Here is a 57,387-nt window from a genome sequence, read left to right on the forward strand (position 1 = left end):
CTGGCAAATCTGGCCACGGTGCTGGACTCGGACCACAGCCACGGCGACGGCCCGTTCACCCGTTCGGCCACCGCTCGGCTGGCCGCGATCACCGGCGCCCCGCATGTGCTGCTGACCACATCGTGCACCCATGCGCTGGAGCTGGGCACGCTGCTGCTGGAACTCGGGCCGGACGACGAGGTGATCGTGCCCAGCTTCGCGTTCACCTCGGCCGCCAATGCCGTCGCTATCCGCGGCGCAACCTGTGTGTTCGTCGATATCGACAGCCGCACCGGCAATATCGACCCGGCTGCGGCGGCGGCCGCGATCACCGAACGCACCAAGGCGATCCTGGTGATGCACTACGGCGGAGTCGCGGCCGATATGGCTGCCCTGTCGAATCTCGCCCACCGGCACGGGCTGGCGCTGATCGAGGACAACGCGCACGGGCTCGGCGCCACCTGGCGCGGACGGCCCCTGGGTACCCTGGGCACCTTCGGCACGCAGAGCTTCCACGACACCAAGAACCTGCACTGCGGAGAGGGCGGCGCCCTGCTGCTCACCGACGAAGTGTTGCTGGCGCGGGCCGAGATCATCCGGGAGAAGGGCACCGACCGGGCCCGGTACCTGCGCGGGCAGGTCGACAAGTACTCCTGGCAGGACATCGGTTCCAGTTTCCTGCCCAGCGAACTCAATGCTGCGGTACTCGATGCCCAGCTGGCCGAGTTCGACACGATCCAGGCCGGGCGGCATCGGGTGTGGTCGGTCTATGCGGACGCCCTGCCCGAGTGGGCCGCGCGCAACGACGTCCGGTTGATGCACGTACCGGACGACTGTATGCACCCGGCGCACCTTTTCTACCTGCGGATGCCGACGGAAGCACGACGTGATGCGCTGATCCGGTACCTCGCCGACCGGGGCATCGTTGCACCGTTCCACTACGTGCCGCTGGATTCCAGCCCGGCCGGGCTCAAATACGGGCGGACGCCGGTGCCGTGCAGCCGGGCCGCCGAGTTCGCCGCGACCATCGTCCGGCTTCCGCTGTGGCCGATGATCACCGACGACCAGATCACCCGGGTGGTCGACGCGGTCACCGCGTTCCCCGGGTGATCCGGCGGAACCGGCTCAGCCGAACAGTTCGGCCGCGGCCGCCTCGGTGAGCATCTCGTACGTGCCGGATTCCCGGTCGTACCACCAGGTGCCGGGTCCCGGCTGCGGCAGTCCGGCGGCCTGCACCGCCCGGGTCGACGGCCGGTAGTTGGCGCTGCGCGGGATCTCGTCGACCACATACACCAGATCGGGCCGCCGATCCGGACCGAGCGCCCGCATCGCCTCGGTGACGTCCCCGGGCTCGAGCCGCATCCCCTTCCGCACACTCACCGCGGCCACCGCAAGAGTGCCGCCGGGTGTGCTCAGGCCGTAAGCGACCTCCATGTCGACCGCTGTGATGTCGTTCAGGACATCCACGATCGGCTGGGTGAACACCGCACCACGCGGCGTCGCGATGACGGTGTCGCAACGGTCGACCAGCCAGTAGTCGCCATCGCCGTCGCGCCGGAACAGATTCTCGGTCGGCAACCAGGCGTCGCCCGCCCGGAACACTCCGCGCAGGCCGCCCGCGGACAGATCGGCACCGTCGACCGCTGCGCCCAGCAGCAGGCCGGGTTCGTTGTCCCGGCAACGGCGGCCGAAGCCCTCCTCGTCGACCACGATCTGCTGGGTCAGTGGGTCGTAGGCGACCAGCTCCACCCGCGCAGTTCCCGGTACCGGACGGCCCTTGCAGCCGATCTTGGTACCCGGAACGTTGGCCAGCACCACATCCCCCTCGGTGGAGGCGTAGAACTCGAGCACCCGGGCCGGCGCGAACTGTTCGGTGGTGCGCCGCCACAGGCCGGCGGGCATACCGGACCCGATGAACAGCCGGATCGGGTGGCGGTGGCCGGCCGGCACCACATCCGCGTCGAGGATGTCGCGCAGCATCGTCCAGGTGTAGGTGACCACCGTGACGCCGTACCGGTGCATTTCCTCGGCGAACCGGCCCGGTTCCAGCGAACGGGACAGCGCGATCCGGCTGCCGCCGGCGATCGCCCCGCCCAGGCTCACCAGCAGCCCCGACGAGTGGTGCAGCGGTGCCAGGCAGTACACGGTGTCCCGGCGATCCAGATCCGCCGCGCTGGCGGTGCCGAAGGCCGACAGCGCCCAGCGATGGTTGGTGATGTACTTCGCCTCCAGCCGGTCCCCGGTGCCCACCACCAGGACGAAGGCCAGTTCGTGCGCCAGACCCGGATCGGGCCGGTACCAGGCCGGGATCCGGACCCGCGCGGGATCGATCTGCTCGAGGTCGATGATCCGGTCGTCCGCCGGCAATGCCAGGGTTCGTTCGTCGCCGCCGCCGAGTACCAGGACCCGCCGCCCGGTTGCGGCCGCCAGGCGCAGGTTCTCCGGATCGCTGATCACGGTCTGCACGCCGGTCAGGTCCATCGCCCGATCCAGCTCCGAACCCGGAGCCAGCAGTACCGCGACGGCACCGAGCCGGGACAGCGCCGCCGCGGCGGCCAAGGCGCTCGGCCGGGTCTCCATCACCACGCCGACGCGGGTCGCCGGCCTGATCCCGACCGAGATGAGTCCGCGGACCACATTGTCGATCCGGACGTCGACCGCGGCGTTGGTGTGCACCCGGTCGTCGAACAGGAACAGGTCGCGCAATGGGGCGCGCTGGGCCTGTTCACTCAGCAGCTTCCCCAGCGAGATCCGGGTGTGCGGCTGGATCATGCCGAGCCGGGTCAGCCGCGGCAGCGCACGGGCCGCCTCACCGGCCAGTTCCCGCGACCCCTTGATCGCATTGCTCGCGACGCTCTCCAGGGCCTTGCTCATGCCGGCCCCGGCCTCGAACAGGCCACCGGCGGTGTGCACCACCCGGTTCACCGCGGTCCGCGGACTGTCACTCGCCACATGTTCGGCCATCCGACCGATCTGCGGATCCAGCGGCTGATCGCGTTCCATCCAGTCCACCCACGAACGCACCAGCGGCCAGGTGTGCTTGGTCGCCATACTCCCCGCGACCAAACCGAAATGTCCCGCGCGCAGGCTCACCTCGTAGACCTCGGCGTTCGGGGCGGCCCGGACGATGCCGCGCACCGCCGCCGGCTGCCCGATATCGTCGACCTCGCCGACGAACGCCAGGATCGGGCAGGTGAGCTCGGCGAGACTGACCGGATGGTCGCGGATCACGAAACCGCCCAGCATCATCCGGTTGTGCGCCACGAATTGTTTGAGCAGATCGGCCGCCGCAGGACCGGCGTACCCGACCCAGCCTTCGCTGTTCAGGAAGCGCCGCTGCCGCTCCTTCGGCAACAGCGCTTCCCGGTCGTGCAGCTGGCGCAGGAAATCCAGCCGGGACTTGGCGGTCTTCACCGGGTCCAGCAGCTGGAACCCGATCCGGACCATCGAATCGGTGATCGGCAGCCGGTTCACCACGTGGTCGGCCAGGAAGTCGGCCGCATCCGAGACCAATCCGCCGTACGGCAACCCGAACGGCATCCCGGCCACGATGTCGACCGGGCTGCCGAAAGTGACGATGGAGGCGACGCCCTTGCCGTACCGGTAGGCGGTCGTCTGATAGGCGAACATCCCGCCCTGCGAATACCCCATCAGGTGCACCTTCGCACCGGTGGCCTCGCAGACGGTGTCGATGGCGGCGTCCACCGCCAGCACATGATCGGCAAGATCCCGTTCCCAGCCACCCTCTTCCTTGGCCGGGGAGCCGAAATCGATCACCCAGCAGTCCACGCCGTCGGCGTGCAGCATCCCGACCGCTCCGTCGCAGGCGTTGACGTCCCAGATGTCGGCATTGACCATCAGCGGCGGGATCAGCAAGGCGACCGGCCGCCCGGGCTGCGCATCGTCGGGGAAGTAGTGCCGCAGGCGATACATCCGGCGCCGCTCGACCACCTCGAACGGCGAGGATTCGACGTCATGGGTGAGTCCGCCGAAGCGGATCACTTCGAGCCCGTTCTGCGCCGTCGCCAACACTCGCTGCACGGACCCCACCACACCCTTCGCACTGAAGATCACAATCCCACCTGACTTACCTGGTAACGACACACCTCATCTGCACCCCGATGTGCCGGACGAGCTAACCACATCGAATCTCCATTATGTGGCCTCTGTGACAGGGGACATGGCACCGCGACACAGCTCACGTTCCGTGGTGACGCCTTCGCAATCGACCGGCCCGGCCGCCGATACAGTGAACGGGTGACGCCCGAACTCAACGACGCCTCGCCCGATCGCGAGACCCTGCCCGTCGAGCTCGTGGACGAGGCCGGACACCCGGTCGGGACCTGTCCGGTCGCCGAGGCCCATCGCGCCCCCGGGAAACTGCATCGGGCCTTCTCGGTCCTGTTGTTCGACCGCGACGGCCGGGTCCTGATCCAGCAGCGCGCCGCGGTGAAGACCCGGTTCCCGCTGCAGTGGGCGAACACCTGCTGCGGCCATCCGTTACCCGGCCAGCGCGTGGCGACGGCCGCCGGGATCCGGCTGGGCGAGGAGTTCGGGTTGCAGGCCCCGCTGCGGGAAGCCGGCACCTTCCGCTACCGGGCGGGTGATCCCGCCACCGGCCGGGTGGAGTACGAGTACGACCATGTCCTGGTCGGCCTGCTGGCCGATGCCACCCCGAAGCCCGATCCGGCCGAGATCGCCGATTGGGCCTGGGTCGAGCCGGCGACCCTGCATGCCCGGCTCGCCGAGGTCCCCGGCGACTACACCCCGTGGTTCGCCGACGTCCTGAGCATCGCCGGCCGCGCCCGCCCCGTCCCGGCCGCCGACTGACCCCGGCTGCCCCGTCCTGATATCGAGAGTCCTTCGAAAGCGGCCGGGGACGTTTCCCCTACCCGTCCCCGGCCACCATTTCCCCGCACGTCGGCAATACAAATAGATGAATGCGCATATCGCCGTACTAACATGCTGATGTGAAACTTGGGTAACTCACAGGATCGCCACAGCCGCACACCAGGAGCCGGCCCGACCATGGATGAGCACGGACCTCTCGGCGGCCCGGGGATGCGCTCCTGCCCCGCCGTACCCGGCAGTGGAAGTGAGGAACACGATGGTCGAACTCGAGCTCTCCGGCGACACGGTGACGGTGCACGTCCTCGGCGGACACCGGTGGCTCGCCTTGCGCCAGCAGGTCGTCGTGGACCGCCGGGCCATCACCGAACTCACCGCCGCCGAGGTCGACCTGCGCCCGCCGTGGGTCCGCGCGCCCGGAACGTTCGTCCCGGGCGTCATCGCGGCCGGGGTGTACCGCGGCAAGGGCCGCAAGGAGTTCTGGGACACCACCTTCACCGGGCGCGCGGTCCGAATCGACCTGACCGGCACCGAATTCACCCGGCTCGTCGTGGATGTCGCCGATCCGGAGTCGGCACTGGCGGAGCTGGCCGCGGCGGCCTGATCACCGGTCGACGGCTCGCCGACTGCGCTGTTCGCACAGCACCGATCGGGAACGGCCGACGCTGCCGGATCGGCGAACGCCGCTGTGCGAACAGCGCAACTCCTGGCATGCTCGGGCCATACCTGAACGACGAAGTGAGGTGTGGCGCATGAGCGCGCGTAGCGAACGAACAACGGCCCCCGCCCGGATCCGCGCCGAACGCAGTGAGGCACCGGCATGAGCGAGACCGCACAGTTCGTGGACCGGCGATTCGTCGGCCTGGTCGCGGCCTTCGACCGGCTCTTCCGGAAGCCGTCGGACGGCGGGGGCGCGTTGTGCGTGTACCAGCACGGCAAGCCGGTGGTCGATGTCTGGGCCGGATACACGGCTCCGGAGACCCCGTGGCAGGCCGATACGGTGGCACCCGCGTTCTCCACCGGTAAGGGCGTGGCCGCCACGCTCGTGCACCAGCTGGCCGAGCGCGGACAGCTGGACTACGACGCCCCGGTCGCCGACTACTGGCCGGAATTCGCCGCCGCGGGCAAGCAGCACATCACCGTCGCGCAACTACTCACCCACCGCGCCGGGCTGCACCGGCTCCGCGATCTTCTGCCCGGACCGCCGGAGCGATTCTTCGACGATGCCGCCGTCACCGCGGCCCTGGCCGCCTGTCCGCCGGATCCCCGGCACCGCAGCACCAGCGGCTACCACGGCATCAGTTTCGGCCATCTGGCCGCCGAACTGGTCCGGCGGGTGACCGGCCGCGAGTTCACCGAGGTGGTGCGCACCGAACTCGCCGAACCCCTCGACGCCCCGGAACTCTGGTTCCGGGTACCCGACGATCAGCGGCATCGGATCGCGCCGCTGTTCCCGAAACTCACCGTCGCCGGGATGAACTGGGACACCGGATCGAATCTGCTCTCGCACACCAGGTTCGCCGCGGCCACCGACACCACGCCACGCGGCTTCGCCGATCTGATGGTGGATCCACGGATCCACGATTCGGTGATGCCGGGCGTGAACGGGGTGTTCTCCGCCCGTTCGCTGGCGCGTATGTACGGCGCCCTGGCCGGCGACGGCGCGCTGGGCCAGACCCGGGTCCTCGCTCCCGGTACGGTGCGCCGGATCAGCGAGCGCCGCGTGTTCACGCCCGACTACGTGCTGGCCTTCCGGATCCCGTGGGCACTCGGTTACCACGGTATTCCGATGAAGCCCTCCAAGGCCGACCCGATCTCGGCGTTCGGCCATTTCGGCCTCGGCGGCTCCGGTGCGTTCGCCGATCCGGCGACCGGGATGGCACTGGCCTTCGTGACGAACCGGCTCGGGAGCAAGCTCACTCCGCTCGGTGATGCCCGCCTGGCGCGGCTCGGCGCGATCGCGCACAACCTGGCGAAGAGTGCCGATGCGGCTGTCTCCACCACCGGCCTCCCGCACTGAGCCGATCACGCCGCCGACATATCGAGCAGAATCCGGTCGTGCACACCTCGTCCCGGACCGGATTCTGCTCGGCCGGGTTCGATGCACGGCCGGGTTCGATGCACGGCGGGGTCCAGTGCGCGGCCGGGTTCATTGCGCACCGCCGAGTTCCAGCGCCAGCACACCGAGGATCACCAGGCCGATCCCGCCGACCTGGACCAGTGACAGCCGTTCCCCGAGGAACAGCACGCCGATGACCGCGATGGCGGCCACTCCGGCGGCCGACCAGATGCCGTAGGCCACCCCGATCTGCATACCGCGTTTCAGGGCCTGCGCGAGAAACCCGAACGCCGCCGCATAGCCGACCACGACCACCACCGACGGCCCCCACCGGGTGAATCCCTCGGACAGTTTCAGCGAAACGGTCGCTGTCACCTCGGACACGATGGCCAGCGCAAGGAAGAGCAGGGTCACGAGCCACGAGTCTATCCGGCGCGGCCGGGCAGATCCGGGCCCCGGGCCGGACCGGCCGGGGAGGCCGAGTGGCTCTACAGCGACCTGCGGCGGCGGTCGGCGCGCGGAGCTGTCGGACCACCGAAAGCCGACGAACGATGCGGGTACGACGGCGCAGACGGATACCGATCGATATCCGGACGACGGGCCGGGCCGTTCCGATCAGTTCAGCCGGGCCCGCGCGGCTGCCGCGGCCGCCTGCACTTCGGCGAGCTGCGCGGCCACCTGCATACCGGCGGTACCGCCGCGGGCATTGCGAGAGGCAATGGATCCCGGCACGGTCAGCACCGAGCGGACCCCGGGGGTCAGCGCCGGATCGATGGCCGCGAACTCCTCGTCGGTGAGCTCGTCGAGCCCGACCCCACGCGATTCGGCGGCGCGCACGCAGGCTCCGGCGGCTTCGTGCGCAACCCGGAACGGGACACCCTGGCGCACCATCCATTCGGCGATATCGGTGGCCAAGGTGAAACCGGCCGGCGCCAGTTCGGCCATCCGGTCGGTGTGGAAGGTCAGGGTGCCGACCAGGCCGGCGATCGCGGGCAGCAGCAGTTCCAGCTGGGCGACCGAATCGAAGACCGGCTCCTTGTCCTCCTGCAGATCCCGGTTGTAGGCCAGCGGCTGCGCCTTGAGGGTGGCCAGCAGCCCGGTCAGGTTGCCGATCAACCGGCCGGCTTTGCCGCGGGTCAGCTCGGAGACGTCGGGGTTCTTCTTCTGCGGCATGATCGACGATCCGGTGGACCAGGCGTCGGCCAGCGTGACGTACCCGAATTCCGGTGTGCTCCAGACGATGACCTCTTCGGCCATCCGGCTCAGGTCGACTCCGATCATGGCCAGTACGAAGGCGGCCTCGGCGGCGAAATCCCGGGCGGAGGTGGCATCGATCGAATTCGCGGCGGCGGCATCGAAATCCAGTTCGGCCGCGATCTGCTCCGGGTCCAGCCCCAGGGAGGAACCGGCGAGCGCGCCGGATCCGTACGGGGACACCGCGGCTCGCTTGTCGAAATCGAACAGCCGGTCGACATCGCGCAGCAGTGGATGTGCGTGGGCGAGCAGATGGTGGGCCAGCAGCACCGGCTGGGCGGCCTGCAGATGGGTCTTGCCCGGCATGACGGCATCCGGATGCGCGGCGGCCTGGGCGACGAGCGCGTCGACGACGTCCAGTATCCCGGCGGCGACCCGGCGCGCCGCATCGCGCAGCCACATCCGGAACAGCGTCGCGACCTGGTCGTTGCGGGAGCGGCCCGCACGCAACCGGCCACCCAACTCGGTCCCGGCGCGTTCGATCAGCCCGCGTTCCAGCGCACCGTGCACGTCCTCGTCGGATTCGGCCGGGGCGAAGGCACCCGAGGCGACATCGGCCGCCAGCCGGTCCAGCGCCGCCAGCATGTCGGCGAGGTCGCTCTCGGCCAGCAGGCCCGCCTTGTGCAGCACGCGGGCATGCGCCTTGGACGCGCGGATGTCGTAGGGCGCCAGCGCCCAGTCGAAGTGGGTGGACTTGCTGAGCGCCGCCATCGCCTCGGCCGGCCCCGAGGCGAACCGCCCACCCCAGAGCGCACCTTCGTTCGTTCCGCTGTGAGTCATCGTGTGCCCTCTCCCTGAGTCTGGGTGCGCATGCTGCCGCGGTGCCGCCGGTGCCCGGCGACCCGCCGGCGCAGCGCACTGCGTCGGCGGGTCCGGCCGGACAGCCTACTTCTGGTTCAGGTCCCGCTTGGCGGCCACCTTCGAGGACAGACCGTGGATCTGCACGAAGCCCTTGGCCAGCGACTGGTCGAAGGTGTCGCCCTCGTCGTAGGTGGCGAGGTTGAAGTCGTAGAGCGACTGCTCGGAACGGCGGCCGTTGACGACGGCGTTGCCGCCGTGCAGCACCATCCGGATCTCACCGGTGACGTGCTCCTGGGTGTCGCCGACGAAGGCGTCCAGGGCCCGCTTCAACGGGGAGAACCAGAGGCCGTCGTAGGCCAGCTCGCCCCAGCGCTGCTCCACGCCCCGCTTGTAGCGGCCGAGCTCGCGCTCCAGGGTGACATGCTCGAGCGCCTCGTGCGCGGTGATCAGCGCGATGGCGCCGGGCGCCTCGTAGATCTCCCGGCTCTTGATGCCGACCAGGCGGTCCTCGACCATGTCGATGCGGCCGATGCCCTGCCGTCCGGCGCGGCGGTTCATCTCCTCGATGGCCTGCAGCACGGTGACCGGGCGGCCGTCGATCGCCACCGGAACACCCTTCTCGAAGGTGATGATGACCTCGTCGGGGGCCTCGAAGTTGACGGTCGGGTCCGCGGTGTAGTCGTAGACGTCCTTGGTGGGCGCGTTCCACAGGTCCTCGAGGAACCCGGTCTCGACGGCGCGGCCCCACACGTTCTGGTCGATGGAGAACGGCGACTTCTTGGTGACGTTGATCGGGAGCTTGTTCTCCTCGGCGAAGGCGATCGCCTTCTCCCGGGTCCAGGCGTAGTCGCGGACCGGTGCGATCACCTCGAGATCCGGTGCCAGCGCCCCGATGCCGACCTCGAAGCGGACCTGGTCGTTGCCCTTGCCGGTGCAGCCGTGTGCGACGGTGCTCGCGCCGTGGAACTTGGCGGCTTCCACCAGGTGCTTGACGATCAGCGGCCGGCTGATCGCGGAGACGAGCGGGTACTGGCCCATGTACATCGCGTTGGCCTGGATGGTGGGCAGGCAGTACTCGTCGGCGAACTCGTCCCGCGCGTCGACCACCACGGCCTCGACCGCACCGCAGTCCAGCGCGCGCTGACGCACCACGTTCATATCCTCGCCGCCCTGCCCCAGGTCGATGGCGACCGCCACCACCTCGGCGCCGGTTTCCTTGCCGATCCAGCTGATGGCGACGGAGGTGTCCAGCCCACCGGAGTAGGCGAGTACGACGCGATCGGACATGGTGTAGTGCTCCTCAGTGCTCTCGTGGTGATCGGCGGTGGGTTCGCCGGGTCGGTGCGGCTACGCCGAGCCGTGATGCGACCTGGTGGCCATGTGCAGTATGCGGCCCGGCTGCCGGATGGCTCGCGCCGGTGCTGCAAATGATTATGCACGATGATGCAATCTCATTCATACCCGGGGTCGAACCCGGCGCCACCAGCAACAACAACTCGCCCGGCACGTCGACGACCGGCCGCAGCGAACACTTGGCGACCACGGCACGATATGAGACTCTGGTCACATTCATATCCGAACGGCATCGAACGGGTCCGCACACCCGATCGCACCACCGGCAAGACAAGGAACCAGACCATGGACCAGCTCCGCCAGCTCGCCGAGGACAATTACGAGCTCATCGAATACGTGGTGGTCGGGCTGGGCGACTGGGGACTGTCGGTCGCCAAGCTGGTGATCGACCTCGGCACCCCGATCCTGCAGAACTTCTTTGCGTGAGAGCAGGCCCGATATGAGCGCAGACGACCTCCTGCAGTTCCTCTCCGATCACTACGAGGACATGGCGACGATGGGCCTGGACGTCGGCCGGATCGTGGTCGATATGAGCGCACCACTGATCCTCGCGATCCTGGATTTCCTCGCCTCCTGAGGCGACGGGATGCTCCACCCTGCACCCATAGGTCCACTGCCGGGCACTCCCGGCAACCCGGCACCCGAACATCCGGTCACCTGAGCCCGAGTTGCACCGGCGTGTCCGTGACGGCGCGACTCGCATACCGCCGGTCGGACGGCTAGCGTGGTCGGGTGCCCCGGGATCGTCCGGATGCGTATGACCGAGCCGTTGCAAGTTTCGAAAGCGACCCATCTCATGACACCGCGCCTGTCCCGGAGAGGTTTCGTGCGCGCCGGTCTCGGCGCCGGAGCACTCGGCGCCGGATTGAGCACTGCGGCACTCACCACGGGCGGCCGCGCAAACGCGCTCCCCGCCCGGCAGTCGCCCGCGCTGCCGGACCCCGCCACGGTCACCGAAACCGATCCCGCGCTGCTCTCGGCAGTGCAAGCGGCGGCGCTGCTGCATGCCAAGCAGTTGCATCCCCGGGAACTCCTGGATGCCTGCCGACGCCGCAGCCAGGCCTTCGACGGTGCCGTCAACGCCTGGGTGCGCACCTACCCCGAGATCGGGAACGAACAGGCGGAGCACGCGGCGCAGCGCCTGCACGACGGCGACGCCCCACTGGTCTGCGGGCTCCCGATCGGCGTCAAGGACCTGATCGCCGTCGAAGGGTTGCCGCTCACCGCGGGCAGCCGGATCCTCGCCGACAACATCGCCGCGGGCGACGCCACCGTGTGGCGACGGCTGCGGGAGCAGGGCGCGGTGCTGTTCGGCCATGCACGGACCTCGGAGTTCGCCATCATGACCAACGTCGCGGAGGTCGGCAACCCGTGGGACAACGGTGCCAGCGTGGGCGGCTCCTCCGGGGGCAGCGCCGCAGTCCTGTCGGCTCGCTTCGCACCGCTGGCGCTGGGCACCGACACCGGTGGATCGCTGCGGATCCCGGCCTCACGCTGCGGCATCAGCGCGATCAAACCGACCTACGCCCGGGTCAGCAAACACGGGGTCATTCCGTTGATGTGGACCCGGGACCATCTGGGCGCGATGGGCCGCAGCCTGGCCGATGCCGCACTGCTGCTGTCCGCGATCGCGGGCACGGATCCGCACGATCCACTGACCGGGCTCGCGCCGCCGATCCCGGCCGACGGCTTCGCGCTGCACGTCCCCGACCGGGCGAAACCCCTGGCCGGCCGCCGATTCGGGGTCCCGTACCATCTGGCAGCCGACCTGCCCGCACCGCTGGACGAGTTGTTCACCGGGTTCCTCGACCGGATCACCGACCTGGGTGGCACCCTGCAGGATGTCACGATGCCGGAGACTCCGCAGGGGCTGGTGACCGGCGATGCGGTCGAAATGGGTGCCTACCACAGCCAGTGGTCGGACCGGATCCTCGAATACGACCCACGCTCGGCCGCGGCGATCGGCACCGGACTCGCCGGGCTGGCGATGCCTGCGCTCGACTATCTGCGGTTGGACCGGGAACGGGCCCGCTTCCAGAAGGCCTACAACCGGCTGTTGGTCGACAACGACCTCGCCGCGGTGGTGTTGCCGGTGGTGCACGACGACCGGGTCGACCGGCACGATCCGATCGGCAATCCGCTCGACCGCACCGACATGGTCAGCTGGGCCAACTACTGCGGCGCCCCGGCGATCGCCCTCCCGGCGGGCCGCTCGCGGGCTACCGGGCTGCCGTTCGGTGTCCAACTCGGGGCGCTCCCGTGGGACGAGGCCGAACTGATCACCCTGGGCCTGCACCTGCAGCGTGCGGACCGGTCCTGGCAGGAGCTGCCGCCCCTGGCCGAGGCACCACGCGACCTGCCCGACACCAAGCGCAGCGCACCGGGGCCCGGGCCACATCCGACCAACACCGACGCGGTCGCTCCCTCGATCAACTTCGTGCCGACCACCATGACCGCCTGACCGGTCCGGACCGGTCAGGCCAGCCGTTCGATCCGTTCCGCGAGCTCGGCGCCGGTGAGCGGTTCCCGGGCGATCACCGCGATGGTGTCGTCCCCGGCGATGGTGCCGACCACATAGGGCAGTGCGGCCCGATCCAGGGCACTGGCCAGATAGTGGGCGGCACCGGGCGGGGTACGCAGCACCGCGAGATTGCCGCTGGCGTCGGTGGAGACGAGCAGATCGCCGAGCAGTTTGGCGAGCCGGGTGGTGCCGCCGGTGACCCCGCGCACCGGGCTGCCGTCCTCGGGCACCACGTAGACACCCGCTCCCCCGTCGGCGGCCCGCAGCTTCACCGCGCCGAGCTCGTCGAGATCGCGGGAGAGGGTGGCCTGGGTGGTCTCGATCCCCTCGGCGGCCAGCAATGCCGCCAGTTCGGTCTGGCTGCGCACCGAATGGGCCGACAGCAGCTCCACGATCCGCTGCTGGCGGCCCGCCCGGGTGCGTGCCGTCGCCGGGCCACCCCCGTTCCCCGGTTTCATCGTCGGGCCAGCAGCCACACCAGCAGCGCCTTCTGCGCATGCAGCCGGTTCTCGGCCTCGTCCCAGACCGCACTGTGCGGGCCGTCGAGCACCTCGTCGGTGATCTCCTCACCGCGATGTGCGGGCAGGCAGTGCAGGACCAGCGCGTCGGAGGCCGCGCGGGCGAGCAGGTCGGCGTTCACCTGGTAAGGGCGGAACGGGCCGATCCGGTCCAGGCCGTCGTCCTCCTGGCCCATCGAGGTCCAGGTGTCGGTGACCAGGACGTCGGCACCGTCGGCGCCGGCCGCCGGATCCGTCGTCACCCGCACCCGCGCACCGGTTTCCGCGGCCCGCTCGAGCACGGCGTCGAGCACCCAGGGCGCCGGTTCGAATTCGGCCGGGGCGGCGACGGTGACGTTCATTCCGGCGGTCACCCCGCCCAGCAGCAGCGAGTGCGCCATGTTGTTGGCGCCGTCGCCGAAATAGGTGAGGTTGCGGCCGGCCGGCGGGCCCAGGTGTTCGGTGATGGTCTGCAGGTCGGCGAGTACCTGGCACGGGTGGAACTCGTCGGACAGCGCGTTCACCACCGGTACGGTCGCCGTGGCGGCCATCTCGTCGAGACGCTGCTGGGCGAAGGTACGCCAGACCACGGCGTCGACATAGCGGGACAGCACCCGGCCGGTATCGGCGAGGGTCTCGTCCCGCCCCAGCTGCGTGGTCCGGCCGTCCACCACCACGGCATGCCCGCCGAGCTGTGCGATGCCCAGTTCGAAGGAGAACCGGGTGCGGGTGGAGTTCTTGTCGAAGATCACCCCGACACCGCGGGGACCTTCCAGGGGCCGATGCGCGAACGGATGCTGTTTCAGCTCCGCTGCCAGAGCGAGGATCTCGGCCTGTTCGGCCGGCGTCACGTCGTCGTCGCGGAGAAAGTGCCGGACGGTCATCTACTTGCTTCCCTTCGCGTCGGCGGCGGCCGCGTCGAGGATCTCGGGCAGGTCGGCCACGAAGTTGTCGGCCTGGGTTTCGGTGAGCACCAGGGGCGGCGCCAACCGGATCACCTCGGGTTTGGCCGGGTTCACCAGGTAGCCGGCGGCGCGGGCGCGCGCCTCCACCTCGGCGGCGATCGGCCGGCGCAGCACGATGCCGATCAGCAGGCCGGCGCCGCGCACGTACTCGATCTCCGGGTGCTCGAGCAGGGCGATGCCGTCGCTGAGCTTTTTGCCCACCCACTCCACATGGCCGAGCAGATCCTGTTCGTCGATGGTGCGCAGCACCGCCAGCGCCGCTGCCGCACACACCGGGTTGCCGCCGAACGTGGTGCCGTGCATTCCGGGCGCCAGCAGTTCCGCTGCGCGGCCCTGTGCCAGCACCGCGCCGATCGGCAGTCCGCCGCCGAGCCCCTTGGCCAGCGTGATGACGTCGGGCACGATGCCGGCGCTCTGGTGCGCGTAGAAGGCCCCGGTCCGGCCGATGCCGGTCTGCACCTCGTCGAGGATCAGCAAGGCGCCCATCCGGGCGGTGATCTCGCGGGCCTTGGCCAGGTAGTCGAACGGCGGCACCACCACACCGCTCTCGCCGAGCATCGGTTCCAGGAATACCGCGGCGGTCTCGGTGTCGACGGCCCGGGCGAGTGCCTCGGCATCGCCGTAGGGCACGTGCAGCACCCCGGGCGGCATCGGCTCGAACGGTTCCCGCTTCGACGGCTGCCCGGTCAGGGCCAGCGCACCCATGGTCCGGCCGTGGAACGCATCCTGGCAGGCGATGATCTTGGGCCGGCCGGTCAGGCGGGCGATCTTGAAGGCAGCTTCGTTGGCCTCGGTCCCGGAGTTGCAGAAGAACGCCCGGCCGTGCCCGTCACCGAAATGGGCCAGGAGTTTCTCGGCCAGTTCGATCACCGGCTCGCTGGCATAGATGTTCGAAACGTGGCCGAGGGTGCCGAGCTGCTGGGTCACCGCTTCGAGGATCGCCGGATGGGCGTGACCGAGGCTGTTGACCGCGATGCCGCCGAGGAAGTCGACGTACCGTTTGCCGTCGGCGTCGTAGACCACCGCGCCGGCGCCCCGGACCAGCGCCACTTTCGGGGTGCCGTAGTTGTTCATCATCGCGGCCGACCACCGCTGCTGCAGTTTCGCTACTTCGCTCATGATCTCGTTCCCTCGGGTCCCGGGGTCACCATCGTGCCGATGCCTTCACCGGTGAACAGCTCGAGCAGGACCGAATGCGGTACCCGCCCGTCGATGACGTGCGCGGTCGGCACGCCGCCGCGCACTGCCCGCAGGCAGGCCTCCATCTTCGGCACCATGCCCGCATCCAGGCTCGGCAGCAGCTCGGCGAGCGCCGCGGCGTCGATCCGGCTGGTCAACGACGAGCGGTCGGGCCACTCGGTGTAGAGACCCTCCACATCGGTGAGCACCACCAGCTTCTCCGCGCCGATGCCTTCGGCCAGCGCCGCCGCCGCGGTGTCGGCGTTGATGTTGTGCACGACGCCGTCGGCGTCCGGCGCGATGGTGGACACCACCGGGATGCGGCCGGCCCCGATCAGGTCCAGTACCGCATCCGGGTCGACTTCGGTGACATCGCCGACCAGGCCGATATCGGTGGCGGCGCCGTCGACCACGACGGTGCGCCGGGTCGCGGTGAACAGCCGGGCGTCCTCGCCGGAGATGCCGACCGCGTACGGGCCGTGCGTATTGATCAGGCCGACCAGTTCCCGGCCGACCTGACCGAACAGCACCATGCGCACCACATCCATCACCTCGGGGGTGGTGACCCGGAAGCCGCCGCGGAACTCACCTGCCATCCCGAGCCGGCCCAGCATGGCGTTGATCTGCGGGCCGCCACCGTGCACCACCACCGGATGCACGCCCACGGTCCGCAGGAAGGCCATATCAGCGGCGAAGGCACGTTTCAGCTCGTCGTCGACCATGGCGTTGCCGCCGTATTTGACCACGACGATCTTGTCGCGGAAGCGTTGCAGCCAGGGCAGTGCGCCGGCGAGTACGTGGGCCTTGTCCAGGGCGGACAGCGCCTCGGTCGCGGACATCGCGTTCGTCGTTTCGCTCATGAGCTGTAGGCCGAGTTCTCTTCGACGTAGCCGTGCGACAGATCGGTGGTACGGACCATCGCACTGCCGGTGCCGATGTTGAGCTCCACCTGCACGTCGATGTCCGGCCCGGACAGGTCGACCTCCCGGGCGCCGGGCGCACCTGTGGTGCCGACACACACCGGGCTGCCGTTGAAGGAGACGTCGATGCGATCCGGGTCCAGGGTGATCGGGGCGATGCCCAGCGCGGCGGCCACCCGACCCCAGTTGGGGTCGGAGCCGAACAGGGCGGTCTTGACCAGGCTGTCCCGGGCGACGGCCCGGGCACCGATCAGTGCCTCGTCGTCGGAGGCCGCACCGGATACGGTGATCCGCACCCGTTTGGTGACGCCTTCGGCGTCGGCCATCAGCTGTTCGGCGAGATCGTCGCAGACGGCGAGTACCGCGGCATCGAGTTCCTCCTGTGCCGGGCTCACCTCGGCGGCGCCGTTGGCCAGCAGCAGCACCGTGTCGTTGGTGGAGCAGGAACCGTCGACGTCGAGCCGGTCGAAAGTCAGCCGGGTCGCCTTGCGCAGCGCCTCGTCCAACTGTTCGGCGGAGACCGCGGCATCGGTGGTGAGCACCACCAGCATGGTGGCCAGCGACGGAGCGAGCATCCCCGCGCCCTTGGCCATCCCGCCGACGTTCCACTTGTCGCGGTGGTGGAAGGCGGCTTCCTTCGGGACGGTGTCGGTGGTCATGATGGCGTATGCGGCGTCGGCGCCGCCGGACATGCCGCCGCCCATCTCGTGCACGATCTCGGTGACCCCGCTGCGCACCGCGTCCATCGGAAGCCGGTCCCCGATCAGGCCGGTCGAACAGACGGCGACCTCACCGGCACCGGTTTCGGTGCCCCAGTTGCTCAGTTCCGCCGCGACGGCCTCGGCGGTCGCGTGGGTGTCCTGGAAGCCGCCGAAACCGGTGCAGGCGTTCGCCCCACCGGAGTTGAGGATCACCGCGCGCAGCCGGCCTGCTTTCAGCACCTGCTGTGACCACAGCACCGGTGCCGCCTTGATCTTGTTGGCAGTGAACACGCCGGCCGCGGCGTAATCCGGCCCCTCGTTGAGCACCAGGGCCAGATCCGGATTGCCGTTGCTCTTGATACCGGCCGCGATTCCGGCGGCCCGGAAGCCCAGCGGGGCAGTCACGCCCTGGGTGCGGACCAGTTTGCCTGCCTCGGTTGTCGTCACGGTGCCACTCCTACGGTGGAAAGCCCGGCGGTCTCATCGAATCCGACGGCCAGGTTCATCGATTGCACCGCCCCGCCGGCGGTGCCCTTGGCAAGGTTGTCGATCGCGCCGATCACGACGAGCCGGCGGGCGGCCTCGTCGACGGCCACCTGCAGGGTGACCGCGTTCGAACCGAGCACCGAACCGGTCTGCGGCAGGACGCCTTCCGGCAGCAGCTGGACGAACGGCTCGTCGGCGTAGGCCTTCTCGTACACGGCACGGGCCTGCGCGGCGTCGACGGTCACCGGCGCGGTGCAGGTGGCCAGGATGCCGCGCGGCATCGGCGCCAGCACCGGGGTGAACGACACCGAGATGTCCTGCCCGCCGGCGGCCTTCAGGTTCTGCTCGATCTCCGGGGTGTGCCGATGGGCACCGGCGATGTTGTAGGCGCGCACCGAACCCATCACCTCGGAGCCGAGCAGGCCAACATCGAGTTTGCGCCCGGCGCCGGAGGTTCCGGTGACGGCGACGATGTTCACCTCGGGTGCGACGATGCCGGCCGCCACCGCGGGCGCCATGGCCAGGCTGCACACGGTGGGATAGCAACCGGGCACCGCGATCCGCCGGGCACCGGTGAGCCGGGCCCGGGCGCCGGGCAGCTCCGGCAGCCCGTAGGGCCAGCTGCCCGCATAGGGGGTGCCGTAGTACTTCTCCCAGGCGGCCGCGTCGGTGAGCCGGTAGTCGGCGCCGCAGTCGATGATCACCGTGGATTCCGGCAGCGCTGCCGCGATCGCCGCGGACTGCCCGTGCGGCAGTCCCAGGAAGACGACGTCGTGGCCGGCCAGTTCCTCGGGCGTGGTGGCGGCGAGCACCCGGTCGGCGAGCGGCAGCAGATGCGGTTGCAGCTCACCGAGCGGCGTTCCGGCGTTGGCCCCGGCGGTCAGCGCCCCGATCTCGAGGCGCCCGGCTCGGTATTCCGGGTGCGCCAGCAGCAGGCGCAGCACCTCACCGCCGGCATATCCACTCGCACCGGCAACCGCCACCCGCAGTACGGGTCCCTCCGACGTATCAACGACCATGTGATGATTATGCACGACAGTGCAAGCTCATTCATCCCTGGGTTGCCCGGCAGTCGCGGTGGACCGGTCCGCCGCCCCGATCAGATGCGCCAGCAGCGGGAACACCAGCACAGTGGTGGCGCCTGCCGCGACCAGCGTCGACGCCACCTCGGTGTCCATCAGCCCGGTCTGGGTGGCCACCTGGGTGACCGCGACGATGATCGGCAGCCCGGTCGCCGCGTACAGCGCCAGCTGTGCCCGCTCGTGCCGGCTCGGCAGATTCTGTCCGTGGACCAGGAAGCGTTCGCTCAACCAGACCGGCAGTCCGCGCGCCACCGCGATCGCCAGCACGAAGAACAGCCACAGCATCGGCTCCTGGGCCACCGCGCCGACGTCGATCCCCATTCCGGAGACGACGAAGAAGACCGGGATCAGCAGTCCGTAGCCGATCGCGTTCAGCGAATCGTCGACTTCGGGGTGCCCCGCGGCGATCAGCCGGCGCAGGATCATCCCCGCTGCGAAGGCGCCCAGCACCACATCCAGCTGGAACTCCTCGGCCAGCACCATCAGGGTCAGCAGGAGCAGCAGCACGCCCCGCACCGGCAGCTGCGAAGTGCTGTCGCCGAGCCGGGCCACCGCGGCACCGAGGTCGGGGATCCGGTCGAACATCCGCACCTGCACGACCCCCAGCAGTAGCGCGGCGACCAGGAACAGCACCAGGACCGCGGCCGCGGAGCCGAAACTACGGCTGGTCAGCAGCAGCGACATGGCCAGCACGGGGCCGAGTTCGCCGACCGCCCCGTGCGCCATCACGGCCCGTCCCAGCGGTCGATCCAGCAGTCCGGCCTGTTTCACGATCGGCAACAGGGTGCCCAGGGCGGTCGAGGTCATCGCGATCGCGACGGCGATCCGGGTGGTGCCCCCACTGTCCGAGGCGAGCAGGCTGACCAGGCCGAACGCGAAGATCAGGCAGACCAGCCAGACGAACCAGGCGGTGCGGCCCGGTTTGCCGCGCATCAGATCCGGATCGAGCTCGTAACCGGCAAGCAGGAACAGCATGCCCAGCCCGAGTTCCGAGATCAGGCCGACACCGCCACCGGGGGACGCCCAGCCCAGCCCGTACGGACCGATCGCCGTCCCGGCCAGCAGCAGGATCACCACACCGGGCAGCAGGCCGCGCAGCAGCCGGGAGATGATCGGCGCGAGCACTGCGACCAGCGCGATCCAGCACAGCGAGACGATCGGCGAGGGACCCGAGTCGAGTGCTGCCTCGGCCAGTGTGGTCATCCGGCAATCGTGGCACGGTGCGGGCGCGACTCCCCGCAACGGCGCGCACGGCGGATCGCGCAGGCCGGCACCCGATCCGGCGAACCGATCAGGTGCGCCGGACGACCCGTTCCGCCTCGCCCGGATTCCAGACGGTGATGTCGAGGTGGTCACCGGCGACCTCGACACTCGACGCGCCGGTCAGGTCCGCGATATAGAACCTATCGAAGGTCTCACCGCGGATATCGAATCCGGTCTCGTCGAACAACTGCTGAGCGAAGCGGGCATGCACCTCGGGATCGGGCAGGTCGACGGCGACCCCGAACAGCTTCGCGTCCCCGTCACTGACCTGGGTGTCCACCGTCGCGGTGTGCAGGCAGAAACGCGGGTCACGGGCGAGGTCGGCGAACTTCCGGGTCCCGGGCATGCCGACCAGCACCAGCATGTCCTCGAAGATCCGGGGTTCCATCGGACTGATCCGCGGCGACCCGTCGGCGCGCACCGTCGCGAGCATGCACAGGTTGCCGGCGGCGGTGTGCCGCCGACGGAAGATCTCCGCGATATGCGGCGCCTGCCCGGTGAACTCGGTCCATGTCGTCATGGGCCGACGGTACGCCCGGGCACCGACAGTTCGGTGGATCCGGAACGGGCCGGTCAGAAGAAGGTGTGCACCAGGTCGACGATGCGTGGCTGCGGCGCGCGGGCGTCGTCGACGACCGGCACCAGCTGCCAGCGGTCGAAGGCGGTGCACGGATGCGACAGACCCAGCCGGATCACCTCACCCACGGCGGGTTCGGTCCTGGCGGCGCCGGGCAGGCGCAGGAAGGCGTGCTGGTCGTTGAGCCCGGTGATCTCGGCACCGGCGGGCAGCGCCGGCTCCGGGCGGCCGCGCACCAGCTGGGGCACCGGCAGGCCCAGATCGAACGGGAAGTCGCGTTTGCCACCGTCCAGCAGGGCCAGGTCGGGCTCAGGTCGCGAGACGATCCGGGACCATCCGTGCATGGCCGCCCGCAACGCCGGGCCCGACGCTGCGGTCAGCGGCGAGATCCCGGCGTAGAAACCGTCGTCGTGGATCAGGGACGCGCCGCTGCGCAGCACGACCGTGGCCGGTTCCGCGGCTGCAGCCAGGGGGGCGAGGTGCTCGGCGACCAGGTCCGGGTAGGCGCTGCCACCCGCGGTGACCACGGGTCGTCCGGGGTATCGGCCCGCGGCGGCCAGCTCCCGATGCAGCCGGACCAGTTCGGCCAGGTAGGCGTGCACCACGGCCAGGGCGGCGGTACTGCGGTCCCGAGCCAGTGCGGCCTCGTAGCCGCCCACACCGGCGAGGGTCAGCCGGGCGCTGCCCGCCACGGCGGCGGCGATCTCGTGTCCTTCGGCCACGGTGCGCGCGCCGGTCCGGCCGCCGGCGCCGCCGAGTTCGACCAGCACCGGCACCGGTGGACCGGATGCGCACCCGGCCAGTACCTCGTCCATGACCGCCACGGTGGCGAAGCTGTCCGCCCAGCAGTAGATCTCGACCCCGGGATCCGCGGTGAGCTCCGCCGCGACCCAGGACAGGCCCACGGGATCGATCAGCTCGTTGGCCAGCAGGATTCGCCGCACCCCGAACGCGCGCGCCACCTGCGCCTGCCATGCGGTGGCCAGGGTGATCCCCCAGGCACCGGCGGCAAGCTGCCGCTGCCACAGCTGCGGCGCCATGGTGGTCTTGCCGTGCGGCGCCAGCCACAACCCGGAAGCCGCCGACCAACCGGCCACCAGCTCGGTATTCGCCGCGAGCGCAGTGGCATCCAGGGAGAGCAGTGGCGTCTGCCAATCGGTGAGTTCCGGCGCCGTGTCGAGGTAGTCCCGCACGGTGACGCCCCACGCCTGTGGTGGTGCACTCTTGTGCCCGGGACCGAGAACCACGTCGTCGAGTGCGGCGACCGCCTCGGCATCGATTCCTGGATTCTGCATCGGTCCTTACTACCGCACGGCGGTGCATGGGTCGGCGCACGAGCACCGCCGGCGCGGCCGATCGGCCGATCGGCCGGACTGCCGGCCGGCCCGGGTGCTGCCTGCTTCACCGAGTCGCACCGGGAACCGTCCGTTACGCGGGCCGACGATGCCCGAGACCGGCCGACCCCGCACTCCGGCCGCGCTGCGCCGGATCGGCGCGTTCGGCCGGTGCTGCCGGACACGCCCGCACCGCCCTCGCCCCGACCACGGGGCCACGCAGTGGCGCACGCCGATTCAGCACGTCCAGTCGAGCACCGGCCCGAGGCTCCGCAACTGCAGCGAAGCGGGTGTCGCCCTGAGTACCGCGTCCCGGACGGTCACCAGCGGGCCGGCCGACAGCTGGGCGATCGTGCCGATCCGCGCGGAACGGGACGCCACCATCCGGGTACGGGGCCGGCGCAGCCGGTCGTAGCGGTCCAGGCCGCCGGGCTGCCCGGCGTGTTCGGCCAGTACGACCGCATCCTCCAGGGCCTGGCAGGCACCCTGCCCCAGGTTCGGGGTCATCGCGTGTGCGGCATCGCCCACCAGCGCGAGACGTCCGGCGACGAAGGCCGGCAGGGCGGGCAGGTGGTGGATGTCGTTGTGCAGCATGGTCTCATCGGCGGCGGCCGCCAGCAGTTCGGGGATCGGCGCATGCCAGTCGGCGAAGCGGGCCCGCACCTGCGCCGGGGTGTCCGGGGCCCCTTCGGGGGCGTTGTGGACGGCGAACCAGTACACCCGCCCGTCGGTCAGCGGGGCGAGCCCGAAGCGGGCGCCGCGGCCCCAGCTCTCGCCGTATTCGCGCAGAGGTTCGATACCGGTGAGCACCCCGCGCCACGCGGTGTACCCCGCATAGCGGGGCGTGCTCCCGGGACTCACCGCGCGGCGCACCACGCTGTGCAGGCCGTCGGCGCCGACCACCAGGTCCGCGGCCACCCGGCCGCCGGCATGGGTGACAGTGCCGTCGGTGTCCACCGATTCCACCGCGATCCCGGTGTGCAGCACCGCATCCGGCAGGGCGTCACGGAGCAGTTCGAGTAGTACCGCGCGGTGTATCACGACCGGTTCACCGAATCGGGCCCGCATCTCGTCGTGGTCGGTGCGGATCAGCCACCGGCCGCGGCGATCCCGGATTCCGGCCGAGGAGTCCGGCACGGCTTCCGCACGCACCTGCGCACCGACGCCGAGTGCATCCAGGGCGCGCAAGGCATTGGGCCACAACCCGATTCCGGCACCCACCTCGGCGATCCGCGGCGCCCGCTCGAAAACCTCTACGGACCAGCCGCGCCGGGTCAGCGCCAGCGCTGTGGCCATACCCCCGATTCCGCCGCCGATCACCGTGGCAGTCGACATCCGATCCTCCCTTCCGTACTCCGATGAGGCGACGGTACTACCTCTGTAGTACCCATGACTACAGATGTAGTGCACCTCACTACAGGGGTAGTATCCCGAGCGTGCCAACGCAACGGGAACGAATCCTCGACGCCGCAATCGAGCTACTCGGCAGTCGCGGGCCACGCGGACTGACCCATCGGGCCGCGGATGCCGCCGCCGGCGTTCCGGCCGGGTCGACGTCGAATCACTTCCGGACCCGGGAGGCACTGCTCTGCGGGGTCACCGAACACCTCGAACAGCTCGACCACCGGGAGTGGGCCGGCGCGGACCCTGCCGTGGCCGCGGACCCGGACCGGCTGGCCGCGGCACTGGCCGCCTTCGTCGTCCGGGCGGCCACCACCGACCGGCCCCGGACGCTGGCCCGCTACGCGCTGTATACCGAGGCCCGCACCCTGCCCGCCGTCCGCGCCGGACTCGACCGCGGCCATCGCCGGCTCCGCGAGCGTGCGGCCGAACTGGCGGCCGGCGTCGGACTCGGCCCCGCCGACGCCCGGATCGTCGTCGACTACCTGGACGGAGCCGTCCTGCACCGCCTCACCGGCGCCGAATCGGACGGGATCGAGGACGATCCGGGGCCCGGCATCCGGCGCCTGATCGACGCGCTGCGGCCCGGCCCGCCACGGTGACCGCGCCCCGCCGGATCAGCCCGAGTTGCGCAACGCGGTAGCCAGACCGTTCATCGTGAGCAGAATGCCGCGTTTGACGAGTTCGGAATCGTCACCGCTGCGCAGCCGCCGCAACAATTCGACCTGGAGCTGGTTCAGCGGCTCCAGGTACGGGAACCGGTTGTGGATCGACTCGGCCAGCGACGGGTTGTCGCTGAGCAGTTCTTCGTCGCCGGTGATCGACCGATACATGGCGACGGTGCGGTCGAATTCGGCCCGGATCATGCCGAAGATGTGCGCACGCAACTGTTCGTCGGCGACCAGGTCCGCGTAGCGGGCGGCGATATCGAGGTCGGCCTTGGCCATCACCTGCGCCAGATTGGACAGGACGGTGCGCCAGAACGGCCAGCGGTGATAGAGCTCGGTCAGGCGCGCCAGCCGCGCCGGATCGTCGCCGACCCAGTCCTGCAACGCGGTACCGGTGCCGTACCAGCCGGGCAGCATCACCCGGCTCTGACTCCACGACATCACCCAGGGGATGGCGCGCAGATCGGCGACCGAGTTCGTCTGTTTCCGGGAGGTGGGGCGGCTGCCGATATTGAGATCACCGACCTCGGCCACCGGCGTCGACTCCCGGAAGTACTGCACGAATCCCGGGGTGTCGTGCACCAGTTCGGCGTAGGCGGCCCGGGCCCGGGCCGCGAGGTCGTCCATCAGCCGGTAGGCGTCGTCGGCGTCTGCACCGAGCCCTTCGACGTCCAGCAGGGTGGATTCCAGGGTCCCGGCGATGAGGGATTCCAGGTTCCGGTGTGCCGCACCGGTTTCGGAGTACTTGGCGGCGATAACCTCGCCCTGTTCGGTGAGGCGCAGCGACCCTTGCACGGCACCGGCCGGCTGGGCGAGGATGGCGTCGTAGCTGCGGCCGCCACCGCGGCCGACCGTGCCGCCGCGGCCGTGGAAGAGACGCAGCGCGACGCCGCTGGCGCGGGCGGCCTCCACCAGGTCCAGTTCGGCCCGGTACAGCGCCCAGTTGGCGGCGAGATAGCCACCGTCCTTGTTGGAATCGGAATAGCCGAGCATCACTTCCTGGCGCATTCCGGCCTCGGCCACCAGATCGCGGTACTCGGGTATCCCCAGTGCGGCGGTCACGGTGTCGGCGCCGGCGGCCAGATCCTCGATGGTCTCGAACAGCGGCACGATGCCGACCGGGCTCGACGGCCGCTCCCCCGGATCGCCCGGATCCAGGATGCCGGCCTCCTTCAGCAGCAGTGCCGCCTCCAGGATGTCGCTGACCGAAGTGCACATGCTGATGATGTAGTTCGGGATCGCGTCGGGGCCGAAGGTGTCGATCACCTCGGCGGCCGCCCGCAGAATGCCGAGCTCCTTCGCTGCGGTCTCGCTCAGATGCGCATGCGGGCCGAGCAGCGGGCGCCGGGTGCGCAGTTCGGCCGAGAGCAGCTGCACCCGTTCGGCTTCCGGCAGGCTCCGGTAGTCGCTGTGCACGCCGGACCAGGCGAGAAGCTCCGCGACCACCTGTTCGTGCACATCGGAGTTCTGCCGCATATCCAGCCCCTGGAGATGGAACCCGAAGGTTTCCAGGGCGTGTCGCAGGCGGGCGAGGCGGTCGTCGGCGAGCAGGTCGTCACCGCTGGCGCGCAACGACCGGTCGACCGCGTCGAGGTCGTCGAGGGCGGCCTGCGGCGTGGCATACGGTTCGGCCTCGGTGGGCAGGCCGTGGGCGGGCAGCTCACCCAGGGCGCGGCGCGCGGTGGCGCTCAGCCGGGCCCGGATCCGGTGCAGCGCCCGGCGATACGGTTCGTCGGCGTGTGCCGCGGGGTCGGGGTAGCCGATGTCGGCCAGCGCGGCGACCTCGGGTGTCACCGGGATCAGGCGCGCCGACTGCGACAGCGCCTTCTCCAGTTCGACCAGTTCGCTCAGGTAACGCCCGAAAGCGAAGCCCGCCGCCTCGTGCGCGGCGGTGCGCACCACCTCGGCGGTGACGAACGGGTTGCCGTCCCGGTCGCCGCCGATCCAGGAGCCGGGCCGCAGGATCGGTCGTGGCAGCAGGTCCTCGTCGGGCCAGCGGTCGGACAGGGCCCGGCGGACCTCGGCGTTGATCGCCGGAATCACCTCGTAGAGGGTGAGATCGTAGTAGCGCAGCCCCACCGCGATCTCGTCGGAGATCCGCAGCCGGGCCAGCCGGATCAGCGCGGTACGCCAGAGCGTGAGCACGGCGCGACGGATCTCCTGCTCGATCCGGGCGTGTTCGCGTTCGGTGTCGGCGTAGCGCTGCCGCCGCCGCATCAGCTCGGTGATCTCGGCCTGGACGTCGAAAACGGTGCGCCGGCGGGTCTCGGTGGGGTGCGCGGTGATGACCGGGGAGACCAGGGCGTCGGTGAGCTTGGTGGCGACCTCCTTGCCGGTCGGCCCCGCGGCGTCCAGCTTGGCGTACGTGGCGGCCAGGGACGAGTCCTGCGGCGGCTCGCCGGCCGCCTCGTGCGCGGCGCGGCGCCGGTCGCGCTGGATGTCCTCGGCCAGATTGGCCAGCAGGACGAAATACGTGAAGGCACGGATCAGCGGCAGCGCCTGCTCGATGGTGACCCCGTCCAGCATCTCGGCGACCGCACTGCGTTCCACCTCCTCGCGGCGCACCCGGAACGCCTCGATCCGGACCTGCTCGATGAGGTCGAACACCTCGGGGCCTTCGTGATCGCGAATGGTGTCGCCCAGGATCCCGCCGAGGAACCGGATATCCTCACGCAGCGGGCGGGTGGCTTCCTGCTCGGTCTCCATGTCCCCACAGTATTGCCGCAGGCCGCCGACCGCCCACCGACGCGCGGTGGTGCGACCACCCCGGCCTGCCGGTCAACTCACTGCCCGATGCGATGCGGCGAGCTGCCGGGTGAGGACCTGCTCGAGCAGGACGACCAGGACGTCGCGAACCGATTCGCGGCGCCGGGCGTCGCATTCCAGCAGCGGGATCCATGCGTCGAGTTCCAGCGCCTCCCGCACCTCGTCGAGCGCGAACCGGGCGGCGCCGTCGAAGCGGTTCACCACCACCACGAACGGTGTGTCGTGCTCTTCGAAGTAGTCCAGAACCGGGAAACAGTCCTCGATGCGATCGGTGTCGACGATCAGCACCGCGCCGAGTGCCCCGTCGATCAGGTCGTCCCAGAGGAAGACGAACCGGTCCTGGCCGGGGGTGCCGAACAGGTACAGCAGCAGCCGTTCGTCCAGGCCGACCCGGCCGAAGTCCAGTGCCACCGTGGTCGCGGTCTTGTCCGCCCGGTGGCCGGGATCGTCGACGCCGATCGACACCTCGGTCATGGCCGCCTCGGTGACCAGCGGCTCGATATCGGAGATGGCGCCGATGAAGGTGGTCTTACCCACCCCGAATCCGCCGCTGACGACGACCTTCACCGACGACGGCAGGGCGGGCGCCGCGGCGGGCATATCAGAGTCTGCGAACAAGGTCCCGGATCCTCTCGATGGCGGCGGTGGACAGTTCCGGCGCATCCCGCACGGTGACGTGGCCGGCGGCGGCGAGGTCGCTGACGATCACTTTGGCGATCCCGACCGGTACCGCGAGATCGGCACCGATCTCGGCGATCGAATGCGGGCGGCGGCACAACTGCACCACCCGCCGCTGTTCGAAATGCAGCCGTGCGGTGGGGGCGGTCGGTGGTGTCTGCACCAAGGTTTCGATCCGCAAGCCGGGCAGCACCGGCACGGTGCGGCCGGCGGTCACGATGAACGGGCGGACCAGGCGGTCCCCGGCCGATCCGGGCCGGGCGGAGGGTCCGGTCATCTGCGCAGCGCCTCGCGCAGTTCGGCGATGGACGCCGGGTGCAGCAGCGCACCGGCACGGTCGGCGAGCGCCGACATCTCGTAGCCGACCAGGCCGACATCGCAGCCGCCGTCCGCGATCACGCCCAGGCAACTGCCGTCACCGAGCGCCGACACCAACAGGAAACCGCGATGCATCTCGATCATGATCAGCCGCAGCCCGGCGAAGTCGTAGCTGCGGGCCGCGCTGCGGGCCAGCCCGGTGAGCCCGGAGACCATGGCGGCGAGCCGGTCGGCACCGGCCCGGTCCAGGCCGCCGGACATGGCGACGAGGAGTCCGTCCGAGGACACGGCGACCGCGTCCCGGACACCGTCGGTGTCGCGGACGAAGTTGGCGAGCAGCCAGTCGAACGACTGCGGGTCGGCACTCTGGAGCTGAACGGTCACCGGTTCTCCTCGGGGTGTGTCGGATGCTGGGGACAGTCGTCGGTTCCGGCTGCGTCGCCGGCCCCGGGGCGGCGGCGGTGGTGGCCCGCCCGAAATGCGGTGAGCCGGCGGCGGACCTGCTCCGGGGTGTGTTCGATCACCGGCGCCGGGGTCACCGGGGCGGCCGGTGCCGCGGCCCGGGCTCGACGATCGCGGCGGCCGCGTCTGACGAGACCGTTCCGGGTGCGCTGCACCGGCCCCGGCAACGCAGCGACGTCCGGGACCGGGTCCGGCCCCGCCGATCCGCTGCCGGGCTCGGCCGATGTGGTACCCGGTGTGGCCGCAGGTGCGCCGCCCCTCATCGACGCCGCACCTGCCGGCCACGGGGTGCGGCCGGCACCCGGTGCACCGGCCCGGGCAGGTCGGAGACCGGCCGGATCGGTCGTATTCCCGATCGCCGCGCCGGTACCCGGGACCGGGCCGGGCGAGCCGTCGGCACCCGCACGACTCGACCCGCCCGGCCCCGGCACATCCTCCGGACCGCCCCCGGTCGACGTCTCGGTGCCGCCCGATTCGCTCGCGCCGACCCGTGCCGGTGGCTCATTCCGGTGCGGTGTTCCCGGAGCGCTGTCGTCGCCGGCGGCGATCAGATCGGCGGGCAGCCGGAGCCGGGCGACGACCCCGTTCACCGGCGCGGTCTGCAACTCCACGTCGATACCGAGCCGCCGGGCCAGCCGGCCGACCACGTAGTGGCCCAGATTGCGGTCCGGAGCCACGACGAAGTCCTGATCACCGCGCAGCCGGGCGTTGGCCCGCGCCAGCCGCTCCGGCGGCAGGCCGACACCGTGATCGACCACGGCCAGCAGGTATCCGCCGGAGACGGCCCGCCCGTACAGCTCCACCTCGAGCTCGGGTGGCGAGTAGGCCAGCCCGTTCTCGATCAGTTCGGCGAGCAGGTGCGCGAGATCGCTGACCGCACCGCCCGCGATCAGCACATCGTCGACGCGGCGCAGCACGACCCGGTGATAGTCGTCGACCTCGGACAGTCCGGCGCGCAGTACGTCGGTCAGCGGGATCGGCTCGGTCCACCGGCGCGGCGACTCCGCACCGACCAGCACCAGCAGGCTTTCGGCGTTGCGGCGCATCCGGGTCGCCAGGTGGTCGAGTTCGAACAGCCGCGACAGGGTCTGCGGGTCGAGTTCGTCGCGTTCGAACGCACTGATCGCGGCGAGCTGCCGGCGCACCAGATTCTGGTTGCGCCGGGCCAGGTTGGCCAGCGATTCGGTGGTGTTCCGCCGCAGCAGCGCCTGATCGGCGGCCAACTCCACGGCGGTGCGCTGCACCCGGTCGAAGGCGGTGGCGACAGCGGCGGTCTCGGCGCTGGAACCCACCGGCACCGGTACCGGCTCCAGGTCCGTAGGCGCGGTGCCGGTACCGTCGCGCCAGGCGGCGACCGCGGCGGGCAGCCGATGGGTCGCGACGGTGTCGGCCGCTTCGGCGAGTTCGGCGAGCGGGCGGACGACGGCACGGATGGTGGCGACCAGCAGGGCCAGTTCGGCGGCGACGATCAGCACGGCGGCCAGCGCGACCGCCGCCAGGGTGAGGGCCGCGGTCCGGCGCAACGTGTTCGCCCGTTCCCGGATGTCGGCGCCGATCTGCTGTTGCACGACTCGTTCGGCATCGATCACCGCCGTCATGTGCTGCCACCATCGTTGCGGATCCACCGGCCGCGGCAGCGGCCCGGCCGACGCCGCGCGGGCAATATCGGCCGAGGTTGCCGCGGCCACCGCGTTCGGCCCGGTCGTCACGGCATCGAAGGCATCGCGCCTGGTATCGGTCGCCGACCGATACAGCGCCGCGACCGCAGCGGTCCGGGCCGCGCGGATCTCCAGGAAGCGCAGATACTCTCCCGGCGCGAACGCACCGGCGGCGAACACTCCGTTCAGGAAACCACGCTCCTGGCCGGTGTACTCCTTCACGGCGCCGAGCGCGTACAGCGCTGTCAGGGCGTCGCGCAGCTGCTGGTCCACCGCGTGCCCGATCCCCACAGCCGTGTCGTTGAGGGCGGCGATGGCGTCGGTGTAGAACTGGAACGCTGCGTCCCGGCCGGTGTGACCCGCATCGATACGCTCCCGTAGGCCGGCCAGCCCGGTCAGGCGTTCCAACGCGGTGCGCACCCGGTGGGTCCCGGGCGGCGCACCGGACAATGCGGTGCCGAGTGCCGCGGCTGCGGTGTCGGTGGCCGCGCGCTGGTCGCCGATCCGGTCCCGCACGCGGTCGTCTCCGCCGAGCAGCCCGTTGCTGAGACCCCGTTCGCGCTGCAGTTCGTGCACCAGATCCTGGACGACCAGTGCGGTGGCCACGGATTCGGCCGTACGCCCGGCATGCCGGAACTCCCGGATCTGCCCCAGCATCGTGACGACGAGCAGGACCAGTGTCACCGCCAGCGCCGGTCCGAGCACCCGGCCGAGCCGGCCACGGATGGTGCCGCGCCGTCGCGCCGGGCCGCTACGGCGTGGCCACACCGGCCGCGATCGTGCACCCACCGCCACTCCTGGGTTTTCCGGCCGCTCGGTGCGGCACATCGACAGTCAGGAGCAAACTGACACGGCAGCGGCGGGCGGGCAATCCGAGGCCGGGCCCGGGAGAAGTTGTTCCCGCGATGGATACACGGTGGAAATGCCGCAACCGGTTTGTGGCCGAGTGCTCACCGCCGATCGGCACGGGCGGTCAGCAACCGCAGGGCCAACGGCAACGCCTCACAACGTCCGGATCACCCGGGCCGGGTTGCCGGCCGCGAACACCCGGTCCGGCAGGTCCCGGGTGACCACGCTCCCCGCACCGACCACGACATCGTCGCCGATGGTGACGCCCGGGCAGACGATCACGCCGCCGCCGAACCAGGCGTTGTCGCCGATCCGGATGGGTGCCGCCGACTCCCAGCGCTGCCGGCGCAATTCGTGATCGGTCATCGGATGCAGTGCGGTCAGCAGCTGGCAACGCGGGCCGATGGAGCAGTCGTCGCCGATCACGATCGGGGCGCAGTCGAGCAGGATCGCGTCGTAGTTGAGGAAGCTGTTGGCGCCGATCTCGATGAGATACCCGTAGTCGCACTGGAATCGGGGCATCACCCAGGATCCGGCACCCAGTTTGCCGAGTAGCTCGGTCAGGATCGCCGTCCGGCCCGCCCGGTCGTCCGGGGCCGAGGCGTTGAAATCGGCGCACAACCGCTGGGCCCGCAGTCGTTGCGCCACCAGTTCCGGATCACTGTCCCGATACAGCTGTCCCGCCAGCATCCGCTGCTTCTGGCTGCTCATCCGGCGAGCCTACCGGTAGCCGCGAAAACGCCTGCCTGACATAGGATCGGCGAGGTGAGAACCGCATTGCTGACCGTCCTGGCCGCGCCGCTCGTCGCCGTGGCCCCGCTCGCCGTGACGGCTCCGGCGCACGCCCAGTCCGCCGACGCCCCGCCGCACATCTTCACCCCGGAGGAACGTTGCGACGGCACCCGCAACGTCGTCGACGGGATCCGCAGCCACGCGCCCGAGGCCACCCCCGAGCAGATCGCCGACATCTGGGTCGACTACCTGGAATCGAAGGGCGCATACGACAAGTGGGACGGCAAGGAACGGGACCGGCAGCGGCTGCTGGAGGAGATCGAACGCTGCGGCCTGGCCTGATATCGCCGGCGCGGGCCTGTTCGAGCGATACCGACGATCGGAGCCCCGAGGTCGGGAGTCGAGCATCGCTCGGCCTCCGGCCGAGCCGCACCGACCATCTGCCCGCGAAACCAGCGAACCGGGCATGCCCGATCGGCCCGGGCGCAACCCCGGCGGCCCACGCAGCATGCGCGCCCCCGGGCCCCGCTCCCCGGCGGCATGCGGCGGGGCGTGCCTCGATCCGGCCGGCCGCTGCGACGCGCCGCTGCCCTGCCGAAACTTACCGCCCGCTCGCGGCACACTGACCGCATGGACGATCCGATCGCCGTCGTGCCGATGACCGTGGCGCACCTTCCGCAGGTGCTCGACCTCGGGCACCGGGTGTACGACAGCACCGTCAAGCCGTACACCTCGTGGTCGCTCACCGCGATCGCCGAACACTTCGACAGCCCCACCGCCGCCTGCCTGGTCGCCGCCGACGGCGATCGGCTCGCGGGTTTCGTCCTCGGCTCGATCGGCTTCGAACGCCGTGCCGACTGGGGACATCTCGAGTGGATCGCCGTCGACCCGGCCGCCCAGGGCCGTGGCGTCGCCACCCGCCTCGTCGCCGCATGCAGTAACGCCCTGTTCGGCCACGGCGCCCAGCAGATCGTCACCGATGTGGAACAACGCAACACCGCCTCCACCGCCCTGATGACCCGCGCAGGCTTCTCCCCTGCTGCCACCGTCGTCCTGCTCACCCGGTCGCGACCGGCCTGAGCCGACTCCCGGATGGCGTCGACCGCGCAGCAGCACCATCCGGCCTGCCGTGGCGCCCGGCACCTCGATCCGGAGCTTCGATCGTGGTTCGAGGGCCGATCGGATCACGGCGTGTTCAGGAACCAGCGGTGGCCGAACGGGTCCCGGAAGACCGCGACCCACCCGGCGGGTGGGCTGTCCTCCGGTCCGCGGTCGAGCACGGTCCCGGCCGCGGTGATGCGGGAGGTGACGGCGTCGACATCCGGCACGGTCAGATGCAGGCTCACGCTTGCACCGCGCTGCGGATCCGGTGGCGCCACACCGGCCTCGGCGAACGCGTCGGACATCATCCAGCGGGCGCCGCCGATCGCCAGCTCCACATGTCCGATCCGGCCGTCCGGCATCTCGATGGGCGGGTAGACGATCTGCGCGCCCAGCACCTCCGTGTACCAGTCGATCGCGGACCGGGCATCGGCCACACAGATGTACGGGGTCATCTCATTCATCGCTGCGCTCCGATCGGTCGGTGACGGTTTCGGTGGCTTCGGGTTTCCGGCTCGGCCGGGTCAGCAGGACAACGGCAATGCCGAGGACCAGGGCGCCCAGCACGAGCACCGCTCCGGTGGCGGTCGCGGAACCGCCGGTCCAGTGTCCGACGGCTTCTGCTGCCGCCAGCGCCGCGGCCCCGGCGCCGCCGAGGACCAGCAGCCAAGACCGGTCGGTGAGGTACAGCCCGACGCAGACCACCGCCACCAGCGCGGTGAGCAGGTAGGCGGCGACCAGGTCCGGTCCGATGCCGGCCAGCTGGGCACCGAACACCGCCAGCACCACTCCGATCAGGTAGCCCGCCCACCGCTCGCCGATGAATCCGGCCCGGGTCATTCCGAGCCAGGCCAGGCCGACGACCAACAGCCCGACGCCGGGCCAGCCGTTACGCAGCTCCAGCAGGGAATCCGCTACACCGGGCCCGACCGCAGCGCTGAACGCCGCGCACACTGCGAGGCCGAGCAGCGACGGCACGGCTCGATAGCCGAGTGCCGAGAGCACCAGGCCCACCAGACACGCGTACACCCAGGCGACGTCCCCGCTCCCGTCGTCCAGCACCAGATAGACCGCACTCGCGACGAAGATCGCGGACAGCGCGAGCAACACCGTGGTCAGTCGGTACCGGACAGCGGCGACGTCCGGTACCGACCCGGCACGCAGCCGAGCGGTCATCACGGCCGGCCCGCCGACCAATCGCACAGCACCCGCCACGGCGCCGCCGGCGAGCAGCAGCAGGATCGTCACCTGGAGCACTCGGCCCAGGTCGTCCCAGGAGTCCGCCAGCAGGAGCGTCACACCCGCGATGAGCAGTGCGGCCCCCGCATACGCTGCCACCTCCGCGGCGACCCGCGATCGCGGTGGCCGGGGCTCCGGCTCGGCCAGCGCCGCCAGGACCGCGTCCAGCTGCTCCGGACGCAACACCCCTGTCTCGACGAGCCGGTGCAGTGCGGCGGTGTTCGCCACCGGAATCTTGCGACCCATCCCGCCAGTATGGCGCCTCCCGCAGGCCGCGCCCGTCCACAGCTGCGGTCGTGAGCCGGTTCGACTGCGCTATTCGCATACAACCGAGTCCGAGAATGCAGATCCGGCCGATTCGGCATCTGTTCCGTGCGAACAGCGCAAGACTTACCCATCCGTGCCTGCCCCGATGCACATCGAAGCCGTGTCGGCAGCGTTCGGCAGTGTTAACGTCGACCTCGTCGACGGCTATCTCCCAGTAGATCGCCTATTTGCTGCCGGGTCGCGGATCCGGTGGCGCACCGCGACACGTGCGGGCGTGCCGTCCCGGTACCGGGGTGCGGCAGGTGGCACGGCGGGCACGGTGCGAACCAGCCGGCCGACGAGAAGAGGTCCCATGCCGGACAGGGTCGTGGACTACTTGGTGCGCGCCGTGTCGGCGGCCGGGGTACGGCATGTCTTCGGCGTGGACGGCGCCAATATCGAGGACCTCTACGATGCGATCTTCGACTCCGACCTGACCGGCGTGGTCGCCAAACACGAGTTCTCGGCGGCCACCATGGCCGACGGGTATGCCCGCACCACCGGCGGGCTGGGCGTGGTCGCCGCCACCTCGGGCGGCGGTGCAATGAATCTGGTCGCCGGGCTCGCCGAGTCGTTCGCGTCCCGGATACCGGTGCTGGCGTTGATCGGGCAGCCGCCTACCGTGCTGGAAGGTCGCGGCGCGTTCCAGGATTCGAGCGGCGGCCCGGGCACCATCGATGCGGTCCGGCTGTTCGGTTCGCTCACCCGCTACTGTGCGCGGGTGGAGTGTGCCGAGGACCTCCCCGACCGGCTGGGCCGGGCGCTGTCCGCCGCTCGCGCCGGCGGGCCGGCGGCGCTGCTGCTGCCCAAGGACGTGCAACAGAGCAGGCTGGAAGCCCACGCGCTCCCCCGGCATACAGCACGTGCCCACCGAGGCGATCAGGCCGGTCTGCGCCGGATACACGAGACACTCGACGCCGCCCGGCGCACCGGCAAGGTGGTGATCATCGCCGGTGCTCAGGTCGCGCGCGACGATGCCCGGGATGCGCTGGCCCGGCTGGCCGACGAACTGGACGCAGTCGTCGGGGTCACGCCCGACGCCAAGGATGTCTACGACAACGCGCTGCCGAGCTTCGGCGGGGTCGTCGGCGCGATGGGGCATCCCGAACTGGTCACCGCGATCCGGTCGGCGGCACGATGCCTGCTCGTAGGAACCACGATGCCGGTCATCGCGCGGGCAGGGCTGGAGGAAGCGCTCGGCGCGATACCACCGGCCAGCGTCGGCGCCGAGCGGCCACACCTGCCTGCGATCCATCTGCCGAGCACCGACCTGGCGGCGACCCTGGCCGAGCTCGCCGACCGGTTCGGACCGGGCGGCGGGATGCCGTCGGCGGGACCGGTCACGGCCGAGCCGCTGCCCGCCCGGCCGGGCGATCCGCGATCGATCCCCGCCGGATCCGACCCTGTACCGTCGACTCCCCGGCCACTACCCGCCCGGCCGAGCGATCCCCCCTCGATACCCACCGAATCCGACCCAGCACTATCGGCTGCCCGGCGGCTGCCGTTCCGGCCGGGCGATCCCCCCTCGCTGCCCACCGGATCGGACCCGGCACCACCGGCTCCCCGGCGGGCGCGCGCCGCCACGCCGGGACAATCCCCGGCGGCGCCGCCCGCCCCGGAACCCGATCGACCGCCCCGGCCGACGCGGCAACGGGCCACCGGCACCGGCGTGACGCCGGCGACCGAACCCCGGCGGACGCACTCCGCAGCTCCGGACCGGGCAAGCCGGGGACCGTGCACCACCGATACCGGTCCGCCACCACTGACGCCGCTGGCCGTGCCCGCCGCCGGTGGTCCCGGCATCCGGTACCGGGAACTGGTGGAGACCCTTTCGGTGGCGCTGCCGGCGGGCACGGATGTGTTCGCGGATGCCGGCAACACCGGCGCCGCAGTGGTACACCACCTGCGGGTACCGCGGGGTGGTCGGTTCGTCGTCGCGTTGGGCATGGGCGGAATGGGGTACGCGTTCGGCGCCGGCGTCGGATCGGCGTTCGCCCGCACACCCGGCCTGCGCGAGGTCGATCCGCCGGACCGGCACCGAACCCGGTCCGCCCCCGCCACCGGTGGCTCGGCTGTCGGTGGGCGGCATACCGTGGTCATCGCCGGTGACGGCGCCTTCTACATGCACGGCACCGAACTGCATACGGCGGTCGAACATCGACTGCCGGTCGTTTTCGTCGTCTTCAACAACAATGCGCATGCCATGTGTGTCACCCGGGAACAGCTCTTCTACCGAGATCGATACAGCTTCAACAGATTCCGCACGACACAACTCGCGGCCGGGATGGCCGCGATGTTCCCGGGGCTGCCCGCGTACACGGCGCACACCGCCGGCGAGCTGGCGGACGCACTGGACCGATGCCTGACCGCGACCGGACCGTCCTTTCTCGAGGTGGTCTGCGACCCCGACGAGATTCCGCCGTTCGCCGCCTTCCTCAATCCACCGGCAGCACCCGAACCCGTCCAGGAGGTTTCGTGACCACGAACGCCGAACTCCCGCTCAGCGATGTCGGGGACCGGGAGATCACCGGTGTCCTCCGAATCGAGAACTCCGATATCGAGACCACCGAGCCGCTGATCCTGGACCGGATGCGGTCGGTGTATCCGCACGACCGGATCTACGGTGACTTCTGCCCGGTGCAGGGCTTCGTCGCGGCACCGCCCCGGGCAGTGTACGAGTACCTCTCGCACACCCGGTCATTGGAGGAATGGACCTACAGCCTGCGCGGATTCGCCGAAACCGCCGAGCCCGGCCTGTGGCAGGGTTTCGACCGGCTCGGCGAGACCGACGATTTCGACACCGAGATCTATGTGCGCACCGTCGCCTGCCCGGACGCGATGACGATCGACTACCACTGCGCCTGGGATCAGGGCCGGCACCTGTGGATGATCTATCTGATGCGGGTGGTGGACGCGCAGGTGGTGCTGAACAAACCCGGCTCGGTGGTGATGTGGAACAACTGCCATCACCCGTTCTACGACGAGAACCCCTTCCCGGAGTCCGCGCCGGCCGGCCGGGAAGGCTGGGTCGGCGACTTCTGGGACATGTTCGCCCCCGGACACCAGCTGGAGCTGGACAATCTGACGGCCATCTGCGAATACCGTGCGGCGCACGGGCTGCCGATCACCCCCGACTGGATGAGCTGAGGTACCCATGACCGCCACCGGACCCGTCGTCAGCCTCGCCGACGTATCGTCGTATCTCCCGGGCGATCCCGTCGGCACCGACTATTTCACGCCGTTCGCCCGTTCGGAACGGATGGCCAGGAACGTCATGTTCCGCGCGCCGCGTACGCGCCACCACGTCTCCCGGGATACGACGGCGGTGGACATGATCGAGCAGGCCGTCGCACCGCTGGCCGAACGGCACGGGCCGGACCTGCTGCCCGGTATCGATGTGCTGCTCACCCACACGCAGTTGCCCGACAATCCGGTCCTGGGGTGCGGTCCCGAGGTGGCGCGGCGGCTCGGGATGCGCCCGTCGGTCGCCTACGATATCCACAACGGTGGCTGCGCCGCTTTCGTGCACATGATGGCGCTGGCCCGGATGATCCTGCAGCACAGCGCGGCCCGCACCGCGCTGATCGCCGTCGTGCAGAACACCGCGGGCCCGGTGTTCACCCAGACCGAGATCCGCAAGCTCGCACAGGCGCCGGTGCCCGGCGACGGCTGCGGTGTCGGGCTGCTCATCGCCGACGACCGCGCCCCCATCCTCGATATCGAATGCCGCACCTACCCCGAATTCGCCGGCGATATGGCGTTCTCCACCAACGGCGAACGCAAGTACTGGGAGCCCGGCGACGGCCAGCCCTGCGTGCATTTCTCCGATGCCAAGATCGCCAAGGTGTTCGCCCGCGGCAACCGCCTCGTTCCTGAGGTCGCGCACGCGGTCTGCGACCGGATCGGCGTGCCGGGGCGCGAGGTCGACACCTTCGTCACCAACCAGCCGAACCGGCTCTTCCTGCGCAACTGGCGCGAAGCCCTCGAACTCCCCGTCGAACGGCACCCCGACACCTTCGACCGCTGTGGCAACCTCTTCGCCGCCGGCATCCCGGTCACCCTCGACATCGAGAACCGCGCAGGCCGCCTCCGGAACGGTTCGACCGTCCTGCTGTCGGCTTTCGCCCACGCAGGCGATTTCGCGGCCGCCGCCGCAGTCCGCTGGGGCGCGGCCCGCTGAAGGCCGCGCCCCGGATCCCGCTGAACTTCGCGGTGGTGGCCCGCCGGGTCGACTGACCGGGCGGCTCAGGCCGGAGCGACTTCGCCGAGGATCTGCAGCACCTGGTCGGAGTGATAGAAGGGTTCGAGGCGTTCCCGGATGAGGTCGGTGAGGACACCGTTGCGTTTCGCCGATTCGACGACGGCCGGGCCGTAGCGCAGGATCTCGGTTTCGATGTCCGCGGCGGACAGGCCGAGTTCGGCCAGCATGTCGGTGAGCGAGTGGTTGCGGTAGCGCTCGTAGAAGACGTCGACGCATTCGCGGACCAGCAGGCCGAAGTATTCCTTCTCCCGGGTGGTGACGGCGATCTCGTAGCAGAGTTCGACCAGTTCCCGCAGATCCTTCGAGGTGAGGTATTCGCGCAGGCCGGCGACGGGTTCGTCGGCGTGCAGATCCCAGAACTCCATGGCGGCGGAGTGCACGGGGGCATCGCGCAGCATTTCGCGGATCGCGTTGTTGGTGCGTTTGAGTGCGTAGAGCGCGCTCTTGCCGGCCAGGTCGCCGACGAAGGTGGCGTCGGCGGCCTTCTTCGCGCGGTTGGCGGCGGACTGGCCGAGCGACATCAGCGACGAGACACCGGGGATCTTCTCGGCTCGTTCCCGGTTGGCCTGTACGAAATCGCCGATCAGCTTGTCGACGAACCGGGAGGCGACGGTCGCCACGAGGGGGCTCTCGGTGAGCCGGTCCAGGATCCGCTCCTGCGCCTGGTGCATGCCGAAGATCTTCTCCAGCAACGCCTCCACCGGTTCCCGGTCGACCACATCGCCGAGGGTGTATTCGGTATTGGCGGCGATGTGATCGTAGATCGCGTCGGCGAACGGCCCGACGGTGTCGGCGAGGACGGGGCTGCCGCCGATCCGGTCGACCACCGTGGCCACGGTCTGTTCGGCCGCATCCGGTTCGACGACCGAACCGAAGGTGATGGTCTCGCCGACCGCGAGAACCGCGGCGACATCGCGGGCGACGACTTCGGCGAACCGTTCCCCGGTCACCTCGCCGAGTAGAAAGTCGACCTGTGCGTCGAGAAGCCGGTCCGCGATGTCGCGGGGCTGAGTCATTCGGTGTCCACCCATCTCGCTGTCGGGCGGGAGGACCCGGGTCGGCTCAGCTGTCGTCGCCGCGCATGGAGCGCCGGATCTGTTCCAGGCGTTCGCGCGCGGCTTTCTCCCGCGCCTCCCACTGTTCGTCGGCGCTGCGGCCCGCCGGGGTCTGCCGGTCGAGCTCGTCCATCCCCTGCGCGGCGCCGAAGCGCTGCTCGACCTTATCGCGCACCGAGTCGAATGTCGGCACTCCGGAATCGGAATACCCGCCGGTCGTGGCAGGTGCGCCGACCCCAGGCGACGATACCGGTACCGTCGGTACCGGAAATCCTCCGGCTACCTGCGCAGACGCACCGACAGCCGCCTCCCGGCCCGATACCGGTCCCGGCGCCGAAGTGTCCGGATTCACAACGGACTCCGACCCGGTATCACCCACTTGATCCAGCGCTTCGGCCACTCGCGTCAGCGCAGGCCGTCCGGTGACCGCCCCGCGCAGCACCGCCACCAGTTCCCGGTCGGGCAACTCCGCCAGTTGCCGCAGGATCTCCTGCTCGTCACTCATACCGCCAGGCTACGTCGCCCGCGCCAGGTGCGGCGCCCGGAGACCCGGCCCCGGCCACTGCCACGCCCTTCCATGGCGATCCACTGCACTCCCATCACCCGGCCGGTACGGAATCCGCGGCCGCCACGACCGCACCGTTCCTGCGTCGGGAGTCAACTCCGAATGCGTGCGCCCGCCGGTCGGGTCAAGAAGGCAGGATCTGTTCTGCCCAATCGGCGATGGTCGCCGCCCAGCGGGGGCCGAGTGCATCGATGACATCGTTGTGCCCGGCTCCCGGCACGATCATCAGCTGTTTGGGGTCCGCCGCGGCGGCATACAGGCGTTCGGCATGCCGTACCGGGAGCAGTTCGTCGCGGTCGCCGTGCATCATCAGCAGCGGCACCTGCAGGGACCGGATCCGGTTCAGGCTCGGATAGGCGTCCGGAACCAGCGGCGCCGGCAGGAACGGGTAGACCGAACGCGCTGCGTCCCGCATCGAGGTGAAGGTGGACATCAGGATCATCCCGGCCGGTGGATGCTGCTGCGCCAACTCCAGCACCACGCCGCCGCCGAGCGATTTGCCGAGGTAGAGGATCCGGCCCGGGTCGACACCCGACTGTTCGAGCAGCACCCGCCGGGCGGCGTGGGTGTCCAGGTAGGTGCCGCGTTCGTTCGGCCGCCCGGGGCTGCGGCCGTAACCCCGGTAGTCGAAGGCGAGCACATCGAATCCGGCCGCGTGCAGCTGTCCGAGGATCGGCACCCGATCGCCCAGGGCGCCGCCGTTGCCGTGCGCGTACAGGATGTGGCCGCGCGGATTCCGGGCGGGAACCCACCAGCCGTGCACGGCCGGCCCGTCCTCGGCCACCGGATACACGTCGGTGTACTCGGCACCGAACGCGGCCGGGGTCGCCGCCGAACCGGGTTCGGGGTGGTAGATCATCGCATTGAGCAGGGCCGTCGCCGGGTGTTGCATGCCTAGCTTTCTACTCCTGGCGCGACGGCGGGGGATGCGCAGGGGTTCCGCACGGCCGCAGATGCACGGAACCGGCTCCCGGCGCAATGCCGGAAGCCGGTTCTGCGGCCGAAGCCGATGTCTAGGCGCGGAGTTCGGCCCCGACCGCGCTGCCGGCCGCGGCGACCGCGGCATCCCGGGCAGCGCTCGCCTCGTCCTCGGTGAGGGTGCGGTCCGCGGCCCGGAACCGCAGTGCGTAGGTGAGCGACTTGCGGCCCTCGCCGAGCTGCTCCCCTTCGTACACGTCGAACAGTGCGATGTCCTCCAGCAGGTCGCCGCCGCCGGTGCGGAGGGCGTCCTGGACGCTCGCGGCGGGCACGCCCCGGTCGACGGTGACCGAGACGTCCTGGAGGACCGCCGGGAACGGCGATACGAGGGGCGCGGGCCGGGATTCCTGCAACGGCAGGGCATCCAGGTCCAATTCGACCGCACAGGTGCGCGGGGGCAGGCCCGCGCGTTCCAGCACCGCCGGATGCAGCTCGCCGGCATGGCCGACGACGGTCTCGCCGACGACGAGTTCGGCGCACCGGCCCGGATGCCACGGCAGGTAGGCGCCGGCCCGCCGCTCGATGGTGACACCGGCGGCGTCGGCGACGGCATCGACGAGGGCGAAGGCATCGGCGGCGGTGGCCGCCCGGCCCGGACCCCACGGGCCGCGTGGTTCCCGCCGACCGCTGAGCACGGCGCCGATATGCACCGGCTGCGCGGGCAGCGAGCCGGTCAACTCGGCGATCTCGGCGTCGGTGGGCCGGCGGTCGACCGGCAGCGCTTCGACGGCGCGCGTCTCGGCACCCGGCTGCACCACCTGGGCGATGGCGTAGATCGCCAGGTCGCGGGCGCCCCGGGAGATGTTGCGGGCCGCCACCTCGAGCAGCCCCGGCAGCAGGGTGGTGGCCAGCTCGGGCCGCTCGGTGTCGAGCGGGTTGAGCACCTTCGTGGTGGTCCGGCGCGGATCGTCGGCGTCCAGTCCCCAGGTGTCGAACACCCCGGCCGGCAGGAACACCGGGGCCGGTACCTCCACGGCGCCGGCGAAGGCGAGTGCCCGGCTGACCGCGCGTCGGCGCCGCTGCGGCGCCGTCAGGCCCCGGCCCGCCGGTGCGGTGGGCAGCACGGACGGGATCTGTTCCAGGCCCTCGAGGCGCAGTACTTCTTCCACCAGGTCGGCGGGCTGGGTCAGGTCCGGCCGCCAGCTCGGCGGGGTGACCAGCAGCTGCCCCTGCCCGGCATCGCTGACGACCACCTCGACACTGCACCCGACCTGAGCCAGCCGACGCACTGCCGTACCCGCCGGGTAGGTGACTCCCGCGACCCGGTCGGGCAGATCGATGTCCATCAGGATAGGCGCCGGTCCGTCGACCGGCACTCGCACGTCGGTGAGTACCTCTTCGACCGTGCCCCCGGCGATCTCGGCCAGCAGGGTGGCGGCGCGATCCAGGGCGGCGATGTTGATCTCCGGGTCGACCACTCGCTCGTACCGTTTGCCCGCCTCGGAGACCAGCTTGTGCCGGCGGGCCGTGCGGTACACCCGCAGCGGGTTCCAGGTGGCTGCTTCCAGCAGCACATCGGTGGTGGCGGAGCCGACCTCGGTGCCGGCACCGCCCATCACGCCGGCCAGCGAGACCACGCCGGAGTCGTCGGCGATCACCACGTCTTCGGCGTCGAGCACCCGCTCGACGTCGTCGAGGGTGCGCAGCGTCTCCCCGCTGTTCGCCGAGCGCACCACCAGTGCCCCGCTCACCTTCGCGGCGTCGAATGCGTGCAGCGGCTGGCCCAGTTCCAGCATCACATAGTTGGTGACGTCGACGGCGGGCGAGATCGGGCGGACTCCGGCGAGCAGCAGCCGGCGCTGCAGCCACCACGGGCTGACCGCGTCCGGGTCGATACCGGTGACCTTCCGGGCACCGAACCGGGTGCACTGCGAATCCGGCTCCACCCGCACCGGCCAGGCGTCGGTCTCGTGGTCGGGCAGTGTGCGCACGGCCGGGTCGCTGTATTCGAGGTCGAAACCGCAGGCCAGTTCGCGAGCCAGGCCGCGCACCGAGAAGCAGTAGCCGCGGTCCGGCGTGATGTTCAGCTCGATGATCGTGTCGTCGGTTTCCAGCAGGGCGTTGGCATCGTCACCGGGCTCGGCCGAGCCGGGCTCGAGCACCAGGATCCCGGAGTGGTCCTTGCCGATGCCCAGCTCGGCGACCGAGCAGATCATGCCGCGGGACATGTGCCCGTAGGTCTTGCGCTCGGAGATCTCGAAACCACCGGGCAGCACGCCGCCGGGCAGCACCACGACGACCAGGTCACCTTCGGCGAAATTCCGGGCGCCACAGACGATTTCCTGCGGTTCCGGATTTCCGACGTCGACCTTGCAGAACCGGATCGGCTTCTTGAACTCGGTGAGTTCGGTGATCTCGACGACCTTGCCGACGACGAGGGGCTTGTCGACGGAACCGGTCACCGGGTGCAGCGGGTCGACCTCTTCGACCTCCAGCCCGACCCGGACGAAACCGGCATCGAGCTCCTCGGCGGTCACCGACCACTCGGGGGTGGTCCGCTGCAGGATCTCGGTCAGCCAGGACTGCGCTACTCGCACTCGAGGACTCGCTCTCTTGGATCGTGGGGGTTCGGGGTCAGGACCGGATACCGAAGGGCTGCGTGAACCGCACGTCGCCCTCGACGATGTCGCGCATGTCCGGAATGCCGTTGCGGAACTGCAGTGTGCGCTCCAGACCCATCCCGAACGCGAACCCGCTGTATTCCTCGGGATCGATACCGCTGGCGATCAGCACCTTCGGATTGACCATGCCGCAGCCGCCCCACTCGACCCAGCCGGCGCCGCCCTTCTTGTCCGGGAACCACACATCGACCTCGGCCGAGGGCTCGGTGAACGGGAAGTAGTTGGGCCGCATCCGGGTCCGGGTGTCGGGGCCGAACAGGGCCCGGGCGAAGGCATCCAGGGTGCCGCGCAGATGCGCCATGGTCAGGCCCTTGTCCACGGCGAGACCCTCGACCTGGGAGAACACCGGCGTGTGCGTGGCATCCAGTTCGTCGGTGCGGAAGGTGCGGCCCGGGCAGACCACATAGATCGGCAGGTCGCGCTCCAGCATGGACCGGACCTGCACCGGGGAGGTGTGGGTGCGCAGCACCTGGCGGGAGCCCTCCGGAGCGATATGGAAGGTGTCCTGCATGGTGCGCGCCGGATGGTCGGGCAGGAAGTTCAGCGCATCGAAGTTGAAGTGCTCGGTCTCCACTTCGGGCCCCTCGGCGACTTCCCAGCCCATGGCCACGAAGACGTCCGCGACCTGCTCGGAGATCACCGTGATCGGATGCCGGGCGCCGACCGGTTCCCGGCGCGCGGGCAGGGTGACGTCGATGGTCTCGGAGACCAGCACCGCGGCGTCCCGCTCGGCCAGCAGCGTGGCCTGGCGCGCCTCGTAGGCCTCCGAGACCCGCTTGCGGGCGACATTGACCCGCTTGCCGGCGTCCGCCTTGTCCGCCTTGGGCAGCGCGCCGACGCCGCGCTGGGCGAGCGCGATCGGCGACTTGCCACCGATGTGCTCGGTCTTCGCGGTGGCGAGGGCATCCAGGTCGGCCGCGGCCGCGAACGCCTTCTCGGCCTCCGCCGCGGCTGCTGCGAGGGCTTCCTCGGTCAGCGAGGCGAACTGGTCTGCTCCGCTCTTGTCGTCGGCCACGATCTTCTCGTCTCTCCCCTGGGCTCGGTTCCGGGCCTGCCTCGTTGCACACCCGCATTACTGCTGGGTAAATCCTATTGTGTGGGCCGCGACGCGGTACACCCGGCTGACCGACACGTCGTGCCGGTCCGGCGCGGCCCGCCGCCCCGGGTGCGTTTACCCAGGTGGCGCCGCGCCGGATCGGGCGGGTTCAGCGCGATTCGGCCACCGGGTCGGGGCGCCGGGGCAGGAACAGCGCCGTCACCGCCGCCACGGCCACCAGGGCGGTACCCACCCAGATCGCCGGGATCAGCCCGTCCACATAGCGCTGCGGATCGGTGTAGGCCCCGGTGGCGGCGAACACCGAACCGAGCACCGCGATCCCCATCGCGACCCCGACTTCCCGGAGCGTGCTCTGCACGCCCGACGCCATTCCCTGATCGGCCGGCGCCGCACTGGCCATCACGATGGTCGCCGAGGGCGCGAAGGTCAACCCCATCCCGACCCCGGCCAGGAGGAACGGCGCCACCAGCGAACCGTAGTCGACGTCGGTCGTCGTGATCAGCGCCATCCAGCCGAGCGCACCCGCCAGCATGGCCTGTCCGAGGCCGATCAGGGTGCGGGCGCCGACCCGGTCGATGATCAGCCCGGCCAGGGGGGCGACCACCATCGGAGCGAGGGTCCAGGGCAGCGTCCGGACCCCCGCCTCCAGCGGGCTGTACCCCTGGACGACCTGGAAGAATTGAGCGAGCAGGAAGACCGAACCGAAGACCCCCGCGGAGAACGCGAACAACACCAAATAGCTGACGCTGAGCCCGCGGGCGGCGAACATCCGCAGCGGCAGCATCGGATCCCCGGTCCGCCGCTCCCAGAGCACGAACACGATCAGCGCCAGGGTGCCACCCACCAGCGCGGACAAGACCGGGGCCGAGGTCCAGCCGTCTTCGTCACCGTGGATGATGCCCCACACCACGGCGAACACCCCGCCGGCCGACAGCACCAGTCCGGGCAGGTCCAGCCGCCGCGCCACACCGCGGGATTCGCCCAGTACCGCGACGGCGAGCGGCAGCGCCACCAGCCCGATCGGCACATTGAGCCAGAAGATCCACTGCCAGTTCAGCCCGTCCACCACGGCGCCGCCGATCACCGGCCCGAGTGCGACGCCGAGTCCGGCGATACCGCCCCAGATGCCGATCGCGGCACTGCGCATCCGATCCGGCACGGCGGCCGTGAGCAGGGTCAGAGACAGGGGCATGACGGCGGCGGCACCGACTCCCTGTAGTGCCCGGCTCGCGATGAGCATGCCGGGCGTGGTCGCCAGGGCGCAGGCCGCCGAGGCCACGGAGAAGACGACGATACCTGCGAGATAGACCCGCCGACGGCCGATGCGGTCGCCGAGGGCGCTCGCCGACAGCATCAGCGCCGCGAAGGACAGCGTGTAGGCGTTGACGAACCACTGCAGGTCGGCGAGCGAGGCACCCAGTTCGGTGCGGATCACCGGCAGTGCATTGGTCACGACCAGGTTGTCCAGCGTGACCATGAACATCGGGATGCCGACGGCGGCGAGGACCGCACCGAGCGGCCGCGAGGTCGAGCCGGGCGCCGGGGGCCGGGCGGGGGCGAGTGTCCGAGTCATATCCAGTCCTTGTTGTAATCCACTGATTACTTACCTGGCAGAGTGTTACGCATCGGCTGATAACATGTCAACAGGTGGATCTCACGACCGAAAGGAAGAGGCACGATGGCCGGCCCGACCAGAACCAGGCTCACTGCCGCCGAGCGCAGCGAGCAGGTGATCGACGCCGCCGTGCGCGCCTTCGCCGAGTCCGGCTACGCGGCCACCAAGACCGACGAGATCGCCCGGCTGGCGGGTGTCTCGCAGCCCTATGTGATCCGGCTGTTCGGATCCAAGCAGAACCTTTTCCTGGCGGCGTTGCAGCAGGTGTGCGACCGCATCGAGGAGGTGTTCCGCAGCGCTCCGGTGGACCCGGACGACTCACCGGCCGAGGCCATGGCGAAACTCGGCCATGGGTATCAGACCTTCCTCGCCGAACGCGAACTCCCCCTGGTCCTGCTGCACGGCGCCTCCGCGAGCTCCGATCCCGAGATCGGCGCACAGATGCGGGACCGGTTCGGCCGGATGTACCGGCTGATCGGCGAACTGAGCGGCACCGGCCCCACCGAAGCCCGCCAGTTCGTCGCCACCGGCATGCTGCTCACGATCATGACCGCCATGCAGGCCGTCGGCCCGGACGTCGCTCCGCCGGACTGGGCCGCGGAGATTCTCGGGGACCTCGAGGCCACCACCCACGGTGCGCCGGGAACTGCCTGCTGAGTCGCCCCGCTGCCACCGGTGGCAGCGCTGCCCGGCACCACATCGGTTCGCCGAACAGCCATCCGAAGCGGCGCGCCGGGAATTCGCGGCCGAGCCTCGGCCGGCACGCTCGAAGGCGCTCGGCGCACCCCGCCGCGACCCGGGCGGCACAGCCCGGCCGAACCAGGCCCCGCCGGTCGACCGGACCGCCGCCGACCGGCTCAGCGCGGCACCGTGACCGGATCGAGGCAGCTGGCGGCAGCGTCGACCAGCGAACAGGGCTGCGGCATACGCGTGGGGCGGTAGCCGGCCGGAACACCCCCGGCCGCGGTGATCGCGGTATAGGCGGCGACCGCATCGGTCGGGCGGCGGGTCAGCTCGGGATCGGTCCGCACATCCACCGTGTAGAGACCGAATCGCGGCGTGTAGGAGCCCCATTCGTAGTTGTCGGTGAGGCTCCAGTAGTTGTATCCGACGACATTCATGCCGTCGGCACGGGCACGCTGCAACCAGTAGACGGTGTCGGTGAGCAGGTCTGCGCGCGTATAGCCGTCGGCACGCGGGCGCCCGTTCTCGGTGGGCATTCCGTTCTCCACGATATCGAGCGGCCGATCGGGAAAGCGGCGCGCGTAGTGCCGCAACGCGTAGTAGATCCCTTCCGCCTGCAGCGGCATGTTCCACAGCGAATCGACGTTCTGTGCCGCTGTGAGCACGGTCCCGGGCGAGATCCCGTAGTAGTAGTCGATGCCGATGTAGTCGAGCCGCGCGCCGATCCGGTCCAGCAACGGACCGTTGACGGCATCCTCGACAGCGGGGATGTAGGCGACATTGCTGGTCACCTGTGCACCCGGCTGCACGCGATGGATGTGGTCGTAGATCGCGTTGTGCGCCTGCGCGATCCGCTCCTGCATCACCGGAACATCGGTCGCCGCCAGACCACCGTGGCGCACCTCGTTGGTCATGTACACCGCGGGCTCGTTGAAGGTCACCCACAGCGGATCCAGCGCCGCGTACCGGTCGACGATCCGGCGGGCGTTGGCCAGCCAGTCCTCGACCATGCCCGGCCCGGCCCAGCCACCCCGGTCGACCCGCCACCCCGGGTACACCCAGTGGTCGAGGGTGAGCATCGGCCGCATACCGGCCGCGGTCACGGCGGCGAGGACGTCGTCGTAGAAGGACAGCCCGCGTTCGTCCCACGTCCCCGGCCGCGGCTGCACCCGCGCCCACTCGATGCCCAGCCGATACACCCGGACACCGAGCCGTGCGGCCAGTGCGATATCGGACCGGTACCGGTGCCGGAAGTCGATCGAGTCGAGATACGGGTCCTCGGTCCGGCCCGCCGCGATGTAGCGAGTCCAGTTGCTGTCGGGTGCATCGCCTTCCGACTGGAATCCGGAAGAGGCCACGCCCCAGAGGAATCCCGGCCCGAACGGCGCGAGTTCACCTTCGGCTCCGGCCACCGGCAGCTCTCCCGCGATCCCCGGAACCAGTGCCGCCGTTCCCGCCGCCCCGAGTGCCGCCAGCAGTCGGCGCCGGGTCAGCGGTCCTCCCGATCCGCTCGTCATCCAGGCAATGTACGCCCGGGCCGCACCTCGGCGAGCCGTTTCGGGTTTCTTCTGCGGGGACGTCAGCTCGCCGGCCCCAGGCAGTCGAGACGCAGGCGCAGTACCAGGCTCGGGCACCGGGAGCACTCCGGGCGACGGTCCTCCCACGCCCCGGTTCGGCTGTTGCGCATGAACCGTGCGAGCAGGCAGATCTGTGGTTCCCCCGCCTGTTCGACGAGCACCGGCGTGGGCGGGAACGGATCGGTGCCATCGAGCAGGTAACCGCCCGACAGCAGCCGGACGTCGAGCGCCGCGGCTTGTTCCCGCTGCCAGCGGGGAGGTTGCTCGTTGTCGACCACTTCCGGTACCGCGACCCCGAACAGCAGCGCCACACTCAGGGCTGCGGAGGCGGCGGCCACCAGCCGCCGCGGGCCGGTACGTCCGCGCAGCACCACCGTTGTCGAGAAGCCGAACAGGACCAGCAGCGCACCGGCGAGGGTCAGGCCCAGCGGCGCGTCCGTGAACGACCGGGTGCTCAGTTCCACGACGACATCGCGGACCGGCACCGGCCGAGCGAGCAACTGCTCCACCACACCCCCCGACAAGCGCGAACCCGCTGCCGATCGACGATCGGCACTGCGGGCCTCCGACGGCGGCTACCCGCCGCCGCTCAGGGTACCTGCCCGGATCCGTCGAGTGCCGCCGCGCAGGGTCAGCGGTACCGGACCCGCGAGTTGGCGTAGAGGCAGATGGCGGCGGCGGTCGCCAGGTTGAGGGATTCGGCGCGGCCGCGGATCGGGATGCGGATGCGGTGGTCGGCGCGGGCGGCGACGGCGGGCGACAGGCCGTGGGCCTCGTTGCCGAAAAGCCACGCGACCGGTCCGGTGAACAGGGGGTCGGCGGCGTCGAGTTCGACCTCGCCGTCGGCCGCGGTGGCGAGCAGGGTGATCCCGCGTTCGGCCAGTACGTCCAGGGTCGCGTCCACGTCACGACTGCGGGCGATCGGCACGTGAAAGACGCTGCCGGCGCTGGCGCGCACGCATTTGCCGTTGTGCGGGTCGACAGTGTCACCGGCGAGGATCACGCCGTCGGCGCCGACGGAGTCCGCAATCCGGGTCAACGTCCCGGCGTTGCCGGGTTCGGCGATCTCGACGGGCACGGCCAGGATCCGGGGCTCGGCGTCGAGGATGCGTTCGACCGGAACGTCGACGAGATCGCACACGGCGACCAGGCCGGGGCTGGTCACGGTCTCCCCCAGCTGCTGTGCGGCACGATCACCGACCAGGGTGGTCCGGACACCGCCGGCGGCCGCCCCGGCGATCAGCGCATCGTCGCGCTCGGCGGCGGCGAGTGAATAGAACAACTCGCGCACCCGGCCGGCCGCCAGGGCGGCGGTCACGGCATTGGCACCTTCGGCCAGGAACTGCCCGGCCTTGCGGCGGCCTGCGGCGCGCTGCAGCTTGACAGCCGAAACGACCCGTGGATTGCGCTCGGAGAGCGCGTCCACGGGTCGTCCCGGAGTACCGCTATGGGTCAACTGATCCCGCTCAGGCGGCGGGGGCGTTGACGTCGGCCGGCAGCGCGGCCTTGGCGACGGCGACCAGGCCGGCGAAGGCCTCCGCGTCGGAGACGGCCAGCTCGGCCAGGTTCTTGCGGTCCACTTCGACACCGGCGGCCTTCAGGCCCTGCATGAACCGGTTGTAGGTGATGTCGTTCTGGCGGGCCGCCGCGTTGATGCGGGTGATCCACAGCTTGCGGAAGTCGCCCTTGCGCGCCTTGCGGTCCCGGTAGGCGTAGGTGAGCGAGTGCAGCTGCTGTTCCTTGGCCTTGCGGTACAGCCGCGAGCGCTGGCCCCGGTAGCCCTTGGAGGCCTCGAGGATGGAACGGCGCTTCTTCTGAGCGTTGACGGCCCTCTTGACGCGTGCCACTAGTCAGTCCTTGTTCATCTGGGGCGCGGAAGCGCCCGGATCGGTCGGTTGCCGGCGCCGGTTGTCCCGGTCGCAGGGGAAGGCGGGTGTCAGATACCCAGCATCTTCTTCACACGACGGACGTCGGCGGGTGCGACGACCTCCACGCCGTCCAGGCGGCGGGTCCGGCGGGTCGGCTTGTGCTCGAACAGGTGGCGGCGGTTCGCCTGCTGACGCAGCAGCTTGCCCTTGCCGGACACCTTGAAACGCTTCGCGGTGCCGCTGTGGGTCTTGTTCTTCGGCATGGAATCCTCTATCTGTCTCGTACCGGAGGCCCCGCGAAGGCGCCTCCGATGCTGAATCCGAGTTACTGCGGGCGAGCCGGCGCGGCCGGGCGGCCGCCGCTGGGCGGCCGGACGGCGGAGTCCTGCCGGGCCTTCTCCCGCGTCTTCGCGCCCTTGTGCGGCGCGAGGACCATGGTCATGTTCCGGCCGTCCTGCTTGGCCGAGGTTTCGACGAACCCCAGATCGGCGACGTCGGAAGCCAGCCGCTGCAGCAGCCGGAACCCGAGCTCGGGCCGGGACTGCTCACGACCCCGGAACATGATCGTCACCTTGACCTTCGACCCGGCCTCGAGGAAACGCACCACATTGCGCTTCTTGGTCTCGTAGTCGTGATCGTCGATCTTCGGACGGAGCTTCTGCTCCTTGATGACGGTCTGCTGCTGATTCTTCCGGGACTCACGCGCCTTCTGCGCCGTCTCGTACTTGAACTTGCCGTAGTCCATGATCTTGCAGACCGGCGGACGGGCATCCGGCGCCACCTCGACGAGGTCGAGGTCGGCTTCGAGCGCGACGCGCAGTGCATCTTCAACACGCACGATCCCAACCTGTTCACCACCAGGTCCGATGAGCCGGACCTCGGGAACTCGGATGCGATCGTTGATGCGGGTCTCAGTGCTGATGGGGCCTCCTAGGTCGAGCGGTGTCGTCGTCCAACGACCGCACGCAATAACTGCAACCCCAGGTTCAACACGAAAACCCCGCCCCGGTATTTCACCGGAGCGGGGCCCGAGTCGACCGATCACCGATGTCAGCATCGGCTCCCGGGTGGTTCCTCCCCACCGCGGGAATCCCGCCCCGCAGGGCGGATGACCGGACCGTTTGACCAGTACGATCAGCCTTTCGGCTGTTCGACGGCAACGGTGGGAGTCGGGCTCCACTTATCGGCCCCGATTCGTGCCGGAGCACGACCGGGGCGGTCGTCAGCGGAAAGAGTAGCACTTCGCACGCTGCACAGCCAATCGTGACCGCACCGGCCGGTACCACCGGGAAATCGGACCCGATGGCCGAGTCGGCGAAGTCGCCGGAGATCACCCGAACCGGCACCGCTAGCCTGGACAGCATGACAGACGAGCTCGACGAATCCGTGCGCGAACTGGCCGACGTCCCCGCCGTCGAGGTGATCAGCCGCGCCGCGGTGATGCTGATGAGTTCGGCCGCGGAGAAGCTCGGACTGGCCGACGCGGACCCGGACAGCAGCCCGCGGCGCGACCTCGACGAAGCCCGCCGGGTGATCACTGCGCTCGCCGGCCTGGTCACCGCCTCGGTCGAGTACCTGGGCCCGCACGCCGGGCCGATCCGGGAAGGTCTGCAGTCGCTGCAGCGCGCCTTCCGCGAAGCCTCCCCACATCCCGATGCGCCCGGTACGGGCCCGGGCGAGAAGTACACCGGACCGGTGCACTGAACCGTTCCACCCCGAGGGGCGCCGGACACGCGACAAGGGCCTGCCGATATGGATCGGCAGGCCCTTGTCGCGGGATTGATCAGGCCGTCGGCGCAGGCGCGGGCGTGCCCGGGGTCACCGAGATGGCCGATCCGCTCGCGAGCGCATCGGCGAGTGCGGTCAGCAGGGCCGTGAATCCGGAGCTACCGGTATCCATGAGGGTGTCCTTTCGATTCCGCGGCTCAGGCGCCGGTACCCGGCGTGTAGTTCAGCGACGATCCACTGCTCAAGAAGTTGAGCACCTGGGTGAGAATCGCACCGTAGTCGACGGTTCCGTCTTCCATTGGGTCTTTCCTTTCGTTCACACCGGCTGCTCCCGACGGCAGGCCGGGCAGATTCCGCTCACCCGGTGCCGCACCGGTGGTGTATTCACCGATATTCCGGAGCTCGGTGGCAACGATCCTACACATCAGTGTTTCACTTTTGCGGGGTTTCGTACCCGGGATCGACGACCGCCGCTGCAACGCTAACCGCCCTCGCCGGTCGGCGCAGGAATTCCGGTCGGTCCGGCCCGATCCGGCCGGACCGACCGGAGGTCACCGCAGGGCCGCGGCCTTGCGGGCCAGCCGTTTGGCAGCCGCTGTCTCGGCCGGCGCCTTCTTCTCGGCCGCCGCCTTCGCGCCGGTCTTCTTCGCCGCGGTCTTCCCCGGTGCGGCCTTCGTGGACGCAGCCTTCGAACCGGCCGCCTTCTTCGCCGCCGCTGCCTTCTTCGTACCGGCCTTCCGGGTAGCCGCGGGCGCCTCGGTGAACCGCGAGTTCGCCAGCACTTCCTTCAGGAACTGGCCGGTGTAGCTGCCCGCCACCTCCGCGACGACTTCGGGGGTGCCCTGCGCGACCACGGTGCCGCCACCGGAACCGCCCTCGGGCCCCATATCGATCACATGGTCGGCCAGCTTGATGACGTCCAGGTTGTGTTCGATCACCACGACGCTGTTGCCCTTGTCCACCAGGCCGTTGATCACCGCCATCAGCTTGCGGATGTCCTCGAAGTGCAGGCCGGTGGTCGGCTCGTCGAGGATGTAGATCGTGCGGCCGGTGGACCGCTTCTGCAATTCGGCAGCCAGCTTCACGCGCTGTGCCTCACCACCGGACAGGGTCGGCGCGCTCTGCCCGAGCCGCACATAGCCCAGGCCCACGTCCACCAGGGTCTTCAGGTACCGGTGGATGGAGGTCACCGGTTCGAAGAAGGCTGCGGCCTCCTCGATCGGCATGTCCAGAACTTCGGCGATGGTCTTGCCCTTGTAGTGCACCTCCAGGGTTTCCCGGTTGTACCGGGCACCGTGACACACCTCGCAGGGCACGTACACGTCGGGCAGGAAGTTCATCTCGATCTTGAGCGTGCCGTCCCCGGAGCACGCCTCGCACCGCCCGCCCTTGACATTGAACGAGAACCGACCGGGCTGGTAGCCGCGCACCTTCGCCTCGGTGGTGGCGGCGAACAGCGTCCGGATCTTGTCGAAGACGCCGGTGTAGGTGGCCGGATTGGACCGCGGGGTCCGCCCGATCGGCGACTGGTCGACCTGCACGAGTTTGTCCAGCTGGTCCACCCCGTTGATCCGGGTGTGCCGGCCCGGCACCTGCCGGGCGCCGTTGAGCTTGTTCGCCAGCGTGGTCGCCAGGATGTCGTTGACCAATGTCGACTTCCCGGACCCCGACACCCCGGTGACAGTGGTGAGCACGCCGAGTGGGAAGGCCACATCGATGCCGCGCAGATTGTGTTCGGTGGCGCCGACCACGGTGAGTTTGCGCTTCTTGTCGACCGCCCGCCGGACCAGCGGCACCTCGATCTGCTCCCGTCCGGACAGGTACGCCCCGGTCAGCGACTTCGGGTCGGTGAGCAGTTCGGCGTAGGGGCCGCTGTGCACCACCCGGCCACCGTGCTCCCCCGCCAGCGGGCCGATATCGACCACCCAGTCCGAGGAACGGATGGTGTCCTCGTCGTGTTCGACGACGATGAGAGTGTTGCCCAGGCTCTTGAGGCGCAGCAGGGTTTCGATCAGCCGCCGGTTGTCCCGCTGGTGCAGGCCGATCGATGGCTCGTCCAGCACGTACAGCACGCCGACCAGACCGGATCCGATCTGGGTGGCCAGCCGGATGCGCTGCGCTTCGCCGCCGGACAGGGTGGCCGCGGCCCGGGACAGTGTCAGGTACTCCAGGCCGACGTCGAGCAGGAAGCCGAGCCGGGCCTGGATCTCCTTGAGTACCTGACCGGCGATCGCGGCCTCCCGCTCCCCCAGGGTCAGTGCGTCGAGGAAGACCGCGCATTCGCCGATCGACAGATCGCTCACCTCGGCGATGGACCGCCGCTGCCCGTCGCCGGCGAGGGTGACGGCCAGGATCTCCGGGCGCAGCCGCGCGCCGTGACAGACCGGGCAGGGCACATCGCGCATATAGCCGTCGTAGTGCTCCTTCATCTGCTCGGATTCGGTGTTCTCCATCCGCCGCTGCAGGAACGGCATCACGCCTTCGAAATCGGCGTAGTACGACCGGCGCCGGCCGTAGCGGTTGGTGTAGGACACGTGCACCTGGTCGGAACTGCCTTCCAGGACCGCCTTGCGGGCCCGGGCCGGCAACTCCTGCCAGGGGGTGTCCATCGAGAAGCCGATCGAATCGGCCAGCCCGCTGAGCAGGCGGGTGAAGTACTCCGCGGTCTGCCCGCGTGACCAGGGTGCGACCGCACCGCCTGCCAGGCTGAGTTCGGGGTCGGGCACCACCAGGTCGGGATCGACCTCCTTGCGGATCCCGAGGCCGGTGCAGTCGGGGCAGGCGCCGTAGGGCGAGTTGAACGAGAACGACCGCGGTTCCAGGTCCTCGATATCGAGCGGATGGCCGTTCGGGCAGGCCAGCCGTTCGGAGAACCGGCGCTCCCGGTCGTGCGCGTGTTCGTCGCGGTCGACGAAGTCGAGGACGACGATGCCGTCGGCGAGCCGCAGCGCGGTCTCGATCGAGTCGGTGAGCCGCTGCTTCGATCCGGGTTTCACGGCCAGGCGGTCGACGACCACCTCGATCTCGTGCTTCTCCTGCTTCTTCAGTTTCGGCGGATCGGTGAGCGGATACACCACCCCGTCCACCCGGACCCGGGCGTAGCCCTGCGTCTTGAGCTGGTCGAACAGGTCGACGAACTCGCCTTTGCGGGTCCGCACGACGGGCGCCAGCACCTGGAAACGCAGCCCCTCCTCCATCACCAGGACCTGGTCGACGATCTGCTGCGGGGTCTGTTTGGCGATCAGTTCTCCGCAGACCGGGCAGTGCGGGGTGCCCGCCCGGGCATACAGCAACCGCAGGTAGTCGTGGATCTCGGTGATGGTGCCGACGGTGGAGCGCGGATTGCGGTTGGTGGACTTCTGGTCGATGGACACCGCGGGCGAGAGCCCTTCGATGAAGTCCACGTCCGGCTTGTCCATCTGGCCGAGGAACTGGCGGGCGTACGCGGACAGCGACTCGACGTACCGGCGCTGCCCTTCGGCGAAGATCGTGTCGAATGCCAGCGAGGATTTGCCGGACCCGGACAGTCCGGTGAACACGATGAGGCTGTCGCGAGGCAGATCCAGGTCGACTCCCTTCAGGTTGTGTTCCCGCGCTCCGCGCACAGTCAGGTGTTCCGCCACCGGGTGGTCCCTTCTCGATCGCTGCAGTCCATGAAATCCCCGTCCGCCATGCTAGGCGCGCCCACCGACAGATTCCGTCGCACGCCGCGGCGACCAGCGCGGATACCGCTTCGGCGGCGCCCACCGGCGATACCGGCCGGATCGGGCCGCGCGAGACGGTGCCGAATTCGGCCCGCGCGGATTATGTTGGCCTGCAAGGCACGTTGTGAGATGAGGGGGCCCGGATTGCTCAGGGTATTTCTGGTCGACGACCACGAGATCGTCCGCCGTGGGCTCGTCGACCTGCTCGAGGGTGATCCGGAACTCACCGTCGTCGGTCAGGCCGGTGGGGTCGCGGAGGCGACCGTCGCGATTCGCACCGCCCGGCCCGATGTGGCCGTTCTGGACGTCCGGCTGCCGGACGGCAACGGCATCGAATTGTGCCGCAACCTGCTCGCCGAGTACGACGACCTGCGTTGCCTCATCCTCACCTCGTACTCCGACGAGCATGCGATGCTCGACGCGATCCTGGCCGGCGCCGCCGGGTACGTGGTGAAGAACATCGACGGGATGCGGCTGGCGGATGCGATCAAGCAGGTCGGGGCCGGGCGTTCGCTGCTGGACACCCGCGCCGCCGACGCGTTGCGGGCCCGGCTCCGGCGCAGTACCGAACCGGCGGGTGCCCTGGCCGGGCTCACCGACCAGGAGCGGCGGCTGCTGGAGCTACTCGGTGAAGGGCTCACCAACCGCCAGATCGCCGCCCGGATGTTCCTCGCCGAGAAGACCGTGAAGAACTACGTTTCGCGGCTGCTCGCCAAGCTGGGGGTCCAGCGGCGCACCCAGGCCGCGCTGCTGGCCAGCAAGCTGCCGCGCAGCTGAGGCGATCAGGCCGGCACCACGATGGTGAGGTCGCCGTCGTAGCGGCGGTAGAGCAGGTTGCCGCGGCCGCTGTCGGCGTCGGTGAAGAATACGTAGGGCAGACCGCGGGCGCACAGCAGGTCGGCCGCGTGTTCCGGATCGCATTCCGGGGCGGCTTCGGCGGCCACCCGGACCGGGACGGCGTGCGTGGTCAGCGGGGTGGCCGCGCCCGGGTCGGCCGGGTGCACACTGTGCTGGCGGGCCACCCGGACACCAGGCGGTTCGGCCCAGGAGACCACCGCATCCTCACCGGTTTCGGCGTCGGTGAACAGGTAGGCGTCGTAGTCCATCGCATCGAGCAGGGTGGCGGCCTCCCGCGGAGTTCCCGTCATCAGCTCGCAGTCCTTGCGGCGCACGATGGGGCGCCGGTCGGTGACCTGGGCCAGCGGGCGGCGGGTCGGATCCGGCCAGGTGTCGCGGGTCTCCTTACCGGCCCGGCGGGCGAGCTGGCGGTCCAGCCGTTCGGCGGCGAAGGTCACCGCGAAACCGCCCGGACCGGTCACCTGCACCCGGGTGCCGGCGTCGTAGCTGCGGATGTTGGCCTGGACGAGGGTGGGTTCGTCGGAGCGGGCCGGTGCGGTCACCCGCACCCGGGCGGGGCTGTCGAGGTGGTGGCGGCGCATCACCCGGGTGATCGCCCGCACCGCCCGGGTCACGTCCTGGGGCGGCACCTCCCCGCAGGTGGTGACGGCGAGCTCCGGATCTGCGGCGGTAGTCCACTGCTGCATGGTCGACAACGAATTCATCTCCACTCGCCCCACTCTCGATCCTTCGGTTTCCGTTGCCATGGCACCACCGCCGACGGCGCGGCCGACAGGGCCTAAAGTCCTCACCTCGGCCGGGTGGCCCGCCGCGGCGGGG

52 protein-coding genes (1 of these 52 cut by a window edge) are annotated in these 57,387 nt (G+C 70.1%); 16 read left to right on the forward strand and 36 right to left on the reverse strand.

Annotation, left to right across the window (positions count from 1 at the left end; all coding sequences use genetic code 11):
• Nucleotides 1–1,089, forward strand: the 3' portion of a protein-coding gene (rffA, locus tag AC1HFH_RS17485) for a dTDP-4-amino-4,6-dideoxygalactose transaminase (protein WP_480243860.1). The gene continues 72 nt to the left of window position 1, outside the view; the window shows 1,089 of its 1,161 coding nt (coding positions 73–1,161); its start codon lies beyond the left edge, outside the window; the stop codon is at nt 1,087–1,089.
• 15 nt (nt 1,090–1,104) lie between these two features.
• Here the strand turns inward: rffA and AC1HFH_RS17490 are convergent, their stop codons facing one another.
• On the reverse strand, nt 1,105–4,053 hold the full coding sequence (locus AC1HFH_RS17490) for an AMP-binding protein (RefSeq protein ID WP_480243861.1): 2,949 nt from the start codon (nt 4,051–4,053) through the stop codon (nt 1,105–1,107).
• Between the two features lie 183 nt (nt 4,054–4,236).
• Here AC1HFH_RS17490 and idi point away from each other — a divergent pair, with 183 nt between their 5' ends.
• The 3 genes from idi to AC1HFH_RS17505 all read left to right on the forward strand — a co-directional run bounded on the left by idi (nt 4,237) and on the right by AC1HFH_RS17505 (nt 6,847).
• Nucleotides 4,237–4,809, forward strand: coding sequence for an isopentenyl-diphosphate Delta-isomerase (gene idi, locus AC1HFH_RS17495; RefSeq protein WP_480243862.1), 573 nt, complete (start codon nt 4,237–4,239; stop codon nt 4,807–4,809).
• Nucleotides 4,810–5,086: 277 nt separating this feature from the next.
• Nucleotides 5,087–5,431, forward strand: a complete 345-nt coding sequence (locus tag AC1HFH_RS17500) for a hypothetical protein (protein WP_480243863.1) — start codon at nt 5,087–5,089, stop codon at nt 5,429–5,431.
• A 216-nt stretch (nt 5,432–5,647) separates the two neighbouring features.
• Nucleotides 5,648–6,847, forward strand: a complete 1,200-nt coding sequence (locus tag AC1HFH_RS17505) for a serine hydrolase domain-containing protein (RefSeq protein ID WP_480243864.1) — start codon at nt 5,648–5,650, stop codon at nt 6,845–6,847.
• 129 nt (nt 6,848–6,976) lie between these two features.
• On the opposite strand, the gene AC1HFH_RS17510 is transcribed toward AC1HFH_RS17505, so the two are convergent.
• The 3 genes from AC1HFH_RS17510 to AC1HFH_RS17520 form a co-directional block, all read right to left on the reverse strand.
• Nucleotides 6,977–7,300 (reverse strand): DMT family transporter, encoded by a 324-nt coding sequence (locus tag AC1HFH_RS17510; RefSeq protein WP_480243865.1) that lies wholly within the window; start codon nt 7,298–7,300, stop codon nt 6,977–6,979.
• A gap of 201 nt (nt 7,301–7,501) precedes the next feature.
• The gene (gene argH / locus AC1HFH_RS17515; RefSeq protein ID WP_480243866.1) at nt 7,502–8,920 is read right to left on the reverse strand and encodes an argininosuccinate lyase; all 1,419 of its coding nucleotides are present in this window, start codon (nt 8,918–8,920) and stop codon (nt 7,502–7,504) included.
• A gap of 105 nt (nt 8,921–9,025) precedes the next feature.
• Nucleotides 9,026–10,228, reverse strand: coding sequence for an argininosuccinate synthase (locus AC1HFH_RS17520; protein WP_480243867.1), 1,203 nt, complete (start codon nt 10,226–10,228; stop codon nt 9,026–9,028).
• A 351-nt stretch (nt 10,229–10,579) separates the two neighbouring features.
• Between AC1HFH_RS17520 and AC1HFH_RS17525 the strand changes: the two genes are divergently transcribed.
• The 3 genes from AC1HFH_RS17525 (at nt 10,580) to AC1HFH_RS17535 (ending at nt 12,755) form a co-directional block, all read left to right on the forward strand.
• Nucleotides 10,580–10,720 carry a hypothetical protein gene (locus AC1HFH_RS17525; RefSeq protein ID WP_480243868.1) on the forward strand — a complete coding sequence of 47 codons (141 nt, stop codon included), beginning with the start codon at nt 10,580–10,582 and terminating at the stop codon, nt 10,718–10,720.
• Between the two features lie 13 nt (nt 10,721–10,733).
• Entirely contained in the window at nt 10,734–10,871 is a 138-nt protein-coding gene (locus AC1HFH_RS17530) for a hypothetical protein (RefSeq protein WP_480243869.1), read from the forward strand.
• Between the two features lie 219 nt (nt 10,872–11,090).
• Nucleotides 11,091–12,755 carry an amidase gene (locus tag AC1HFH_RS17535; protein WP_480243870.1) on the forward strand — a complete coding sequence of 555 codons (1,665 nt, stop codon included), beginning with the start codon at nt 11,091–11,093 and terminating at the stop codon, nt 12,753–12,755.
• A gap of 14 nt (nt 12,756–12,769) precedes the next feature.
• Here the strand turns inward: AC1HFH_RS17535 and AC1HFH_RS17540 are convergent, their stop codons facing one another.
• From AC1HFH_RS17540 to AC1HFH_RS17585, 10 genes are all read right to left on the reverse strand, one after another.
• Nucleotides 12,770–13,273 (reverse strand): arginine repressor, encoded by a 504-nt coding sequence (locus AC1HFH_RS17540; RefSeq protein ID WP_480247879.1) that lies wholly within the window; start codon nt 13,271–13,273, stop codon nt 12,770–12,772.
• Nucleotides 13,270–14,196, reverse strand: a complete 927-nt coding sequence (gene argF, locus AC1HFH_RS17545; RefSeq protein WP_480243871.1) for an ornithine carbamoyltransferase — start codon at nt 14,194–14,196, stop codon at nt 13,270–13,272. Before argF ends, AC1HFH_RS17540 begins: the two co-directional genes overlap by 4 nt.
• Nucleotides 14,197–15,396: an acetylornithine transaminase gene (locus tag AC1HFH_RS17550; RefSeq protein ID WP_480243872.1), complete on the reverse strand. Its 1,200-nt coding sequence runs from the start codon at nt 15,394–15,396 to the stop codon at nt 14,197–14,199.
• Entirely contained in the window at nt 15,393–16,295 is a 903-nt protein-coding gene (argB, locus tag AC1HFH_RS17555; protein WP_480247880.1) for an acetylglutamate kinase, read from the reverse strand. The genes AC1HFH_RS17550 and argB overlap by 4 nt, the downstream gene beginning before the upstream one ends.
• A 17-nt stretch (nt 16,296–16,312) precedes the next feature.
• The gene (argJ, locus tag AC1HFH_RS17560) at nt 16,313–17,524 is read right to left on the reverse strand and encodes a bifunctional glutamate N-acetyltransferase/amino-acid acetyltransferase ArgJ (protein WP_480243873.1); all 1,212 of its coding nucleotides are present in this window, start codon (nt 17,522–17,524) and stop codon (nt 16,313–16,315) included.
• Complete coding sequence (gene argC, locus AC1HFH_RS17565; RefSeq protein ID WP_480243874.1) at nt 17,521–18,582, reverse strand: N-acetyl-gamma-glutamyl-phosphate reductase; 1,062 nt, start codon at nt 18,580–18,582, stop codon at nt 17,521–17,523. Before argC ends, argJ begins: the two co-directional genes overlap by 4 nt.
• Before the next feature lie 27 nt (nt 18,583–18,609).
• Nucleotides 18,610–19,848 carry a cation:proton antiporter gene (locus AC1HFH_RS17570; protein WP_480243875.1) on the reverse strand — a complete coding sequence of 413 codons (1,239 nt, stop codon included), beginning with the start codon at nt 19,846–19,848 and terminating at the stop codon, nt 18,610–18,612.
• Nucleotides 19,849–19,936: 88 nt separating this feature from the next.
• The gene (locus AC1HFH_RS17575) at nt 19,937–20,428 is read right to left on the reverse strand and encodes a pyridoxamine 5'-phosphate oxidase family protein (protein ID WP_480243876.1); all 492 of its coding nucleotides are present in this window, start codon (nt 20,426–20,428) and stop codon (nt 19,937–19,939) included.
• A gap of 53 nt (nt 20,429–20,481) precedes the next feature.
• Nucleotides 20,482–21,780, reverse strand: a complete 1,299-nt coding sequence (locus AC1HFH_RS17580; RefSeq protein ID WP_480243877.1) for a type III PLP-dependent enzyme domain-containing protein — start codon at nt 21,778–21,780, stop codon at nt 20,482–20,484.
• 276 nt (nt 21,781–22,056) lie between these two features.
• Nucleotides 22,057–23,154, reverse strand: a complete 1,098-nt coding sequence (locus AC1HFH_RS17585; RefSeq protein ID WP_480243878.1) for an FAD-dependent oxidoreductase — start codon at nt 23,152–23,154, stop codon at nt 22,057–22,059.
• A gap of 101 nt (nt 23,155–23,255) precedes the next feature.
• On the opposite strand from AC1HFH_RS17585, the gene AC1HFH_RS17590 reads away from it, so the two are divergent.
• Complete coding sequence (locus AC1HFH_RS17590) at nt 23,256–23,822, forward strand: TetR/AcrR family transcriptional regulator (protein ID WP_480243879.1); 567 nt, start codon at nt 23,256–23,258, stop codon at nt 23,820–23,822.
• A gap of 15 nt (nt 23,823–23,837) precedes the next feature.
• On the opposite strand, the gene ppc is transcribed toward AC1HFH_RS17590, so the two are convergent.
• From ppc to AC1HFH_RS17620, 6 genes are all read right to left on the reverse strand, one after another.
• On the reverse strand, nt 23,838–26,594 hold the full coding sequence (ppc, locus tag AC1HFH_RS17595; RefSeq protein ID WP_480243880.1) for a phosphoenolpyruvate carboxylase: 2,757 nt from the start codon (nt 26,592–26,594) through the stop codon (nt 23,838–23,840).
• A 72-nt stretch (nt 26,595–26,666) separates the two neighbouring features.
• Nucleotides 26,667–27,254, reverse strand: coding sequence for a GTP-binding protein (locus AC1HFH_RS17600; RefSeq protein WP_480247881.1), 588 nt, complete (start codon nt 27,252–27,254; stop codon nt 26,667–26,669).
• A gap of 1 nt (nt 27,255) precedes the next feature.
• Nucleotides 27,256–27,609 carry a DUF742 domain-containing protein gene (locus tag AC1HFH_RS17605; protein WP_480243881.1) on the reverse strand — a complete coding sequence of 118 codons (354 nt, stop codon included), beginning with the start codon at nt 27,607–27,609 and terminating at the stop codon, nt 27,256–27,258.
• Nucleotides 27,606–28,034, reverse strand: a complete 429-nt coding sequence (locus AC1HFH_RS17610; RefSeq protein ID WP_480243882.1) for a roadblock/LC7 domain-containing protein — start codon at nt 28,032–28,034, stop codon at nt 27,606–27,608. The genes AC1HFH_RS17605 and AC1HFH_RS17610 overlap by 4 nt, the downstream gene beginning before the upstream one ends.
• Nucleotides 28,031–30,559 (reverse strand): sensor histidine kinase, encoded by a 2,529-nt coding sequence (locus tag AC1HFH_RS17615; protein WP_480243883.1) that lies wholly within the window; start codon nt 30,557–30,559, stop codon nt 28,031–28,033. The genes AC1HFH_RS17610 and AC1HFH_RS17615 overlap by 4 nt, the downstream gene beginning before the upstream one ends.
• A 213-nt stretch (nt 30,560–30,772) precedes the next feature.
• Nucleotides 30,773–31,330 carry a sugar O-acetyltransferase gene (locus tag AC1HFH_RS17620; protein ID WP_480243884.1) on the reverse strand — a complete coding sequence of 186 codons (558 nt, stop codon included), beginning with the start codon at nt 31,328–31,330 and terminating at the stop codon, nt 30,773–30,775.
• A gap of 54 nt (nt 31,331–31,384) precedes the next feature.
• On the opposite strand from AC1HFH_RS17620, the gene AC1HFH_RS17625 reads away from it, so the two are divergent.
• Nucleotides 31,385–31,693, forward strand: coding sequence for a hypothetical protein (locus AC1HFH_RS17625; protein ID WP_480243885.1), 309 nt, complete (start codon nt 31,385–31,387; stop codon nt 31,691–31,693).
• Nucleotides 31,694–31,981: 288 nt separating this feature from the next.
• Nucleotides 31,982–32,431 carry a GNAT family N-acetyltransferase gene (locus tag AC1HFH_RS17630; RefSeq protein ID WP_480243886.1) on the forward strand — a complete coding sequence of 150 codons (450 nt, stop codon included), beginning with the start codon at nt 31,982–31,984 and terminating at the stop codon, nt 32,429–32,431.
• Between the two features lie 104 nt (nt 32,432–32,535).
• Here the strand turns inward: AC1HFH_RS17630 and AC1HFH_RS17635 are convergent, their stop codons facing one another.
• Both AC1HFH_RS17635 and AC1HFH_RS17640 read right to left on the reverse strand, forming a co-directional pair.
• Nucleotides 32,536–32,916 (reverse strand): VOC family protein, encoded by a 381-nt coding sequence (locus AC1HFH_RS17635; RefSeq protein ID WP_480243887.1) that lies wholly within the window; start codon nt 32,914–32,916, stop codon nt 32,536–32,538.
• Nucleotides 32,909–33,937, reverse strand: a complete 1,029-nt coding sequence (locus AC1HFH_RS17640; RefSeq protein ID WP_480243888.1) for a DUF2157 domain-containing protein — start codon at nt 33,935–33,937, stop codon at nt 32,909–32,911. The genes AC1HFH_RS17635 and AC1HFH_RS17640 overlap by 8 nt, the downstream gene beginning before the upstream one ends.
• 373 nt (nt 33,938–34,310) lie before the next feature.
• Between AC1HFH_RS17640 and AC1HFH_RS17645 the strand changes: the two genes are divergently transcribed.
• Genes AC1HFH_RS17645 through AC1HFH_RS17655 form a run of 3 tightly spaced genes read left to right on the forward strand, consistent with a single transcriptional unit; the run spans nt 34,311 to nt 38,177 of the window.
• Nucleotides 34,311–36,476: a thiamine pyrophosphate-binding protein gene (locus AC1HFH_RS17645; protein WP_480243889.1), complete on the forward strand. Its 2,166-nt coding sequence runs from the start codon at nt 34,311–34,313 to the stop codon at nt 36,474–36,476.
• Nucleotides 36,473–37,144 (forward strand): SRPBCC family protein, encoded by a 672-nt coding sequence (locus AC1HFH_RS17650; protein ID WP_480243890.1) that lies wholly within the window; start codon nt 36,473–36,475, stop codon nt 37,142–37,144. Before AC1HFH_RS17645 ends, AC1HFH_RS17650 begins: the two co-directional genes overlap by 4 nt.
• Before the next feature lie 7 nt (nt 37,145–37,151).
• Nucleotides 37,152–38,177, forward strand: a complete 1,026-nt coding sequence (locus AC1HFH_RS17655) for a 3-oxoacyl-[acyl-carrier-protein] synthase III C-terminal domain-containing protein (protein ID WP_480243891.1) — start codon at nt 37,152–37,154, stop codon at nt 38,175–38,177.
• A gap of 65 nt (nt 38,178–38,242) precedes the next feature.
• Here AC1HFH_RS17655 and AC1HFH_RS17660 read toward each other — a convergent pair whose 3' ends face one another.
• From AC1HFH_RS17660 to AC1HFH_RS17685, 6 genes are all read right to left on the reverse strand, one after another.
• On the reverse strand, nt 38,243–39,274 hold the full coding sequence (locus AC1HFH_RS17660) for a hypothetical protein (protein ID WP_480243892.1): 1,032 nt from the start codon (nt 39,272–39,274) through the stop codon (nt 38,243–38,245).
• Nucleotides 39,275–39,320: 46 nt separating this feature from the next.
• Nucleotides 39,321–39,818, reverse strand: coding sequence for a PspA/IM30 family protein (locus AC1HFH_RS17665; RefSeq protein WP_480243893.1), 498 nt, complete (start codon nt 39,816–39,818; stop codon nt 39,321–39,323).
• Between the two features lie 184 nt (nt 39,819–40,002).
• On the reverse strand, nt 40,003–40,770 hold the full coding sequence (locus AC1HFH_RS17670) for an alpha/beta hydrolase (protein ID WP_480243894.1): 768 nt from the start codon (nt 40,768–40,770) through the stop codon (nt 40,003–40,005).
• A 121-nt stretch (nt 40,771–40,891) separates the two neighbouring features.
• Nucleotides 40,892–43,393 (reverse strand): phenylalanine--tRNA ligase subunit beta, encoded by a 2,502-nt coding sequence (gene pheT, locus AC1HFH_RS17675; RefSeq protein ID WP_480243895.1) that lies wholly within the window; start codon nt 43,391–43,393, stop codon nt 40,892–40,894.
• A 37-nt stretch (nt 43,394–43,430) separates the two neighbouring features.
• A complete protein-coding gene (gene pheS, locus AC1HFH_RS17680) occupies nt 43,431–44,492 on the reverse strand; it encodes a phenylalanine--tRNA ligase subunit alpha (RefSeq protein ID WP_480243896.1) in 1,062 nt (353 codons plus the stop codon).
• A 190-nt stretch (nt 44,493–44,682) separates the two neighbouring features.
• Entirely contained in the window at nt 44,683–46,107 is a 1,425-nt protein-coding gene (locus AC1HFH_RS17685; protein WP_480243897.1) for an MFS transporter, read from the reverse strand.
• Nucleotides 46,108–46,212: 105 nt separating this feature from the next.
• On the opposite strand from AC1HFH_RS17685, the gene AC1HFH_RS17690 reads away from it, so the two are divergent.
• Nucleotides 46,213–46,806: a TetR/AcrR family transcriptional regulator gene (locus AC1HFH_RS17690; RefSeq protein WP_480243898.1), complete on the forward strand. Its 594-nt coding sequence runs from the start codon at nt 46,213–46,215 to the stop codon at nt 46,804–46,806.
• Nucleotides 46,807–47,006: 200 nt separating this feature from the next.
• Here the strand turns inward: AC1HFH_RS17690 and AC1HFH_RS17695 are convergent, their stop codons facing one another.
• The 6 genes from AC1HFH_RS17695 to infC all read right to left on the reverse strand — a co-directional run bounded on the left by AC1HFH_RS17695 (nt 47,007) and on the right by infC (nt 51,248).
• Nucleotides 47,007–48,350, reverse strand: a complete 1,344-nt coding sequence (locus AC1HFH_RS17695; protein ID WP_480243899.1) for a family 1 glycosylhydrolase — start codon at nt 48,348–48,350, stop codon at nt 47,007–47,009.
• A gap of 62 nt (nt 48,351–48,412) precedes the next feature.
• The gene (locus AC1HFH_RS17700; RefSeq protein ID WP_480243900.1) at nt 48,413–48,934 is read right to left on the reverse strand and encodes a hypothetical protein; all 522 of its coding nucleotides are present in this window, start codon (nt 48,932–48,934) and stop codon (nt 48,413–48,415) included.
• A gap of 107 nt (nt 48,935–49,041) precedes the next feature.
• A complete protein-coding gene (locus AC1HFH_RS17705; protein WP_480243901.1) occupies nt 49,042–49,836 on the reverse strand; it encodes a TrmH family RNA methyltransferase in 795 nt (264 codons plus the stop codon).
• Between the two features lie 40 nt (nt 49,837–49,876).
• Entirely contained in the window at nt 49,877–50,257 is a 381-nt protein-coding gene (gene rplT / locus AC1HFH_RS17710) for a 50S ribosomal protein L20 (RefSeq protein ID WP_480243902.1), read from the reverse strand.
• An 89-nt stretch (nt 50,258–50,346) separates the two neighbouring features.
• Nucleotides 50,347–50,541 carry a 50S ribosomal protein L35 gene (gene rpmI, locus AC1HFH_RS17715; protein WP_480243903.1) on the reverse strand — a complete coding sequence of 65 codons (195 nt, stop codon included), beginning with the start codon at nt 50,539–50,541 and terminating at the stop codon, nt 50,347–50,349.
• A 62-nt stretch (nt 50,542–50,603) separates the two neighbouring features.
• Entirely contained in the window at nt 50,604–51,248 is a 645-nt protein-coding gene (gene infC / locus AC1HFH_RS17720; protein WP_480247882.1) for a translation initiation factor IF-3, read from the reverse strand.
• Nucleotides 51,249–51,640: 392 nt separating this feature from the next.
• Here infC and AC1HFH_RS17725 point away from each other — a divergent pair, with 392 nt between their 5' ends.
• Nucleotides 51,641–51,982 (forward strand): DUF1844 domain-containing protein, encoded by a 342-nt coding sequence (locus AC1HFH_RS17725; protein ID WP_480243904.1) that lies wholly within the window; start codon nt 51,641–51,643, stop codon nt 51,980–51,982.
• Nucleotides 51,983–52,557: 575 nt separating this feature from the next.
• Here the strand turns inward: AC1HFH_RS17725 and uvrA are convergent.
• Nucleotides 52,558–55,629: an excinuclease ABC subunit UvrA gene (gene uvrA, locus AC1HFH_RS17730; RefSeq protein WP_480243905.1), complete on the reverse strand. Its 3,072-nt coding sequence runs from the start codon at nt 55,627–55,629 to the stop codon at nt 52,558–52,560.
• Nucleotides 55,630–55,854: 225 nt separating this feature from the next.
• Between uvrA and AC1HFH_RS17735 the strand changes: the two genes are divergently transcribed.
• Nucleotides 55,855–56,487, forward strand: coding sequence for a response regulator transcription factor (locus AC1HFH_RS17735; protein WP_480243906.1), 633 nt, complete (start codon nt 55,855–55,857; stop codon nt 56,485–56,487).
• 5 nt (nt 56,488–56,492) lie between these two features.
• Here the strand turns inward: AC1HFH_RS17735 and AC1HFH_RS17740 are convergent, their stop codons facing one another.
• The gene (locus tag AC1HFH_RS17740; protein WP_480247883.1) at nt 56,493–57,272 is read right to left on the reverse strand and encodes a sigma 54 modulation/S30EA ribosomal C-terminal domain-containing protein; all 780 of its coding nucleotides are present in this window, start codon (nt 57,270–57,272) and stop codon (nt 56,493–56,495) included.
• Nucleotides 57,273–57,387: the final 115 nt, after the last annotated feature.

The sequence above is a fragment of the Nocardia sp. KT25-26 genome (genome assembly GCF_056627695.1).

Bases quoted from the DNA above. Each gene is read 5' to 3' on its own strand.
- AC1HFH_RS17500 (WP_480243863.1), top strand. From the start codon at position 5,087: ATGGTCGAACTCGAGCTCTCCGGCGACACGGTGACGGTGCACGTCCTC.
- AC1HFH_RS17505 (WP_480243864.1), top strand. From the start codon at position 5,648: ATGAGCGAGACCGCACAGTTCGTGGACCGGCGATTCGTCGGCCTGGTC.
- argH (WP_480243866.1), bottom strand. From the start codon at position 8,920: ATGACTCACAGCGGAACGAACGAAGGTGCGCTCTGGGGTGGGCGGTTC.
- AC1HFH_RS17520 (WP_480243867.1), bottom strand. From the start codon at position 10,228: ATGTCCGATCGCGTCGTACTCGCCTACTCCGGTGGGCTGGACACCTCC.
- AC1HFH_RS17525 (WP_480243868.1), top strand. From the start codon at position 10,580: ATGGACCAGCTCCGCCAGCTCGCCGAGGACAATTACGAGCTCATCGAA.
- AC1HFH_RS17530 (WP_480243869.1), top strand. From the start codon at position 10,734: ATGAGCGCAGACGACCTCCTGCAGTTCCTCTCCGATCACTACGAGGAC.
- AC1HFH_RS17535 (WP_480243870.1), top strand. From the start codon at position 11,091: ATGACACCGCGCCTGTCCCGGAGAGGTTTCGTGCGCGCCGGTCTCGGC.
- AC1HFH_RS17540 (WP_480247879.1), bottom strand. From the start codon at position 13,273: ATGAAACCGGGGAACGGGGGTGGCCCGGCGACGGCACGCACCCGGGCG.
- argF (WP_480243871.1), bottom strand. From the start codon at position 14,196: ATGACCGTCCGGCACTTTCTCCGCGACGACGACGTGACGCCGGCCGAA.
- AC1HFH_RS17550 (WP_480243872.1), bottom strand. From the start codon at position 15,396: ATGAGCGAAGTAGCGAAACTGCAGCAGCGGTGGTCGGCCGCGATGATG.
- argB (WP_480247880.1), bottom strand. From the start codon at position 16,295: ATGTCCGCGACCGAGGCGCTGTCCGCCCTGGACAAGGCCCACGTACTC.
- argC (WP_480243874.1), bottom strand. From the start codon at position 18,582: ATGGTCGTTGATACGTCGGAGGGACCCGTACTGCGGGTGGCGGTTGCC.
- AC1HFH_RS17570 (WP_480243875.1), bottom strand. From the start codon at position 19,848: ATGACCACACTGGCCGAGGCAGCACTCGACTCGGGTCCCTCGCCGATC.
- AC1HFH_RS17575 (WP_480243876.1), bottom strand. From the start codon at position 20,428: ATGACGACATGGACCGAGTTCACCGGGCAGGCGCCGCATATCGCGGAG.
- AC1HFH_RS17580 (WP_480243877.1), bottom strand. From the start codon at position 21,780: ATGCAGAATCCAGGAATCGATGCCGAGGCGGTCGCCGCACTCGACGAC.
- AC1HFH_RS17585 (WP_480243878.1), bottom strand. From the start codon at position 23,154: ATGTCGACTGCCACGGTGATCGGCGGCGGAATCGGGGGTATGGCCACA.
- ppc (WP_480243880.1), bottom strand. From the start codon at position 26,594: ATGGAGACCGAGCAGGAAGCCACCCGCCCGCTGCGTGAGGATATCCGG.
- AC1HFH_RS17600 (WP_480247881.1), bottom strand. From the start codon at position 27,254: ATGCCCGCCGCGGCGCCCGCCCTGCCGTCGTCGGTGAAGGTCGTCGTC.
- AC1HFH_RS17605 (WP_480243881.1), bottom strand. From the start codon at position 27,609: ATGACCGGACCCTCCGCCCGGCCCGGATCGGCCGGGGACCGCCTGGTC.
- AC1HFH_RS17620 (WP_480243884.1), bottom strand. From the start codon at position 31,330: ATGAGCAGCCAGAAGCAGCGGATGCTGGCGGGACAGCTGTATCGGGAC.
- AC1HFH_RS17630 (WP_480243886.1), top strand. From the start codon at position 31,982: ATGGACGATCCGATCGCCGTCGTGCCGATGACCGTGGCGCACCTTCCG.
- AC1HFH_RS17635 (WP_480243887.1), bottom strand. From the start codon at position 32,916: ATGAATGAGATGACCCCGTACATCTGTGTGGCCGATGCCCGGTCCGCG.
- AC1HFH_RS17640 (WP_480243888.1), bottom strand. From the start codon at position 33,937: ATGGGTCGCAAGATTCCGGTGGCGAACACCGCCGCACTGCACCGGCTC.
- AC1HFH_RS17645 (WP_480243889.1), top strand. From the start codon at position 34,311: ATGCCGGACAGGGTCGTGGACTACTTGGTGCGCGCCGTGTCGGCGGCC.
- AC1HFH_RS17655 (WP_480243891.1), top strand. From the start codon at position 37,152: ATGACCGCCACCGGACCCGTCGTCAGCCTCGCCGACGTATCGTCGTAT.
- AC1HFH_RS17660 (WP_480243892.1), bottom strand. From the start codon at position 39,274: ATGACTCAGCCCCGCGACATCGCGGACCGGCTTCTCGACGCACAGGTC.
- AC1HFH_RS17665 (WP_480243893.1), bottom strand. From the start codon at position 39,818: ATGAGTGACGAGCAGGAGATCCTGCGGCAACTGGCGGAGTTGCCCGAC.
- AC1HFH_RS17670 (WP_480243894.1), bottom strand. From the start codon at position 40,770: ATGCAACACCCGGCGACGGCCCTGCTCAATGCGATGATCTACCACCCC.
- AC1HFH_RS17685 (WP_480243897.1), bottom strand. From the start codon at position 46,107: ATGACTCGGACACTCGCCCCCGCCCGGCCCCCGGCGCCCGGCTCGACC.
- AC1HFH_RS17690 (WP_480243898.1), top strand. From the start codon at position 46,213: ATGGCCGGCCCGACCAGAACCAGGCTCACTGCCGCCGAGCGCAGCGAG.
- AC1HFH_RS17695 (WP_480243899.1), bottom strand. From the start codon at position 48,350: ATGACGAGCGGATCGGGAGGACCGCTGACCCGGCGCCGACTGCTGGCG.
- rpmI (WP_480243903.1), bottom strand. From the start codon at position 50,541: ATGCCGAAGAACAAGACCCACAGCGGCACCGCGAAGCGTTTCAAGGTG.
- AC1HFH_RS17725 (WP_480243904.1), top strand. From the start codon at position 51,641: ATGACAGACGAGCTCGACGAATCCGTGCGCGAACTGGCCGACGTCCCC.
- AC1HFH_RS17740 (WP_480247883.1), bottom strand. From the start codon at position 57,272: ATGAATTCGTTGTCGACCATGCAGCAGTGGACTACCGCCGCAGATCCG.